Source organism: Streptomyces sp. NPDC020958 (assembly GCF_055562175.1).
The window spans coordinates 804305-861975 of the sequence record NZ_JBVHFU010000001.1; the positions used below are offsets into that span (position 1 = coordinate 804305).

Sequence of the window (57671 nt, forward strand, 5' to 3'; positions counted from 1 at the left end):
CCACCCGGGCCGGAGGGCCGGGAGCGTGCGCGCGGGACCCGTGCGTGCGCGCGGTTCGCACGGGGTGCGCGGAATGGTGAATGCGGCCATGAAGGGGCAATAGCCACCTCCGCCTTTCTGACTTTCTGTCAACGCTGTCGATGTTGTACAGGCGCCTTGTTGCTCGTGTGAGACTTGTGCGAGGGTTAATCATCCACGCGGGGGGTAATGGCCGGGACCAATTCGACAGTTGGGGAACACTGCCGACATCCGGCCGGCGAATTCCCACCCCCCGCCCGCGCACCGAAGAGGTACGCACCACCGCACCAAAGGAATCCGTTCAGTGCCCACCCCCCATCCGCCTCGCCCGCCCTATCCGCCGCCGGGCGGTGGAGCGGGGGAGTCCGACGAGTCCCTCGCCGCCCCGCTGCGAGCCGGCTCCGACATCGAGGCCTCCCGGTCCGCCGCGCTCCTCATGGCCCGGCACTGGCGGCCCGTGCAGGAATACGCGGTCATCTGCCTGGCCGCCTCCGGGCCCGTCGCGCACATGGTCGCGGCCGCCGCCTTCCACCAGGTCCTCGACCGGGTGGCCCTCGGTGAGACGGCCGACGCGATCCGGCCCCGGCTGCTGCTCTCGGTCCGTGACACGGTCGCCAACTGGTCCGCCGAGGACCGAATAGCCGAGGTTCTCCCCGACCTCGGGAAACCGGCCGGCGGTCGCGGTATGCGCGCCACCAAGCCCACGGCGCCGGAAAACCGAGCCCTCGCGGAGCGTTCATTCCTGGGCCTTCCGGCGCTCGCCCAGAGCCTGCTCTGGCACAGCGAGGTCGAGGCCGAGCCGATAACCGTACCCGCCGGTCTGCTGGGCATGGACACGACAACCGCGGCGGCGGCGCTGGAGGACGCCCGGGAGAAATTCCGGGAAGGCTGTGTCCGCGCGCACCGGGATCTCGCGCCGTCCCAGGAGTGCCGCTACTACAACCGGCTGCTCGACGTTCCGATCCGCCGCGGCGGCGCCCTGCTGCCGGACGTCCAGGAGCACCTCGCCCAGTGCCCCTACTGCCGGGCCGCCGCCGAGCAACTCGGGTACGTCGAGGAGGGACTGGGACTGCTGCTCGTCGAGGCGGTACTGGGCTGGGGGGCCCGCCGCTACCTCGACTCACGCCCGGGACGCAAGGGCGGCGAGGTGGAGCCGCTGACCCGCGCCGCCCGGCGCTCCGGAGGGGGCGGCCGGCGGCGCGCCGCGGCCCGCACCCGGCTCCTGGCCCGCATCCCGGTGCGCCGCCCGCCCGGCCCCTGGTCGTCGAAGACGCTGCTGACCAGTGTCGGTGTCGCCGGTGCCGGACTGCTGGCCTCCGTCCTCGCCGTCAGCGCCCTGTCGGGCGGCGGCGACGGCAGCGACGCCGTCGCGACCGCGGGACTGGTCCCCGGCGGCACCGACCCCGAGGCGACGCCCGACGCCACGCCCACCTCGGGGACGGCCGGGCTGCCCTCCGCCGACCACGCGACCCGGCTGCGCAACGCGGCGGCCCAGCTCTGCCTCGACATCAACGGCGAGCCGAAGGCCGGGGCGAGCGTCGTGCTCGCGGTGTGTTCCACGGCCAACACCCAGCAGTGGACGTTCGAGAGCGACGGGGAACTGCGCAGCGTGGCCGGCGACGGCCTGTGCCTGGACTCGCACGCGGACGCCGGGGTGGTCATCCTCGGCACCTGCGCCGAGGCCGACACCGGCCGCGGCAAGGACGTCCGCTACGACCTGACCGCGCAGGGCGAGCTGCTGCCCCGGTGGGACGAGACCCTCGCCCTCGCCACGGCCGGCGTGAACCCCGGTGACGACATCGTGGTCAAGGTCCGCGACCGCACCAGCAGCCAGCGCTGGCTGACCGACGCACCGGCACCGTCCCAGAGCCCCGGCTCGCTCTCCGTCGCCGGCTCGGGCGGCTCACCGGCACGGCCCGCGGAACTGACCGGGAACTAGCTAGGACGGCGTCGCGGGCGGCGACGCCGCTTCCGCCACACGCCTCGGTGCCGCGGCAGGCGACGTCCGCCCCCCCGACGGGCGGACGTCGCCTGCCGCTGCCTGGGGCCGTCGCGGCGACGGCGGACCTTCGCGTCACCGGCGTCGCACGGGTGGTCGGCGGTCGCCGGGGCCGGTGCGGTGATCAGGCCTGTGCCGTGCGCGGCGCCGCCGGATCCGCGCCGGACGGCTCCTGTTCACCCGGACTCCTCGACCAGGTCGGCCGCGCTGATCGAGGCGGGGGCGCGGTGCCCGGACAGGGCGAGGGTGAGGTCGAACTCCGCGAGCAGCGAACGGATCACGTGGTCCACGCCGGCCTGTCCGTCGAGGCCCAGACCGTAGACGTAGGGCCGTCCGAGCAGCACCGCCCGGGCGCCGAGCGCGAGCGCCCTGAAGACGTCGTCCCCGGTGCGCACCCCGCTGTCGAAGAGCACGGTCAGCCGGTCGCCCACCGCCTCGGCGACCCGCGGCAGCGCGTCGGCCGCGGCCACCGAACCGGCCACCTGACGGCCGCCGTGGTTGGAGACCACCACCCCGTCCATCCCGGCGTCGGCGGCGAGCCGGGCGTCGTCCGGGTGCAGCACGCCCTTGAGGACGATCGGCCCGTCCCAGTGCCGCCGGAGGAGGGCGAGGTCGGGCCAGGTGTGGCTCGGATCGCCGAACAGGCCGAGGAAGTGCAGCACGGCCGCGTTCGGGTCCTCGTGCACCGGTTTGGCGAGCCCCGCCAGGAACGCGGGGTCGGTGAAGTAGTTGGCGGTGCCCACGCCGTGCAGGAACGGCAGGTACGCCTGGTCGAGATCGCGCGGGCGCCAGGAGAGCAGCGGCGTGTCGAGCGTGACGACCAGCACCGAGAACCCGGCGGCCCGCGCCCGTGCCAGGAAGCTCTTCGTCACCTCGTGGTCCCTGCCCCAGTACAGCTGGAACCACCGCTCGGCGTCCCCCATCGCCTCCGCCACCTGCTCCATCGGGGTGCTGGAGGCCGAGGACAGGATGAACGGCACGCCATGCGCGGCGGCGGCCCGGGCGGCGGCCGGCTCGGCGTCGGGATGCATGATCGACAGCACGCCGACGGGCGCCAGGGCCAGCGGGGCCGGCAGCGGGCGGCCCAGCACCTGCACGGCGAGGTCCCGCTCGCCGACGTCCCGGAGCATCCGCGGCACGATGCGGCGCCGCGCCAGGGCGGCCCGGTTGGCGCGCAGGGTGGAACCGTCGCCCGCGCCGCCCGCCACGTAGCCGACCGGGCCGGGCCCGAGCCGCAGCTCGGTCAGCTCCTCCAGGCGGGTCAGGTCGGTGGGCAGCCGCGGGACCACCCCCGTCATCCCGTTGAGATAGATCTCGTACTGGAAGTCCGCCCAGTGCTTCGCCATCCGTACGTCCCGCCTCTCCGCGTCGAGTACGCGCCGTGGCGACCGTACTCGACGGTATGCACGGGCCGGACTCCCGGTGTGCCGGGAGCGGGAAGCGGAATGTTTCAGGACGATTAACGAGGCGAGGGGATTCGGCCATCTGGCCGCTTCGAGCGATCAAGAACCGCTCCGTTGAGCGGTCGACGTGCTCGAATTCCGTGACTTCGCGCCACTGATTCAATACGCAAGGTTACTCAAACCTGTGGGTGCGATGTGTGTTTCGACGGCGGAGTCGGCAGAGTGGCGCCCGCCGCCCCGGCACCCACCGGGCCGAGGGCGGCACCCCGTCGAATCGAGCGGAAGGATGCACACAATGCGAACCACCGCGCGCTGGGCAGCGACCCTCGGCCTCACGGCCGCCGCCGTCAGCGGACCCCTGACCGGGGCCGCCGTCGCCGCCCCGAGCTCGCTCTACGCCCCCTCGGCCCTGGTGCTCACCACCGGCCACGGCAGCGACGCGGCCACCGCCACGCCCGAGCGCGCGGTGACCCTCACCTGTGCGCCGGCCGCCTCCGGCACCCACCCGGCCGCCGCCCAGGCCTGCGCCGAACTGCGCGGTGCCGGTGGCGACTTCAACGCGTTGACGCCCAGAAGCGACGTGTGGTGCACCAAGCTCTACGACCCCGTCGTGGTCACGGTCGAGGGCGTCTGGCAGGGCAAGCGCGTCTCCTACGAGCGCACCTTCGGCAACACCTGCATGCGCGACGCCTACGGGTCGAGCGTCTTCGCCTTCTGAGACCCGGGATCGCACGGTGCTCGTGCCTGCCGAACAGGTCCGTAACTGGGGAGTGCGGCCTCTGGAGCGGGGAACCTGCGATCTCGCACCGGGGGCGGGCGGGCGGAGTGGGGCCGCCCGCCGCCTCCGGCACCGCCGCCGCTCCCCGGCGCTCCCGTCCCGGGGAGCTCCGGGGAGCGGCGGAGAACGAACGGCGGGGGCCGCCGTCTCCCTGCTGACGGCGGCCCCTCGAACCTGCGGCTCCTGCGTGTGTCACATGTGGACGACCGGCGCCGCGTCCGGGTCCTGCACCGGCACACCGGGCCGGAAGAGCAGGAAGGCGATCACCGCGCCCGCCGCGAACATCCCGGCCGACCACCAGAACGCCGTGGTGTAGCTCTCGATCGTCGCCTGGGCCTGCACCAGCTTGCTGGTCGCGTTCCGTCCGGAGAGGTAGCTGGTCGCCGCGCTCGCCGCGAGCGTGTTGAGCAGTGCCGTACCGATCGAACCACCCACCTGCTGCATGGCGTTGACCGTCGCGGAGGCGACACCCGCCTCGTCGGCGGTCACTCCGCCGGTGCCCAGCTGCATGGCCGCCGGCATGACCAGGCCGAGGCCGAGGCCGGTGATGATCAGCTGCGGGAGCACCGCGCTGACGTAGCTGGAGCCGACGCCGATCCCGGTCAGCCAGGCCATGCCGGCCGCGGAGACCGCGAAGCCCAGCGGGATCACGACCTTCGGGCCGAGCCGCGGCACCAGGACCTGGGTGCCGATCTGCGCCGTCACCATCAGACCGCCGATCATCGGCAGGAACGCCACGCCGGTCTTCGTCGGGCTGAAGCCGAGGTTCAGTTGCAGGTAGTAGGTGAGGAAGAGGAACACGCCGAACATGCCGCCGGCGGAGATCAGCACCGTGAGGAGCGAGGCCGCGCGGTTGCGGTCCATCAGGATGCCCAGCGGCAGCAGCGGGTGCGCCGCCTTGGTCTGCCACCAGGCGAAGGCCGCCAGGAGCACGACACCCGCGATCAGGAAGCCCCAGGTCAGCGGCGAACCCCAGTCGTGCGTCTCGGCGTTGGAGAAGCCGTAGACCAGCGAGAACAGACCGGCCGCGACCAGGATCGTGCCCAGGACGTCCAGCTTGGAGTTCCCGGCGTCCCGGTGGTTGTGCAGCAGGGCCATGCCGCCCGCGAAGGCGACGACGGCGATCGCGACGTTCACGTACAGGGTCGAGCGCCAGTCGAAGGTGTCGGTGAGGACACCGCCGAGCAGCAGGCCGACCGCACCGCCCGCACCTGCGATGGCGCCGTAGACGCTGAACGCCCTGGCCCGCTCACGGACGTCGGTGAACGTGGTGTTGAGCAGCGAGAGCGCGGTCGGGGCGAGCAGCGCGCCGAAGGCACCCTGCAGGGCGCGCGCGGTCACCAGCATCCCGAAGCCGTTCGCGGCACCTCCCAGCGCGGACACGGCGGCGAAGCCGACGACACCTATGAGGAAGGCGGTCTTGCGGCCGAACAGGTCGGCGATCCGGCCGCCGAGCAGCAGCAGCGAGGCGAAGCTGAGGGCGTACGCGGTGACGATCCACTGCCGGTTGCCGTCGGAGAATCCGAGGTCGGCCTGGGCGGACGGCAGGGCGATGTTCACGATCGTGGCGTCGAGCACCACCATCAGCTGGGCGATGGCGATGACCGCGAGGATCCACCACCGCTTCGAGGAGGCCACCGGCGGTGCCTCCGCGGCGCCCGCGCGGGCATCGTCGGTCAGAGTCTTCTCGGACATGAGGGAACCACTCCAGGGAAGTCGTTCGAGGGGACGGCAGAAGGCGTTTCGGTTGCCGCGGCTTCACCCAGCGCGCGAACGAAACTGTTTCGTACACCTGGAGATTAAACCACTTCCAGCGAAACGGCAACGTTTCGTTGGTTCAGGGGGGGCGACGCGGGTGGACCGTCAGGCCAGCTGCCGGCGCACCAGCTCGTGCAGGCGTCCGCCGGTGTCGGCGAGCAACTGCGCCGGCGGGCCCTGCTGGGCGACCTTGCCGTCCTCCATCACGATCACCCGGTCGGCGTCCATCACCGTCGACAGCCGGTGGGCGATCACGATCCGGGTGGCGTTCAGCTTGCGGGTGCTCTCGATGACCGTGCGCTGCGTGTCGTTGTCGAGCGCGCTCGTCGCCTCGTCGAAGAAGAGGATGCGGGGCCGCCGGATCAGCGCCTGGGCGATCATCAGCCGCTGCCGCTGGCCGCCCGAGATCGCCCCGCTCCCGGCCACGATCGTGTGCAGCCCCATCGGCATCCGCCGGATGTCCTCCGCGAGGCCCGCCATCTCGGCCGCCGCCATGGCCTCCTCCGGGGTGTAGGGCTCGGTGCCGCAGATGACGTCCAGGATCGAGCCGGTGAACGGCTGCGCGTGCTGGAGCACCACCCCGCACTGCCGGCGCACGGCGGACTGGTCCAGGGCGCCCAGGTCCTGACCGTCGTACAGGACGCTGCCCGACACCGGCTTGTCGAAGCCGATCAGCAGGCGCAGCAGGGTCGACTTGCCGCAGCCGCTGGGGCCGACGATCGCCACGAACTCGCCCGGACGGACCGCGAAGGAGACGTCGTCGAGGACGAGGGGACCGTCGTCCGCGTACCGGAAGGACAGCCGGCGGGCCTCGACGGCACCGGACAGCGGGCCGGGGCGGGTGCTGGCGGTGCGCACCTCCGGCGCCGCCTCCAGAACCGGCTTGATCTCCTCGAACAGCGGCAACGCGGCCACCGCGGACACGAAGGAGCCGGTGAGCTGGGTGACCGAGGTGAGCAGCATCGTCACCGACGTGTTGAAGGTGAGGAAGGCCGCCGCGCCCATCACCCCCTTCGCCGGGCCCGCGAGCAGCATGAACATCAGCAGGGTGCAGACCGGGAGGTAGACCGACCCGAGCACGCTGGTGAGGTTCTTGATCCGGCCCACCTTCTGCTGGAGTTCCCGGCTGCGCGCGAACTCCCCGGCCCAGGCCGCGTAGGCGTAGTTCTCGGCCGCCGCCACCCGCAGTTTCGGCAGCCCGCGCAGGGTCTGGAACGCCTGGTTGTTGAGCTTGTTGCCGAGCACCACCAGACGGCGCTGCCAGCGGACCTGCCACAGGCCGAGACCCAGGAACAGGGCGGCGATGACGACCAGCATGCCCAGGGCCGCCAGGGCCATCGGGGCGCTGTACCAGAACAGCAGGCCCAGGTTCATCGCCCCCACGGTCACCGACTGGGCGACCACCGGGCCGACGCCCGCCAGCAGTCGGCGCATCGCGCTGACGCCCATGGCGGCGCTCGCCAGCTCACCGGTCGAGCGCTGCGTGAAGAACTTCGTCGGCAGCCGCAGCAGCCGGTCCCAGACGGCAGGCTGGAGCGTCGCCTCGATACGGCCCTCCAGGCGGAGGATCGTCAGGTTCTGCAGGAGCGTGAACGCGGCCGACACCACGGCGCTGACCATCACCGCCAGACAGACCTGCGCGATCAGGTCCGTCTGTGCCGTCGGCACGTACGTGCCGAGCACCTTGCCGGTGGCGATCGGCACCAGCGAACCGATCGCCACCGTCACCAGCCCGGCCAGCAGCAGGTTGCCCAGGTCGCCCCGGGTGCCGCGCAGACAGAAGCGGAGGAGGCCGAGCGGTCCGAGCGCCTGGTCCGGCAACGGGCGGTAGAACATCACCGCGCGCGGCTCGAACTCCGCCGCGTTCGCCTTCTCCACCGGAGTCTCCCGGCCGGTCGCCGGATGGACGGCCACATAGCCGCCGCGCCGCCACAGCAGCGCGACCGGCGCCCCGGACAGCGCCCGGTGCCCGACCAGCGGACCCACGTTGTCCCGCCACCAGCCGCCGTCGAGCCGTACCGCCCGGGTCCTCACCCGGGAGGCCAGCGCCACCCGCTCCACCGGGTCGATCCGGTCACTCCCGGTCGGCACAGCACCGGACTGCGCGGGCTCCGCGAGGGTGATGCCGGCCGCCTCGGCGACCAGCCTGCAGGCCGCGTAGGAGGCGTCGGCGTCGGCGGCCGTGGTGCGCTTGGCCCCCTTGCCGATGGCGGCCAGCAGCGTCCGGTCGGCCTGGGCGCGCACCGCCTCACCGGCCTTGATACCGGCCGCCGCACGGGTCTCGTGGGTGCGCTCCAGCTGCTCGATCCAGCGGTCGAGGGTGGTGAGCAGCCGGTACTGCTGGTCGACCATGCTCTGCCACACGGCCGGGTCCATCAGCAGGTCGGCGGCCGCCTCCGCGCCGTACAACGAGCCGTACTGCACGCTGCCGGGCGGCACCTGCATCCAGAAGACGTCGTCGTCGGCGGGGGCCGCCGCCCGCTCGCTCGCGGTCATCGGAGCCTGGAAGAGGATCGACAGGCCGCGGCCGACGCCGAGCGCGAGGGCGTACTCCAGGGGGCTGGTGGCCGGCGGTACGTACTGGGGGTTGCCGTACTCGTCGTAGGCCCAGGTCTGGGTGCTCGCGGGCTGGTAGAGCTCGCGCAGCCCGACGCGGTGCACCACGCAGTCGCGCAACGGGCGTGCCACCAGGGTGTGTTGCGGTCCCGCGACCGGACCGAGCAGCAGCGCGCCGGCTTCCAGCCGCCCCAGGTGGTGCCAGTGGCCCTGTTGCTCGGCGTCCACCGCGAACAGGTCCAGGGCGCCGGACGCCACCAGCCACAGCGTCTGCGGCCCTTCGAGGTCCAGCCGGTTGAAGCCGGTGCAGTCGATCCGGGATCCCAGGGAGCCGAACGCGCCGAGAACCAGGTCACCGCCGTCCACAGTGGTCATCTCATCGCTCCCTGACCAGCGCGGCGTACGCCCCGCCGAGTGCCACCAACTCGTCGTGCCGGCCGCGCTCCACGATCGTGCCGTGCTGGAGCACCACGATCTCGTCGCTGTCGCGGACCGTGCTCAGCCGGTGCGCGATCACCACACAGGCGCAGCCGCGCCGCCGCAGGTTGTCCATGACGATCAACTCGGTCTCGGCGTCCAGCGCGCTGGTCACCTCGTCGAGGACCAGGATGCTCGGCCGGCGCACCAGCGCCCGGGCGATCTCCAGGCGCTGCCGCTGCCCGCCGGAGAAGTTCCGGCCGTCCTGTTCGACCCTGCTGTGGATGCCACCGGGCCGGCGGGCCACCACGTCGTACAGGGCGGCGTCCCGCAGCGCCTCCACCACGGCCTCGTCCGGGATGGACGGGTCCCACAGCGCCACGTTGTCGCGCACCGAACCCTCGAAGAGGAAGACGTCCTGGTCGACGAAGGACACCGAGGCGGCGAGCGCACCGCGCGGGATGTCCTCCAGTCGCTGCCCGTCGATGCGGATCACGCCCTCCCAGGGCGCGTACAGGCCCGATATCAGCCGCGAGACCGTCGACTTGCCGCTGCCCGAGCCGCCCACCAGAGCCACCTGCCGGCCCGGACCCACCGTCAGGTCGAAGCCGGTGAGCAGCGGCTTGTCCAGCGGGCTGTAGCCGAAGGTGATGTTCTCCAGCTCGACATGGCCCTGCAGCCGCCGGGTGGACCCACCGGCGCCTGGGCGCGCGTAGACCGGGTCGGCCTGGAAGTTCTCCACGTCCTTCAGCCGGGCCACGTCGGCCGCGAAGTCCTGGATGCGGCCCGCGACGCCGTTCAGCCGGGTCAGCGGGGCGGTGAAGCGGGTGACCAGGGACTGGAAGGCGACCAGGAGACCGACCGAAATACCGCCTTCGACCGCCCGCATCCCGCCGATCCACAGGATCAGCGCGCTGTTGACGGTGGCCAGCGTCGGCGCCACCACGCCGAGCCAGGCGCTCGGCACCCCGAGGCGCTGCTGCTCCTCCAGGGTGCTCGCGTGCTGCCCGGCCCACCTGCGGAAGTAGCCGTCCTCGCCGCCGGTCGCCTTCATCGTCTCGATCAACTGGAGGCCGGTGTACGAGGTGTTGGTGAGCCGGGCGGTGTCCGCGCGCAGCTTGGCGGTCCGGGTCGCCCGCAGCCGTACGACGAGCCGCATCGCCACGATGTTCAGCAGCGCCACGCCGATGCCGAGGAAGGTGAGCTGCGCGTCGTAGGTGTAGAGGAGCACGGCGTAGAGGACGACCACCACCGCGTCCACACCGGCCGCCGCGAGGTCGCGGGCCAGGGTCTCGGCGACCTGGTCGTTGGACTGCAGGCGCTGGACCAGGTCGGCAGGGCTGCGCTGGGAGAAGAAGGTGACCGGCAGCCGCAGCAGGTGGCGCAGGAAGCGGGCGCTGGAGAGGGTGGAGGAGACGATCCGGCCGTGCAGCAGGTTCGCCTGCTGCAGCCAGGTCAGCACCAGGGTGAGCAGCACACAGGTACCCATCGCCGCGAACAGCACGGTGAGCAGCGAGGTCTGGCCGCCGATCAGGAACAGGTCGATGTACTGCCGGCTGAGCGCGGGCACCGCCGCGCCGACGGCCACCAGCAGCAGGCTGGCCAGCACCGCCGCGGGCATGGTGCCCGCGGTGCCGCGCAGCCGGCCCGGCAGCGCGCCGAGCACGCCCGGCCGCCTGCCGCCCTTCTCGAAGCCGTCGCCGGGTTCCAGGACCAGCACGACACCGGTGAAGCTGCCGTCGAACTCCTCCATGGGCACGAACCGGCGGCCCTTGGCCGGGTCGTTGATGTAGACGCCCCGGCGGCCGAAGCGGCGACCCATGCCGTCGTAGACGACGTAGTGGTTGAACTCCCAGAACAGGATCGCCGGCCCCTGCACGTCGGCGAGGGCCGCCAGGTCCATCTGCATGCCCTTGGCGGTGAAGCCGTAACTGCGGGCCGCCTTCAGCAGGTTGCTGGCGCGGGAGCCGTCACGGGAGACCCCGCAGGCGATGCGCAGTTCCTCCAGGGGGACATGGCGGCCGTGGTGGCCGAGGACCATGGACAGGGAGGCGGCGCCGCACTCGACGGCCTCCATCTGGAGCACCGTCGGGGTACGGACCGTCCGGCCGCGGCCCTTGGGCACCGGCCGCTTGGGCGGGGCGGCACGCCGGCGGCTCGGGGTCTCCTGGGCGGTGGTCACGGGAGCAGCCAATCGACGGGATGCTGGTCGGCCAGCCGGATCGAACCCGAGGCCAGGGTCATGGAGTCGAGCTTGAACGGCGGCCCGTCCGCCGAGGACCACCGGTAGCCGCTCTTCGTCGACTTCGACCTGTCCAGCCGGACCAGTACGGCCACCGGGCGGCCCTTCTTCGTGAACTGCTCGCCGAGCTGGCTGTCCCCGAGGAACGCCGAGATCGACTGGGCCGACTGCGCGGCGCGGTCCACCGACTTCACATGGCCGCGCAGCACGCCGTACTCCTGGGTGGACACCGACGACACGGTCAGGTCGACCCGGGCGTCGGCCGGGATGGCGGAGGCGTTCTCGGCGGGGACGTAGACCGTCGCGTACAGCGGGTCCGAGGCGTGGGCGACCTTCTCCACGGCGGCGACGTTCGCACCGGTCTGGATGATCTGCCCGATGGTGGCGGCGAGCGCGCTGATCCGGCCCGCGGCGACCGTGCGGACGACCGAGTCGCCCTGGCTGGTGCGGACCTTCAGGACCGGGGAGTTCGCGGGCAGCCGCTCGCCCTGCTGGGCGAGGACGGCCGTGACCTGACCGGCGACCGGGCTCTGCAGGATGTAGCTGCCCTGACCGTGGGTGAGGATGGCCTGCGCGCTCACCGTGGAGGCGACCGAACCGGTCACCGCCCACACCGAGGCCGCCGCCATCACGATCACGGAGACGGACAGCGTGAGCCAGCCCTGCGGCCGGGCGAAGCGCACCGGGAGGTCCAGCTCCTCCGGCGACTGGAGCTTGGCGAGGGCCTGTTGGCGGAACTGCACGGAACTTCCCTCACCTGTGGGAGAGATACTCGGAGAGACGCTGATGACGTGGGTGTCTCGGAACGCCCGAGAGCCCCGGGGCCGGGATCCGGCTCCGGGACTCAGCGGTGACGAGGTGCGATCAGAGACCGGCGACCAGGTTGGTGACCGGCTGGGTGTTCAGGCCGGTGACACCCTCGACGGTGCCGACAACCGTGTTGACCAGGCCGGAAACCGGGGCAACGCCGTCCACCAGGCCGGTGACGGTGCCGAGAGCGTTCACGGACAGACCGCCGGAGACGTTGTCGAGCTCGGCGTCGGAGATCTCGACGGTCTCAACCTGGGGGGTGGAGTTCATGATGGAACTTCCCTTCATATGGGTATTCACAAGGGGGAGAGCGGCCCCCAACGGCCCTCTGGGGACAGTACGGACGGCCGCGACCGCGGGCGCCGGGTGCCCGTTTCCGGAAACCCCTTCTGGCCCTGCGGTGCGATGGATCAAAGCACGCCCACGGTCCGCGCTTCCACTCAACCAAGCCCCTCACCTGGGCACTTGTGTCCCAAGAGAACCCAACCGTGCAGGCGTGCGCACGCCGTGTCGGCGACTCCTTCACAAGCCGCACGACTTCGTCGCGGGCACCCGGCTTGCCCTTCCGGCGGTGAATCCGGCACTCCGGGCCAAGTGCCCGTCAAGGGGCGCGCGATTGTGCAGATCCGTCGGCTCCGGTGACCTGCTTGGGCAGTGGATGTGCAGATTCCCTGAAGCAAGGATTCCGGTCCGTGGTCACGACGGAACGTCAGTGACCGATCGCTGACCGTGTCGGTCGTGTTGTGCGCGCCGTCACCCCGGGGGCGCGGGGAACGTGCCCGCCCGAGCCGCGAGCGTGCCGGTCTCTCGTCGCTCATCGTGATGCCGGCGAACGCCCTCCACCGGCCCGGCCGGTTGAGCGCTGCCTCGATCAGGACATCCGGTCCGCTCACCCGCGCGCTGGACGGACGTGGGCTGCCGCACCGTCGTCATCGGCACGAACCCGCCCCGGCCCACCGGGACCGCGGTCGCCGTCGCCGTGTCCGCGGCCGCCGTCAGCGCCTGTCCCGACAGCCCGCCGTCCTCCCGGGTCAGCCGGTCCGACCAGGGCGGACGCGGCAACACCCGGTCCTCGCCCACTGCATCGACGGCCGGCTGGAGTGCGACCACCCAGGGGCGAAGCCGGCGGAGAGGGCCTCGTCGGCCGCGGCGGTGGTCAGCGTCGGGCGGGGGCTGTTCCCGGGCCTGCGCCGCACCGCCGGCCGCCCCGCCACGACCCGCGCGGCATGGCCGATTCGCCCCCGGCCCACAGAAGTTGGGAACCGGAATTGAACGCACCACGTGACCCGCGCGTACCTATGGCCATCCAGGCGCCGCTCACGAACGACTGCCACTCACGGCAGACACTCCGTCCCTTGGAGGTCGAGAAGTTTGAGTCACAAGCGAATTCCGAAGCGCAAGGCCGCTATCGCGGTGGGCGGTGTCGCGGCGCTCGGAGCTGCGGCCTTCCTGATCCCCATGGCCAACGCGTCCCAGGACAACGCCTCCGGTGCCACGACGGCCGCTCCCAAGACCCTGAAGGCGACGGGCGCCTCGGATCTCGCCGCGCAGTTGCAGCAGCTGCTCGGCCAGGCCTTCGCCGGGTCCTACTACGACAGCGGCAAGCAGCAGCTCGTCGTCAACGTGGTCAACGGCGACAGCAACACCATCGTGCAGGCGGAGAAGGCCGGCGCGGTCGTCCGGCAGGTCGCCAACAGCAGCAAGGCCCTGAAGACCGCCGCCCGGACCCTGAAGGCCAAGGCCACCATCCCGGGCACCGCCTGGGCCGTCGACCCGAAGACCAACAAGGTCGTGGTGACCGCCGACAGCACCGTCACCGGCACCAAGTGGGCCAAGCTGCAGTCCACCGTCCAGAGCCTCGGCTCGAACATGGCGACGCTGAAGAAGACCTCCGGCTCCTTCAAGACCTTCGTCTCCGGCGGCGACGCGATCTTCTCCCAGGTGCAGAACGGCGAGGTCCGCTGCTCCCTCGGCTTCAACGTCACCGCCTCCGACGGCAGTCCCGCCTTCCTGACGGCCGGTCACTGCGGGGTCGCGGCCAAGGACTGGTCGGACACCCAGGGCGGCCAGCCCATCGCCACCGTCGACCAGGCGCAGTTCCCCGGCAACGGCGACTTCTCGCTCGTCAAGTACAACGACGCCACCACCCAGGCGCCGAGCGAGGTCAACGTGGGCAACGGGCAGACCGTCGCCATCAAGCAGGCCGAGGACGCGACCGTCGGCACGACGGTGTTCCGGATGGGGTCCACCACCGGTCTGCACGACGGCCAGGTCACCGGCCTCGACGCCACCGTCAACTTCCAGAGCGAGACCGACCCGAACGGCGTCGACACCGTCAACGGCCTCATCCAGACCAACGTCTGCGCCGAGGCCGGTGACAGCGGAGGTTCGCTGTTCACGCAGGACGGCGGCGCGGTCGGCCTCACCTCCGGCGGCAGCGGCGACTGCACCGCCGGTGGCGAGACCTTCTTCCAGCCGGTGACCACCGCCCTTCAGGCGACCGGCGCGACGCTCGGCGACGGCGGCGCTGCCGGTGCGGGTGCAGGTGCGGGTGCGGGTGCGGGTGCCGGTGACGCCGGTGCTTCGGCGGACCCGTCCGCCACCGCGGCCGACCCCTCCGCCTCGGCCGGTGACCAGGCCGGCGGCGACCAGATCGGCGGCGCCGCCGACCCGTCCGCGACCGCGGGCGACCAGAGCGGCGCAGGCGACGCGAGCGGCACCGGCACCGGCACCGGCACCGGCACCGGCACCGGCACCGGCACCGGCACCGGTGACCAGTCCGGGTCGAACGCGCAGTCCGGTTCGAGCGACCAGTCCGGGGCCGCCGCGAACGAGAGCAGCTCGGGCAACCACCAGAGCCGCTGATCGGCCCGACCAGCGGTCCCGGCCGACAGTGGACGGTCCGGCCCTCCGGCGGGAGGGCCGGACCGCGCGGTGTCCGGCGCGGCCAGGCGGCCGGAGCAGGCCCCAGGGCTCCGAGAGCTCAGCCGTCGGGCAGCGCCCTGAGCAACAGCACCGCGACGTCGTCGACACGCTCCTGCGCCGCCGCACTGTGTCGCACGAGCGTGTCGGCGAGCCTGTCCAGGGGCTGGTCGCCGCTCTCCGCGAGCAGTTCGCCCAGGTCCACCAGCGCGTCCTCGATGTCCACCCCGGGCGATTCCACCAGTCCGTCGGTGTAGAGGGCGAGCACCGAGCCCGGCGCGAGTGACACCTCGGTCGTCGGGTACGTCGCGCCCGCGTCGATGCCCAGCAGCGGGCCCCCGGCCAGGTCGAGCACCTTGACCCGCCCGTCCGGACGCCTCAGCAACGGCGGCGGATGCCCGGCCCGGGCCATCACCGCCCGCCCCCGCTCCGGGTCCAGCCGCAGGTACAGGCAGCTGGCGAACAGGTCCGAGCCGAAGTCGATCAGCAGCCGGTTGGTGCTGCGCATGACCTCCTCCGGAGCCTGCCCGACGGTCGTGAACGCCCGAACCCCGGTGCGGATCTGGCCCATCAGGCCGGCCGCAGTCACGTTGTGTCCCTGCACGTCCCCGATCACCGCCGCCGCCAGCGGCCGGGTCGGCACCAGGTCGTAGAAGTCGCCGCCGATCTCCATGCCGTGCATGGCCGGCAGGTAGCGGGCCGCCGCCTCGATGCCGGACGGCGGAATCAGCGAGTGCGGCAGCAGGGCCGCCTGGAGACCGTGCGCCAGCTGGTTCTTCGCGTCGTAGAGCAGGGCCCGCTCCAGCGCCTGCGCGATCAGCCCGCCGAGACTGGTGAGCACGGCCCGCTCGTCGGCGGCGAAGGCGTGCGGCTCCGCGTAGGCCAGCACACAGGTGCCCACCGGCCGGCCCGACGCGATCAGCGGCAGGTACGCCCAGGCGGCGAAGGCGTCCACGGGCTCGTGCCGGTCCGGGTACAGCCGCTCCAGCTGCTGCCGGGACTCGAAGAACCCGGGCACGCCGGTGTTCAGGACATGGGTGCCGGGCGTGCGTTCGGCCAGCGGAAGGCCGTCGAAACGCTCCACGACGTGCGGATCCTCGTAGCCGCGGTGCCCCAGCACGTGCAGCCGGCCGCCCCGCGACCCGAGGACCACCAGGGCCTGGCTGCCGACGGCCGGGGCGACCTCGTCCGCGACCAGCTGCAGCACGTCCTGCACGCCGACCGCCTCGGTGAGCGCCCCGGTCAGGCTCAGCACCTGCGAGATGGTGACCAGCCGGGGGGCGGCCGCGGCGTCGGCCCGCGGCGCCGACCCCAGCATCTCGGCGACCGCCCGGGCCCGGCTGATCCGGACGGTCAGCCCGCTGGTGCTCGGGTACAGCCGGAAGGAAAGCCAGTCGCCCGGCGGTTTCAGCGCCACGAACGACGTCACCTGCTGGCTGATCAGCGCCGCCCGGTAGCGGTCCTCGTACATCGGGTCGTTCAGCCAGGGCACCGAGGCCCACGGCTGGGCTCCCAGCAGATCGTCCACGGGAACCTCGAGCAGCTCGGCCGCCGCGGCGTTGGCGAAGCAGACCCGCCCGTGCAGGTCGAGCGAGGCCAGCCCGTACGGCAGCCGCCCCACCATCCGCGCCGCCTCCACCGTGCCCAGCGTGCCCGCCACCGCCGACGACGGCGTCGCCAGCAGATCCGGCTCGGGCCGCAGCGCACGGTGCTGCCGTGCGGCCCGCTCCAGCCGGATCGCCAGCCGCTCGGCCGCGGCCGTCAGCGCCTCCCGCTCCCGGTCGGACAGCACCGTGGGATGGGCGCCGGGCCAGGTCACGAACATCGCCCCGTAGACGGTGTCCGCCGTCACCAGCGGCACCGCGGCCAGCGCGAAGGGGTACGGCAGCACCACCGCGACGCGCGGGTACCGGCGTGCCATGTCCTCCTCGCCGCCCACCCAGACCAGCCGCCGCTCGCGCGCCGCTTCCGCCACCGGGATCGGCGTGCTCAGCCCGATGCGCTCCCAGGGCGCCGCGAAGGCCCGGGGCAGCCCCGCCATCACGGCCATCTCCAGCACCGGCTCGTCGGCCGCCATCAGGTAGACCGCGCCCGAGTGCGCCTGGACCTGCTCCATGATCTCGGCCAGTGCCAACGACATCAGCGGCCGGCCGACCGGGGTGTCTCCGGCCGGCTGCTCGCCCACGTCCGGTTCCGGCTGCGCGGGAGGTGCCCCCGTCCCGTCGGACACGCCCGCCCACCTCCTCGTCCGGCCGCGTGTCAGGTCCTCGGGACCAAGGCTCCCTCGTGGCGGCGACCGGCGCACGGCGAGCGCGGGCACCGGGCCGCGCGGCCGGCCGTCGCCCTTACCCCGTTCGCCCCGGCACATTCCCCCGTAGTCGAAGCGCGCGGAGGTGCCCGGGCGCTGGGCGTGCGCCCCCGCGCACCCTGTTGGCCGGAACTCCGCGCCCGCGAGCGGTGGAGGTCGCCAACAATGGGGCACGCGTTCAACACCTTGCACGGATGAACCGACGTAGGGCCGGCTGAGGGGGAGACGTTGATCCGGGTACTTCTGGTGCACGACACATGTCTGGTGAGATCGGTCCTGGCGGAGTGGTTACGCCGGGAACCGGGACTCCGCGTGGACGACACGCCCTGGCGCAGTGCGCGCCGGCGGGTACGGACGGAGCGGCCGGACGTGTGCGCGGCGGATCTCGACAGCTCCGGCACGTACGGGGTGCCGCCGCTGAGCGACCTGCGTCCGCCGGAGGTGGGCGCGCCGGCGCCGAGGCTGGTCGTGCTTGCCGGTGCGAACAGGCCGGGCCTGCTGAAGCGGGCGGCCGAAGCGGGGGTGCTCGGGTACGTGGACAAGGAGGGCGCGCCGGAACGGCTGGTGCACGCGATCCGGCGCGCCGCCGAGGGGAAACGTTTCGTCGACGACTCGCTGGGCTTCGGTTTCCTCAAGGCCGCCGAGATCCCGCTCACCCGACGGGAGCTGAGCGTGCTGGAACTGGCGGCGGGCGGGGCGTCCATCGCCGAGATCGCCGGGAGCCTGCACCTGTCCAACGGGACGGTGCGCAACTACATGGCCGCGATCACCCGCAAGACCGGCGCCCGCAACCGCGTCGACGCGATCCGGATCTCCCAGGGCGAGGGGTGGCTCTGAGGGGACGGGGGTGGACGGCGGTGACCTCGGGGGCCGGGAACGGCACGGTTACGTGACAGGGCTGCGTGACGGTGCCACCAGATCCTGGTAGAGCGCACAGCTGCGCAGCAGTTCCTCGTGGGTGCCGTACGCCGTGCGGGGACCGTCCATCACCAGGATCCGGCGGGCGCGCCGCGCCGAGTCGATCCGGTGCGCGACCACCACCAGGGTGCCCCCGGGCCGCGCCGCGAAGGCCTGTTCGGCGCGGGCCTCGGCCGCCGGGTCGAGATGGCAGGTGGCCTCGTCGAGAAGGGCGAGCGGGGCCGGCGAGAGGTACGCGCGGGTGAGCGCGATCAGCTGCCGCTCCCCGGCCGACAGCACCGCCGGGCGCACCGGGGCGTCCGGTCCGCCGAGCCTCTCCAGCAGCGGGGTGAGCCCGACCGCCTCGGCCGCGGCCAGCAGCTCGCGCTCGGGGACGGGGTCCGGGCGCAGCAGCCCGAGGTTCTCCGCGAGGGTGCCGGTGGTGACGTACGCCTCCTGCGGGATCAGCACCCGCAGGGCGACGGCTCGCGGCCCCGGCACGGGGTGGCCGCACACCCGGATCTCGCCGTGCGCGGGGTCCAGCAGGCCGGCGGCGAGTGCGGTGAGCGTCGACTTGCCGATGCCGCTCGGTCCCACGACGGCGAGATGACCGCCGCGCGGGACGCACAGGTCGAGACCGTCGAGGACGGGGGTGCTCGCCGGACCGTAGGCGAAGGTGACGGCGGTGAGGGTGAGGGCCGGGGCGCCGGGGTCGGCCGGGGGGCCGCCGGTGCCTGTCGGCGGGGGGCCGCTCTCCGGTGGCGGGCGCAGCCTGCGCAGCACGACCGTGAGGCGGGCTCCGCTGGTGCCGAGGCCGTGCACGAGGTTCTGCAGGGCGGGCAGCAGGGACTGCGTGACGTAGGCGAGCGCGCCGACCAGGGCGCCCGGGGTCACGCCGTGCCGGAGCAACCAGGGCGCGGCGGCGAGCAGCAGCACCAGGGGCAGCTGTCCGCCGACGGCCAGGGCCGCCACCCGTACGACGCTCCAGCGGGCCAGCGCCCGGGCGGCCCGGTACTCGGCATCGACGCGCCGTCCGACGTCCGCGGCGATCCGCTCCTCGGCGCCCGCCGCCGTGACGTCCCGCAACCCCGGGCACACCTCGCCCAGCTCGGCGGCGAGGGCCTCGTCCGCGACGAGGAAGGCCTCCTGCCGGCGGGCCAGCGGGCGCAGCGTCGCCGCGAACAGACCCAGGCCGGCGAGGAGCGGCGGGCCGACCACCAGCAGCAGCGGGGGAGCGAGGGTGCACAGCCCGGCGAGGGCGCCGACCGCCGTGAACACGAACGAACGGGACACCATCACCAGGCCGGCGAGGGTGTCCCGGGCGATCTCCGCCTGCTGGGTGAGCCCGGACAGCGCACCCCGGTCCGCGTCCCGCACTCCGCGCGCGACCACCCCCGCCACCAGCCGGTCCCGTACCGGCTCGACCAGGTCGGCGACCACGCCGTACACCCGCCGGGTGCCGTACGCCCCCACCGCCACCCCGCCCCCGGCCGCCGTGAGCCACGCCAGGCCGTTCGGCACGTCCCCCGCCAGGAACCCGGCGTCCAGCGCCCGGGCCAGGGCGTACCCGAGCAGAAAGGTCTGCCCGGCCTCCAGCACCGACCACAGAGCGAGCCGCACCAGCACCCGACCGCGCACCCGCAGCAGCCCCCGCGGCTCCCACCCCCGGGCCCTCACACCGTCCCCCCGCCCGCCCCGGCGGCCCGGGACACGCCGGATGCCCGTTCTCCCGCGACCACGTGCCCTACGTCTGACTGCCCGGACCCCGCTCCTCCCGCGTCGGGGTGGGGGGTGTGGGCCGGGGCCGTGTCGGCGTGGGCGGTGTCGGTCTGCCCCGTGTGGGCCGTGTCGGTGCGGTTCGCGTCGGCATGCCCTGTGCGGCGGTGTCCCCCGTCCGCGGGCCCCCTTTCCCCGAACACCTCTCGGTACTCCGGATCCCGCCACAGTTCCGTGTGCGTGCCCAGGGCCCGTACCCGGCCCCCGTCCAGCCAGGCCACCGTGTCCGCGTGGGCCGCCGTCGTCGCCCGGTGGGCGACTATCAGGCGGGTCGGGCCGGGGGCCAGCAGGGCCCGGGTGACGTGGTGTTCGGTGACCGTGTCGAGACTGGAGAGGGCGTCGTCGAGGACGAACAGCCGGCCGGTGTGGGCGAAGGCGCGGGCGAGGCCGAGGCGTTGGGACTCGCCGCCGGAGCGCGGGGCGTCGGCCAGGCGGGTCGCGTAGCCGTCGGGCAGCCGGCGGACGTAGGCGTCGGCCTGCGCCTTGCGGGCGGCGGCCCGGATCCCGGCGGGGGTGGGGGCGGTGCGGCCGAAGGCGATGGTGTCCTCGACGGTCGTACCGAGCAGGGCCGGGCGGGCGAAGGCGTAGGTGACGGCCCGGCGCAGGTCGTCGTGGGCGAGGGCGGGCAGCGGCACGCCGTCGAGGAGCACCTGCCCGGCGTCCGGGTCGGTCAGCCGGCCGGCCAGTTCGGCCAGCAGGGACTTGCCCGTGCCGGAGCGCCCGACGACCGCGAGCACGGTGCCGCCGGGCACGCTCAGGTCGACGCCGTCCAGCACGGCGCGGCCGCCTCGGCGTGCCGTCACCCCACGGAACTCCAGGCGGCCGGGGCCCGGCGGGAGCGGGTGGCTCCCGTGGCCGGGCACGGGACACGCGGCGACCTCGCCGAGGCGCCCGGCGGACGCGCGGGCCCGGGTGAGCGCGGCCAGCTGTCCGACCAGGACGCCGACGCCGGTCGCGAGGACGGCGTAGCGGGAGGCGGCCAGTACCTCGCCGACCGAGATCCGGTGCCGGGCCAGCAGCAGGCCTGCCACCGCCACCACGGCCAGCTGGAGCAGCGGGCCCACGGTGACCGCCTGGGCGGCGGCCCGGCCCTGCACCCGCCACATCCGGTGCCCGGCGCGGGCGAGTTCGGGCAGCGGGCGCAGCACCCGGGCGGTCTCCCGGTCCTGGAGGCCGGCCGCCGCGATCGTCCGGTGCCCGTCGACCGCCTCCGCCAGAGCGGCCGCGATCCGGCCCTGCACCCGCTGGTACTCCGCCACGCACGCAGAGGTGTCCCGGGTGAACGCCCGCAGCAGCACGGCGAGTACGGGTGCCCCGGCCAGGAACACGGCGGCCAGCCAGGGGTCGATGAGAGCGAGCGCGACCACCCCGCCGAGCGGCCCGGCCAGCGCGGCGAGCAGCGCGGCGACGGCGGCCGGACCGGTCCCGGCCTGCGCGGCGTTCCCGACCAGCCGGGCGACCAGGTCCCCGGCGCCGAACCGGGCCACCGCGCGCGGCCCGAGGGCCAGCACCCGCCCGGTGAGCAGCTTGCGCAGCCCGGCCGTGGCGCGCGCGTCGACGGTCCCGGCGAGCACGCTCGCGGCCCCGTCCAGCACGGCGAGCAGCAGCACCAGAGCGGCGGCCCGCGCCACCCACCCGGCCGCCGGGGCGCCCGCCAGCAGCAGGTCCAGGGCGCGGCCCAGCACGGCGGGCAGCGCCAGGGCCGCCGCGGTGGCCGCCGTACTGACGGCGCACAGCGCCGCGCAGCGCACCCCGGCGTGGCGCAGGGCGCTGCGCATCGGATCACGGTGCGCGGGTGTCGTCATCACGCCCAGCCCTCGGGTTGTCGGCGCCGGTGTCGGCGAAGCGGATACGGCGAAGGCCCCGGACGGGCCCCCTCCCGCAGGAAGGGGCCGCCCGGAGCCCGGTTCGCGGCGCCGGTCAGAGACAGAGCAGGACGCTCGCCGCCGAGACGCACGACAACAGGCTCACCGTGCTCGCACCGCCGCCGTCGTGACGCTCTTCGGACTCCATCGTCTGCAGGTCGAGAAGGGCCATGGTGTGTCCTTTCCGGGGACCGAGCGGTCCCCCCGGTGTTGTTGGGGACGGGGTTGTGTCACGACTCCGCGGGAGCGGAGCCGCGTTCTGGGGCCGCCGGTGGCGGCGGGAGGAACGGCAGGTGGGCGGCGCGGTCGCCGTCGAGGGCGGCCGTGAGCGCCAGCAGACACCCGGCGGTTCCGGTGGCGAGGTCCATGGACAGACGCATCATCTGGTGGCCCGGGAAGGCGAGTTGGCCCTGATAGGCCATCGCGAACCAGCCGAGCCCGTCGACCTGGGCGGCGAGCCGCGCCGGGTCGGCACCGGTGCGGGCGAGGTGCAGGACCATCCCGGCCCGGCCCTGGAACAGGCCCGGCTGGGCGTAGAAGCGTGAGGTGGCGGCGATCAGGATGGCGGAGCGGGCGGCCGTGAGGGCGCCGTCCTCGTCGGTGCCGTGGGCCAGCCAGTCGTCGAGGACCATGCCGATCCCCACGCTGCCGTCGCCGAGGTAGGGCAGAGTGCGCCAGCCCTCGTCGACGTCCAGGCCGCCGCCCTTCTGCAGCACACAGCGGTCCAGGTCCCGGCGCAGTGCCGCCTCGGCCGCCGCCAGCAGCCCGGGCTCACCGGTGCGTTCGTACCGCCGCAGCAGGAACAACGCGGGCCCGGTCGCGCCCCGCAGCAGCCCGGCGCGCCGCCGTGGCGTGTCCGGCAGGGGCTCGGCGAGCCGTCGTACGAGGATCTCGGCGGCCTCCGCGGCCCGCTCGCGCAGCTCCGGCTCGCCGGTCGAGTCGGCGAGGGAGTCGAGGACCAGGCCGAGACCGGCCAGGCCGCCGTGCAGGTCGGAGGAGAGGTTGCGCCAGTTCTCCCGGAGGATGCCCGCGGTGAGGTCGAGGGCGCGCTGCCGGTGGCCGAGCGCGGCCAGGACATGGGCGACGCCGGCGAGACCGTCGTACAGGCCGAGCGGGGTGCCGGGCGGCGGCGGTGCCGTGTGGTCGAGCAGCCAGCGCTCGCCCTCGTCGTAGCGTTCGGCACCGGCCCGGTCCAGGGCGTACAGCACCCCGGCCGCGCCGTGCGCCAGGCCGAGCCCGCCACCGTCGCCGAACTGGGCGATGTCACCGGGGAAGAGCCGGTCGTCGCGCTCGGGGGTGGCGGCGGCCAGGATCGCCTTGACCATGGAGTCCCTGCTGTGCGGCCAGTCGGACGGTACGACGGGACGCGCGGCCGGGGTGCCCCGGGTGATCTCCTCGACCGCCTCGTCGAGGAAGCCGCGCGGCACGTCGGGGAACTGACCGGCGATCACGTCCGCGAGATGCGCCGCCTTGCTCCGGTCGACCACGAAGAGCGTGGTCACCGGCAGGAAGAGCGCCAGGCGCAGACACGCCAGCGCGTAGCGGTCCACCTCGACGCCCCTGCGGTCCGGCGGGGCGAAGAAGCCGGGGTGGGCGACGATCTGACGGCCGTTCTCCGCGACCGGGGCGGCCGCCTCGAAGTCGATGAGGAACACCGACTCGTCGTCGGGGCCGACCATGATGTTGAAGACGTGCAGGTCGTTGAAGACGATCCCGCGCGCGTGCACCGCCGCGACGGCTTCCTCCACCTTCCGGTGGATGCGCAGCGCCCACTCGGTGTAGCCGCGCACGGCCCCCGGATCCGGGTCCGGGACGAGCAGCGGATGCCGCTCGGCGAAGTAGGCGTTCAGCGGACGGCCCGCCAGGTGGTCCATCACCAGGAACCGGTGCTCGCCCAGCGTGAACCAGTCCCGGACCTCCGGCACCACCCCGGTGCCCGCCACCGCCTCCAGCGCCGCCTTCTCCCGTGCCAGCCGGGCCACCGCGTCGGCGCCGTCCGCCGCGAGCCCCGCGTGCGGCCGTCCCTCCTTGAGCACCACGCGCCGGCCGTCCCGGGTGTCGGTCCCGGCGTACACCCCGCCGCCGTTGGAGAAGTGCAGCGCCTTCTCGATCCGGTACGGCAGGTCGCCCACCGTGGTGGCGTCGCGCGCCGCCAGCTGCGGCCGCAGGAACTCCGGCAGCGTCACCCACGCAGGGACCTGGAAGGAGGGCGCCCGCCGGTCCGGGACGAGCTTGCCCGCGCCGTCCCGCACCGCGGTCACCAGCGAGCCCCGCTCGTCCACCACGTACGTACGCGCGAAGGCGCCGTAGCGGACGTACAGCGGGCCGCCGTTCCAGCGCAGGTCGGTCAGGATGTACGGCCCCTCGAAGCCCTCCAGGAGGGCGCCCAGCTGGCGCAGCACCTGCTGGAGCCGTTCCTCGCCGTCCGGGTAGACGGTGACGAACTTGCCGCTGGTGTCGCGGCCCGCGTACTTGGCGTTGCGCAGGTGCAGCAGATGCGGGCCCGGCACGAACTTGAACGGGATGCGGCGCGGCACGCAGTAGTCCCACACGATCGCCGCGATCCGCTCCGCGTTCGCCCGGGTGGCCGACGAGTGGATCTTCCAGCCCTGAGCCGGCGACGGCAGCGGAGCGCCGTCCGCGCCGAGCGGGGTCATGGTCAGCCAGTCGCCGGACCGCGCCGCGCGCCAGCCCTCCGGCACCGCGCGCCGCGCCGTCGCGAACAGCGGTTCCGCCTGTGACCCGGCCGTCCCGAACCGGTCGGGTGTGTCGTAGAAGTGCCCGTCGGCGAGCGCGTACACCTCGTAGCGCCTGTCCATCCGCATCCCTTCCGTGGACCGCCCCTGACACTTTCAGGCGCCGCACGGTCGCGGACAGTCATGTCTGTCACGAGGTCACCGTGCACAACGCACGGGTCAAGACATGTTCGGTGGGTTTCGAGCGCGGGGGCCCGCCGGTCTCCGCGGAACGGTCGCAGGGGCTGCGCGGACGCCCCATAAGCGCTGTAATGGCGGCGTGGTCAGTGAGGGCGCTGCGGTACGCGGAACGAGAACGGATCGCGCCGAGATCGCCCTCGAAACGCTCATCGGCGATCGCGGCGCACCCGAGCGGCTTCGCCGCGTGCTCGAACAGGCGCTGGTGTTCTCCGGTGCGGCGTTCGCCGGGGTGTACACGCTCGGCGACGAGGGAGCGGTGCTCCGCCTCGCCGAGTGCGCCGGCGTGCCCCGCACCCTGTACGGGCTGCGCGACGCCTACCCGGCCGTGGGCCAGTCCCCGGCCGCCGAGGTCCACCGCAGCGGCCGGCCCCTGTGGCTCGGCCCCGCGGAACTGAACGACTGCCCCGAGGCCCGGCGGACCCCGGCCCAGGACTTCTCCCTGGCCGTCCTGCCGGTGCCCGGCGGCGCCGGGCTTCTGGTGGCCGTCAGCGAACGAGACGACGGATTCGGTCCCGAGGACCGTGCCTGCCTGGACCTCGTGGCCGGCGCGGTCCACCTGCCCGGCCCGCCCCCCACGGCCGCCGACCCCGGCGAACTGGCCGGCGACGCGTTCAGCCTCGCCATGGACACCGGCCGCATCGAGGTCGGCGACGGCATCCTGGACCTCTTCCGGATGGAGCGCCGTGATTTCGACGGCAAGGTCGAGACGCTGCTGGCCCGCACCGTCCCCGAGGACGTCCCCGCCCTGATGTCGGTCGTCGAGGCGGACCACATGTCCATCGGCGACCGCGAGCTGGAGTTCCGCGTCCTGCAGCCCTCGGGGCCGCCCAGGTGGCTCAGACTGCGCGGCCGGCTGGTGCCCGGCGGCGAGGGCCGCCCGGCCCGGCTGGCCGGGACCGTCGACGACGCCTCCACCCTCCGGTCCGACGTCACCGACGTGGCCCGGGTCCAGCGGCTCGCCGCCGCCCTGGCCACCGCCGGCACGGTCAAGGACGTCAGCCAGGCCGTCGTCACCGCGCTGCGCGGACCGCTCAAGGCCGACCGGATCGCCCTGGCCGAGCTGGAGAACGACCGGCTGGTCGTGACCGTCCTCGACCCGCCCGACCCCGAGGCCTGGCCCGAGCTGTGGCGCAGCGAGTGGCGCACCGAGTGGCCGGACGCGCCCGTGCGCTCGATGCCCACCCTGGCCGCCGCCCTGCGCGAGGGCCGCGCCCGCATCTGGCCCGCCCCGACCACCCTGGAACCCGCCCTCGCCGAGGTCGGCCCCGGCGGTCTCGCCATCCTGCCGCTGCCGGCCGGCGGCCGGATGGCCGGCGCCTGCCTGATCGGCTGGGACAGCCCGCACGACTTCGGACCCGACGAGCGCGCCCTGCTCACCGCCTCCGCGGGCCTCGCCGGGGAGGCGCTGATGCGCGCCCACGCCTTCGACGCCGAGCATGAACTCGTCGGCATGCTCCAGCGCACCCTGCTGCCCCGCCGGCTGCCCGCCCTGCCCGGCGCGGTCGCCGTCGCCCGCTACCTGCCGACCACCCAGGGCCTGGAGGTGGGCGGTGACTGGTACGACGTGATCCCGCTGCCCGACAACCACGTGGCCCTCGTCATCGGTGACGTGCAGGGCCACAGCGCGGCCGCCGCCACCCTGATGGGCCAGATGCGCACCGCGCTGCGCGCCTACGCGGCCGAGGGACACACCCCGGACGTGGTCGTCTCGCACGCCAACCGGCTCCTGATGGACATGGAGAGCGACCTCTTCGCCACCTGCTGCTACGTCGACGTCGACATGGAGGAGGGCACCGCCTGGTGCGTGCGCGCCGGGCATCTGCCGCCCGTGCTGCGTCACCCGGACGGAGCAACGGAGATCGCCGAGACCGAGGGCGGCCCCCCGCTGGGCGTCCTGACCCAGACCGAGTTCCCCATGACCCAGCTCAGCCTGCGCCCCGGCACCGTGCTGGCCCTCACCACGGACGGCCTGGTCGAGCGGCCCGACGCCGACATCGACGACGGCATGGCGGGTTTCGCCGGCGACCTCGCCGGCTCCGACCCCGCCCACCTCGGCCTGGTCGCCGACGCCCTGCTCGGCAACGCCCCCCGCGCCGACGACGTGGCCCTGCTGCTGATGCGCTACGACGGCATGGCGGTGCGTCCGCTGCGGGAGAGCTGGACGGTGTGGCGGGTCCCGGAGGCCGCCCGACACGCCCGCCGCTTCAGCAAGCGCAGCCTGCGCTCCTGGGGCGTCACCGACGACGCCATGGACGTCGCCCTGCTGGTGGTCTCCGAACTCGTCACCAACGCCCTCATCCACACCGAAGGACCGGTCCGGCTCGACCTGACCCTGGTCGACCACCGGCTGCGCATCGCCGTCGCCGACGCCTCGCCGCGCAGCCCGGTGAAACCCACCAACATCGGCTGGGAGGCCACCGGCGGGCGCGGCATCCTGCTCGTCGAGGCGGTGTCGGCCGCCTGGGGGACCGTACCGGTCAGCGGCGGGAAGCAGGTGTGGGCGGACCTCGTCCTCGACGGCTGAGCACCGGGCGGTGCCTTTCCGGCCGTCTCGGGAGGCGCCGCGGGCCGAGCCTTCTTAATGTCTTGTCGTGGCACACACCTTCGAAGAACTGGTGGCGAAGCACCGCGCGGCCGACACGGCCCACGACATGGTCCTGGAACTGCGGGACGCCTACGGGCCGCCGGCCCGGCAGGCGCCCGGCGGCGCCCAGTCGGCGACCTACGAGACGGCCCTGCGCGCCTGGCGCGACCTGGCCCGCGACGAACAGACCGCGGTGAGCGAGTACGCCCGCGACCAGGGCCGCTCGCGGGCCGAGGTGGAGGCGGAGGTGGCACGGGCGGCTGCCGATCCGGGAGCCTGAAATCGACGCACAAAACGGGCGGAAAGCCGGTTGGCGGCACCTCGTGGTCACATGGCACCCCCACCAGGGCCATACTGTCGTGACCAGTCAGGAAAACGGAAGAACATCTCAATCAGATGTTCACCTATAAGGTGTAGCGAATGAAGGCTTTGGTGCTCTCCGGCGGTGCCGGAACCCGGCTGCGGCCGATCACCCACACATCGGCGAAGCAGCTCGTGCCGGTGGCGAACAAACCCGTGCTGTTCTACGGGCTCGAATCCCTTGCCGCCGCGGGCGTCACCGAGGTCGGGATGATCGTCGGCGACACCGCCGCCGAGATCGAGGAAGCGGTCGGCGACGGATCGAAGTTCGGTCTGAACGTCACCTACATCCCCCAGGAGCAACCGCTGGGCCTGGCCCACGCGGTGCTCATCGCGCGGGAATTCCTCGGTGACGACGACTTCGTGATGTACCTCGGCGACAACTTCATCGTCGGCGGCATCAGCGGACTCGTCGACGAGTTCCGCGAGACCCGGCCCGACGCCCAGATCCTCCTCACGCACGTGCCCAACCCGCGGGCCTTCGGTGTCGCCGAGCTCGACGCCGACGGGCAGGTGGTCGGCCTGGAGGAGAAGCCGCAGGAGCCCAAGAGCGACCTGGCACTGGTGGGCGTGTACCTCTTCACGCCCGCCATCCACGACGCCGTGCGCGCCATCAAGCCGTCCTGGCGCGGCGAGCTGGAGATCACCCACGCCATCCAGCACCTCATCGACCAGCGTGCCGACGTGCGCTCCACGGTGATCAAGGGCTACTGGAAGGACACCGGCAACGTCGTCGACATGCTGGAGGTCAACCGGACCGTCCTGGAGGCGCAGGAGCCGCGCATCGACGGCGAGGTCGACGAGGCCACCCAGATCGTCGGCCGCGTGGTCGTCGAGGCCGGTGCGCGCGTCACGGGCTCCCGGATCGTCGGTCCGGTCGTGATCGGCTCCGGTACCGTCGTCAGCGACTCGTACGTGGGCCCCTTCACGTCGGTCGCGGAGAACTGCCGGATCACCGCGAGTGAGCTGGAGTTCTCCATAGTGCTGCGGGACTCCTCCATCGACGGGGTGGGCAGGATCGAGTCCTCGCTGATCGGCCGGCACGTCGAGGTGACCCCGGCACCCGGCACCCCCAGCGCCCACCGCCTCGTTCTCGGAGACCACAGCAAGGTGCAGATCCGTTCATGAATCTCCTCGTCACCGGCGCCGCCGGCTTCATCGGCTCCACGTACGTCCGCGGTCTGCTCGCCGCCGACGGCCCCGACGCGCCGCACATCACCGTGCTGGACAAGCTCACCTACGCGGGCACCCTGACCAACCTGCCCGAGTCGCACCCCCGCCTCACCTTCGTGCAGGGCGACATCTGCGACGCCGAGCTGGTCGACAAGCTCATGGCCGAGGCCGACCAGGTCGTGCACTTCGCCGCCGAGTCGCACGTCGACCGCTCCATCGACGGCGCGGGCGCGTTCGTCCGCACCAACGTGGTCGGCACCCAGACGCTGCTGGACGCGGCGCTGCGCCACGACGTCGGCCCGTTCGTGCACGTCTCCACCGACGAGGTCTACGGCTCCATCGAGACCGGCTCCTGGCCCGAGAGCCACCCGCTCCAGCCGAACTCGCCGTACTCCGCCTCCAAGGCCTCCTCGGACCTGCTGGCGCTGGCCTTCCACCGCACCCACGGCATGGACGTCCGCGTCACCCGCTGCTCCAACAACTACGGGCCGCACCAGTTCCCCGAGAAGGTCATCCCGCTCTTCGTGAGCAACCTCCTCGACGGCAAGAACGTCCCGCTCTACGGCGACGGCAGCAACGTCCGCGACTGGCTGCACGTCGAGGACCACTGCCAGGGCATCGACCTGGTCCGCACCGGCGGCCGGGCCGGCGAGGTCTACAACATCGGCGGCGGCACCGAGCTCAGCAACAAGGAGCTCACCGGCCTGCTCCTGGAGGCCTGCGGCGCCGACTGGGACCGCGTGGACCGGGTGGCCGACCGCAAGGGCCACGACCAGCGCTACTCCGTCGACTGGAGCAAGATCCGCGACGAGCTGGGCTACGCCCCCAAGCACGACTTCACCTCCGGCCTGGCCGACACCGTCGCCTGGTACCGCGACAACCGTGACTGGTGGGAGCCGCTCAAGGAGCGTGCCGCCCTGGAGTCCCGCAAGGAGCAGGAGAAGCACTGATGAAGTGGCTCGTCGCCGGCGCGGCCGGGATGCTCGGCCAGGACGTGGTCGAGGAACTCCGGCGCCGGGGTGAGGAGGTCGTGCCGCTCGGCCGGGACGACCTCGACATCACCAGCGCCGACTCGGTGGAGTCGGCCCTCGCCGGGCACACGCCCGACCTGGTGGTGAACTGCGCCGCGTACACCGCCGTCGACGACGCCGAGACCGACGAGGAGCGGGCCCTGCTGATCAACGGCACGGGCCCGCGCCTGCTGGCCCGTGCCGCCGCCCGGCACGGCGCCCGCCTCGTGCACGTCTCCACGGACTACGTCTTCGACGGCGAGGCCCGCAGCACACCGTACCCGGAGGACCACCCCACGGCGCCCAGGACCGCCTACGGCCGCACCAAGCTGGCCGGCGAGCGCGCCGTCCTGGAAGAGCTCCCGGGTGCCAGTGCCGTGGTCCGCACGGCCTGGCTGTACGGCGTGCACGGCCGCAGTTTCGTCCGCACGATGCTCGAGCTGGAGCAGAAGCTGGACACCGTGGACGTCGTCGACGACCAGCGCGGGCAGCCCACCTGGACCGCCGACCTTGCCATACGTATTGCACAGCTTGGCCCAAGGATCTCCCAAGGGGCCAATGTTCACGGTATGTTCCACGGAACCAGTTCCGGTGAGGCCAGCTGGTACGACCTGGCCCGGGAGGTGTTCCGGCTCGCCGGGGCGGATCCCGAGCGGGTGCGCCCCACCGACAGCCGGGCCTTCGTCCGGCCCGCGCCCCGACCGGCGTACAGCGCCCTGGGGCATGCCCGATGGCGTGAGATCGGTCTGGAGCCGTCCCGGGACTGGAGGTCAGCATTGCAGGATGCACTGCCCCAGATCCGCAAGGAGATGTCCCAGTGAAAAGGCACGAGTTCCTCCGGGAACTCCACAAGGTCAGCGCGAACCGCAACTACCTGGAGATCGGTGTCAACGACGGCCGCAGTCTGACGCTCTCCAGAGTCCCCAGCATCGCGATCGACCCCGCCTTCAAGGTGGTCTCGGAGATCCGCTGCGACGTGCACCTCGCCAAGGCGACCAGTGACGACTTCTTCGCCAGGGAGAACCCCCTGGCGCACCTCAGGGGAGGCCGTCACCCGCTGCGCAACGTCGCGCGCAACCGCAGCCCGTTCGGCTACTGGCAGCGGACCACGCTCGACCTGTCGTTCATCGACGGCATGCACCTGTTCGAGTACGCGCTGCGGGACTTCATCAACATCGAGCGGCACTCCGACTGGGCGAGTGTGATCGTCTTCGACGACATGCTGCCGCGCAACGTCGACGAGGCGGCCCGTGACCGCCACACGGACGCGTGGACGGGCGACGTCTACAAGCTCGTCGAGATCCTCAACCGGTACCGCCCCGACCTGGTGACCGTCCTGGTCGACACGGCCCCCACCGGCCAGCTCGTCGTCTTCGGGGCGGACCCGTCGAACACCGTCCTCAAGGACAAGTACGACGAGATCATCGCGGAGTTCGAGGTTCCGGACCCGCAGAAGGTCCCGGAGTCGATCCTCGGCAGGACGACGGCGGTGACCCCGGAGCAGCTGGTCGGCGCGTCCTTCTGGAAGCCCCTGGTGGCCTCCCGCAACAGGGGGACCAAGCGAGAGCGAGGCTGGGAGCCACTGAGCCGCGCGCTGCGTCAGCTCACAGCGGGCTGAGCCCTCCGTGACACGGCGAGGCGCCACGACCCCGGGTCGTGGCGCCTCGCCTTTCGCATTCTCTGTTCAGCCGTCCGACCGCAGGGTCTCGTAGAACGCCACGCAGTCCGCGTACGACGGGAGCAGGCCGGCCTTCTCCGCCTCGGCCAGGGACGGGGCCTCGGCGTCCTTCTCCGACAGCACCGGCTCGAACCCTTCGGGCCACTCGATGCCCAGCGCGGGGTCGAGCGGGTTGATGCCGTGCTCGCGGCCGGGCGCGTACCCGGCCGAGCACAGGTAGACCACCGTGGCGTCGTCGGTCAGCGCCATGAAGGCGTGGCCGAGCCCCTCCGAGAGGAACACGGCGTGCCGGTTCTCCTCGTCGAGCCGGACCGCCTCCCAGCGGCCGAAGGTGGGGGAACCGACCCGGATGTCCACGATGACGTCCAGCACGGCTCCGCGCACGCACTTGACGTACTTGGACTGGCTCGGCGGCACGTCGGCGAAGTGGACGCCCCGCAGGACGCCCCGCCGGGAGACCGAGCAGTTGGCCTGCACGAGGTCGAGGTCGTAGCCGAGGGCCTCGCGGAACTCCTCCGCCTTGAACCACTCGTGGAAGCTGCCCCGGTCGTCGGGGAAGACCTTCGGCTCCTGGACCCAGGCGCCTTCGATGCTCAGCGGTCGCACGGTTCTTACTTGCCTTCCTGTCGTGCGGGCGTCCTGCCCCTGCCGAGTGCCCTGACCAGTGCGCGGCGCACCGGCAGCGGGAGCTTGCGGGCCAGTTTGCGGACGGCGCCGGGCCCGGACTTCGGGCCCGTGACGGCCGCTGCGGACTTCTTCGCGGCCGGCTTGACGACCTTCAGGCCCGCGGGGGAGTTGCGGACGACCAGCGGCAGCGTGAAGAAGCGCGGCTCCGCCACGTCCGCGAGCAGGGCCAGCGCGAGCCGCCAGCCGCCCTCCTGGAGCGACCGGACCGGCAGCGGGGCGTCCAGCACCGCTCCGCCGCCCTCCGCGGGCGACAGCGTGGCGGGCACCTCCAGCACCTCGACGGCGGGCTTGGGGCCGGTCAGCCGCACCGACGCCTTGACGTCCCCCTCGACGTGGAACGGCAGCACCGCGCGCAGCCGGTCCCCGGCCACCGTGAAGTCCTCGGGCTTGAGCTCGCCGAAGCCGAGCCGCTTGCTCGCCATGTCGACGTCGAGGGCGAAGTTGTTCTTGACCGTCCAGTACGGCAGCACACGCCGGCCACCGACCACGCCGGGGACCGGCACCGCGGGGAGCGGATCCCTGGACACCGGGAACAGCCGGTGCTCCCGGGTCCAGCCGCCGATCGTCAGCCGTACGAACGCGTCCCACAGGCCCGCCGTCAGCGGGGTGCCGCTGGCCGCGGTGGCCGGGTTCACGGTGGCCGTGGCCCGGACGACCAGGCGCACCCGGTCGGCCTCTCCCTCGACGGGCACGGTCTCGCGGGTCAGCTCGACCGGCTGGAAGAACTGCGCGTGGGTCTCGCGCTCGCGCACCACCAGGTCGACGTTGGCCTTGTTGAACCGGGCCGCGGTGCCGCGCTCCAGCCGGGAGATCGCCTCCGCGGCCGTCGCCGCCGGGCCCTCGGACGCGACGGCGGTGTCCGCCGGGTACGTCTTCGGGGCACCGTCCGCGGTGTACTCGGCGGTGAAGTCGAGCTTCAGGGCGCCGCCGTCCCAGACGACCCGCTCCAGCGCTGTCGAGGGGGTGACGGCCGCCTCCCACTCGGCGACGGCGAGCACGTCCTCGTAGCGGCCGGCGGCGGCCAGCTCGGCGACCACCCGCTGGGCCGGGCCGAGCAGGGCGAAGACGGACGGGCCCATCCGCTCGGCGATCACCTTGTGGATCTCGTCGAAGAGCTCCCTGCGGTAGTCGTCCGGCAGGTTGAGGAACCGCTTGCCGCGCAGCCGCTCGGTCATCTCGTTGTTCAGCCAGCGGTGGAACATCCGGTCGCGCTTGGCGCCGGGCTCGGTGTAGCGCTCGACGACGTCGAGGGCCTCCCGGAGGTTGCCGAAGTAGCCGACCGGGTCGAAGCGCTGGAAACCGGCGTTGGAGGCGTCCTCGCGCTTGATGTGGTAGTAGCAGACGTAGTCGCTGAGCACCGAGATGTTCGACGCGCGCAGGTAGGCCTCGGCGACGAAGACGTGGTCCTCGAGGCGCCGCCGGCCCTCGGGGAAGCGCAGCCCGATGCGGTCGAGGAAGGACCGGCGCAGCATCTTGTGCGGGGTCAGGCTGCTCATCAGCGGGGCGTTCTCGACGGTGGCCCGCGGGTGGTTGCGGCGGAACAGCTCCACCGGCACCGGGCGGCCCTTGCCGGCCATCTTGCCGATGACGAGGTCGGCCTCGTTGGCGACGCCGTAGTCGTACATCCGCTCCAGGGCCTCGTCGCCGAGGAAGTCGTCGTTGTCGACGAACATCACGAACTCGCCCTTGGAGGCGGCGATGCCGACGTTGCGGGGCTTGCCGGACCAGCCGGAGGGCTCCTGGTGGATGACCTGGATGTGCGGGTGCTCGGCCGCGAGCGCGTCCAGCCGGGCCGGGGTCTCGTCGGTGGAGCCGTCGTCCACGAAGATGACCTCGTACTCGTCGCGCGGCAGCGACTGCCGCAGCACCGAGGCGATGCAGTCCTCGATATAGGGTCCCGGGTTGTAGACAGGGACGACAACACTCACCTTGACCGGCATCCGGCTTCCTAGCCCCCTGGATAAAGCCGTCCGTTTCCCTGGACGGCACGTACATGTGGGCGAATGCTAACCCGGTCCCGACCTCGGGCGTGTCGCACCCCTCGGTCAAGACCGGGTCGTGAAGGGTCAGCCGCGCGTCAAATGTCCTGGTCAGCCGTGGGTCTTGGCCAAGAGTTCCAGTACCTCGGCCGTGCTGCCGGACTCACCGAGCCGGGGGAAAATCCGCTCCACGCTGTTGCGGTGCGCCTCGCCGTCGCCGTCGGCCATGGCGTCCGTGGCGAGCGTGACGTGGTAGCCGTGGGCGTAACCGTCGCGGGCGGTGGACTCCACGCCGATGCTGGTGGCGATGCCGGCCAGCACGATCTGGGTGACGCCCCGGCGGCGCAGCTGCACGTCGAGGTCCGTGCCGTGGAAGGCGCTCCAGTTGTGCTTCGTGACCAGGATGTCACCGGCGTGGCCGGACAGCTCGTCGACCACGACGTCCCAGCCCTCGGGGAAGGCGAGCCCGCGCGCCTGACGCTCGGTGCGGCCGGGCACGGCGTCGGCGAAGTCGGCCGCGAAGGAGACCCGGACGAGGGCCACGGGCAGGTCCTTGGCGCGGAAGGCGGCGGCGAGCTCGGCGGCGCGGGCCACCACCTCGGCACCGGAGTACGGCTGGGTGGGCATGGCCACGATGCCCTGCTGGAGGTCGACGACGACGAGGGCGGTGCGCGGGTCGAGGGTGCTCAGAGTCATGGGGTGGATCAGGCCTTTCGATGGGCTTGAGAAGGTTGTGTGTTTTTGGGGGTTTCAGGGGTGAGCCGGGTCAGCGAGCGGTCCGGCAGGGTGATCGCCAGCAGCAGTGCGGAGCCGACGAGCATGAACAGGGCCAGGCCGTGCAGCCCGCCCGTGTCGGCGTGGTGCGGGTAGAACGCCGCGGTGGCGGCGGAGGCCCCGAGCGCGCCGAGGTACATGAAGGTGCGCAGCAGCCCGGCGGCGGACCCGATCCGCTCCGGGTCGGCCTGCCGGTACAGCGCGGTCTGGGCGGCGAGCCCGAGCAGCCCCTGGGGGACGCCGAGCAGCGCGCCGACCGCGAACAGCAGCCAGAGCGGGCTGCCGGCGCCGACCAGCAGCAGGGCCGCGCAGCCCGCGATCTGCAGCACGGAGCCGGCCACCAGCTTGCCGCGGACGGCCTCCCGGCGGCCGGTGACCGTGGCGGTGACGAGCGCGGCGGCCGACAGCGGCAGCAGCACGAGCCCGGTCGTGGAGGCGCCGAGCCCGCGGCCCTGCTCCAGCCACTGCGTGTAGCCGTACAGGAAGGCGTACGAGGTGGTGTACGCGAGGAGCTGGCGTACGTAGGTGACGACGAGCGGCACGTTGCCGCCGAGCACTCGCAGGTCGATGAACGGGTCGGGCACCCGCAGCTCCCGGGCCGCGAACGCGGCGGCCGTGACGACGGCCAGGGCGGGCAGGTACCAGCGGTCGGCCCGGGGGCCCATCAGGAACAGCATCAGCGAGACCAGCAGGACGGCGAACAGGGCCATGCCGGCCAGGTCCGTGCGCTGGGGCCGGGCGGGGGCCGCGGTCCTCGGCAGCCACTTCACGCCGAGGGCCAGACAGGCCACGGAGAGCGGCACGTTGACGGCGAACACCAGGTGCCAGCCGCCGGCGCCGATCAGCAGCCCGCCCAGCGTCGGACCGATCACGGCCACCGTCTGGCCGGACACGGCGAGCGCGGTCAGCACCCCGGCAGGGCTGTCCTGACCGGTGCGCTCGGCCTCGCTCCGGGTCAGCCGCATCGCCGCCGGATACGCGGCCGACGTGCCGAACCCGAGCAGCACCCGCGCCGCGATCAGCACGCCCAGTGAGGGCGCCAGCATGCCCGCCAGTCCGGCGACGCCCACCAGGCCGGTCCCGAAGAGGTAGAGCCTGCGCGGCCCGTACACGTCCACGAGCCGTCCGATCACCGGCTGCCCCACCGCGGTCGCCAGGTACAGCGCGGTGACCAGCCACACCGTCTCGGCGGGTGGTGCCCCGAAGGCGATGCCGATCGGCACCAGGGCCACGGCGATCATCGAGGAGTTGATCGGGTTCAGTACGGAGCCCAGGACCATCGGCGCGATCAGCCGCCGGTCGAAGCCGGCGGGCGCCGGACGGGTGTCCGCGCGGGTGCCCGAGGTGAGCCTGGGTATCACGGGCGCGACAGCCGTTCGAGCAGTTCGATGGCGGTGAGCAGGGTGCGGCGCTCGTCATCGGTGTACCGGTCCTGGAAGGCGCGGGCCAGCCACTCGTCGCGCGCCTGCCGGTTGCCCTCGACACGGGCCTGGCCGGCCTCGGTGAGGGTCACCAGCTGGCGGCGGCCGTCGGACGGGTCCGGGGAGCGCCGGATCAGGCCGTGCTGGTCCAGCGCGGCCAGGGTCGCGGCCATCGACTGCGGGCGCACCCCCTCGGCTGAGGCCAGCGCGCTGGCCGTGGCCGCGCCGTGCTTCGACACCAGGGTCAGCGCCGACTCCTGCGACGGGGTGAGGTCCGCGTCCCGGGCGACCTCCCGGATGCGGCGGCGCAGCCTGCTGAACATCACCCGCAGGTCGCGGGCCGCCCGGGTCGCGGTATCGGAGATCTCTGTCATGCGGGCCACCATAGAACCGTCAGCTGAAACTGTCCAGTCTGAACTGTTCAGTCGGAGCTGTTCAGTTCAGACTAAAGATCTTTCCAGGTCGGTTAGGCTGACGGCGTGCGCCTGCTCCTGACCTCCGACACGCACCTCCCGAAGCGGGCCAAGCGGCTTCCGGACCTGCTGCTTGCCGAACTCCCGCGTGCGGACGTCGTGATCCACGCCGGTGACTGGGTCGACGAGGCCACCCTCGACCTGCTGGAGACCGGCAGCCGCCGCATCATCGGCGTGTACGGCAACAACGACGGCCCCGGCCTGCGCGCCCGGCTCCCCGAGGTGGCGTACGCCGAACTCGGCGGGCTGCGCTTCGGGGTGGTCCACGAGACCGGCGCCGCCCAGGGCCGCGAGGCCCGCTGCGCCGGCCGCTTCCCGGACCTGGACGTCCTCGTGTTCGGGCACAGCCACATCCCCTGGGACACCACCGCCCCGGGCGGGCTGCGGCTGCTCAACCCCGGCTCGCCGACCGACCGCCGCCGCCAGCCCCACTGCACCTACCTGACCGCGACCGTCGCCGACGGCACCCTCACCGAGGTCACCCTGCACCGGCTGCCACCGCGCTGACCGGCCGCCGGGCGGGGGCTCACCCGGCGGTGGCCGGGTGGATGGCGCCGCTGGTCGTCGTCAGGGGTGCGCCGCTTCCGCCCCAGCGCAGCGCGACGATCTCGGCGGCCACGGACACGGCGACCTCCTCGGGCGTACGGGCGCCGAGGTCGAGGCCCGACGGGGAGCGCAGCCTGGACAGCTGCGCCTCGGTGAGACCTGCCTCGGTCAGCCGGGCCAGGCGCTCCTCGTGGGTCCTGCGGCTGCCCATCGCCCCGATGTAGGCGGCCGGCCGGCGCAACGCCTCCTCCAGCAGCGGCACGTCGAACTTCGGATCGTGGGTGAGGACGCAGACCACCGTGCGGTCGTCGGTCTCCGTGCCGCCCAGGTAGCGGTGCGGCCAGTCGACGACCACCTCGACGGCGGCCGGGAACCGCTTGGGTGTGGCGAAGACCGGACGGGCGTCGCACACGGTGACCCGGTAGCCGAGGAAGTCCCCGATGCGGGCCACCGCGGCCGCGTAGTCGATCGCGCCGAAGACCAGCATGCGGGGCGGCGGCGCGAACGACTGCAGGAACACGGTGACCGCGTCCTCCCGGCGCTCGCCGTGCGGACCGTAGTGCCTCAGCACCGACACGCCGAGGGCGAGTTCGCCGCGGGCGTCGGCGGTGACCGCGACGTCGAGGCCGCCCGTGCCCAGCGTGCCCGCCGCCCGGTCAGGCCAGACGGCGAGGCTCGCGCCGCGCGGCGCGAGCCCGTCCACGACCGTGGCGACGGTCACCGGCTCGCCCGCGGCGACCGACGCCGCGACCGCGCCGAGCTGCGGGTCGGAGCCCGGGGTCACCGGCCGGACCAGCAGGGTGATCTCGCCGCCGCAGGTCAGCCCCACCGCGAACGCGTCCGCGTCGCTGTAGCCGAAGGTCCGCAGCCGGGGTTCGCCGCTCGCCACCACCTCCCGCGCCAGTTCGAACACGGCGCCCTCCACGCAGCCGCCGGAGACGCTGCCCACCACCTCGTCGTCCGGGCCCACCGCCATGGCCGCACCGGGCCCGCGCGGCGCACTGCGGCTCACCGAGACCACCGTGGCCAGACCGAACGGGCGCCCGTCCGCGTGCCAGTCGGCCAACGCCGGCAGGATCTCACGCACCATCCGCTCCTCTCCGGGCCCGGGCCCCGCGCGACCGGGCCGTGCCGTAGGGAGGTCCGCCCGGGCGCGCCGGGCAGCAGGTCGGGTTCCCCGCCGCGCCGCGGCGACTCCCGTACGGTGCGCCAGGGACGGGCATCCCGGTGCTCGCGGCAGCCCGGCACAGCCGGCGAGCGCTGGGGCGGGTGCGACCGGCCGCAGTCGACGCCGAGCATCTCTTGCCGGTGCGGCGGTCCCCCAGCCGGGGCGTTAATCCGTTGCGGCAGGGGGACCGCCCCTGCTGCACTGCTCACTGCTCCCGACCCGACGTCACCCGGAGAGGACCACCCGATGCGCGCTGCGTGCATGTCCACCCAGGAAGGAATCCCACCCATGCCGAAGGACATCACGCTCAGTGCATCTGCTCAATCTCGGAATCCTCGCGCACGTCGACGCGGGTAAGACCAGCCTGACCGAACGGCTGCTGTACACGGCCGGGGTCATCGACGAACTCGGCAGTGTCGACGCCGGCAGCACCCGGACCGACACCCTCGCGCTGGAACGGCGGCGCGGGATCACCATCAAGTCGGCGGTCGTGTCGTTCCCGCTGGACGGGGTGACCGTCAACCTCATCGACACCCCCGGGCACCCGGACTTCATCGCCGAGGTGGAGCGGGTCCTCGGCGTCCTCGACGGGGCGGTCCTGGTGGTCTCGGCGGTGGAAGGCGTCCAGGCGCAGACCCGCGTGCTGATGCGGACCCTGCGCAGGCTGGGCATCCCCACGCTGGTCTTCGTGAACAAGATCGACCGGCGGGGTGCCCGGGACGAGGCCGTGCTCGCCCAGCTGACCCGCAGGCTCGCCGTCCCGCTCGTCCCCATGGGCCGGGCCGCCGGACTCGGCACCCGCGCGGCCCGGTTCGTGCCCGGCCTCGGCCCCACCGCGCCGGAGGTGCTCGCGGACCACGACGACGCGCTGCTCGCCGCGTACCTGGACGGCGGTGTCCCCGACGGCCGGCTGCGGGCGGCCCTCGCCGACCAGACCGGGCGGTGCCTGGTCCATCCGGTGTACTTCGGTTCCGCCGTCACGGGCGCCGGGGTGCCCGACCTGATCGCCGGTGTCGAGGGGCTGCTTCCGGCGGCAGGCGGCGATCCGGCGGGCCCGGTCTCCGGCACGGTCTTCAAGGTGGAGCGGGGGCCGGCGGGGGAGCAGATCGCCTACGCGCGGATCTACTCCGGCACGCTCCGGGTACGCGAGCGGATCCCGTTCGGCGGCACCGGCACCGGCACCGGCACCGGCACCGACGCGCACGCCGGCGTCCGGGCGGAGGGGCGGGTCACCGGGCTGTCCGTCTTCGAGCGGGGTGCCGAGCGCCGGCAGGACAGTGCCGGCGCCGGGCGGATCGTCAAGGTGTGGGGGCTCGGCGGCGTCCGGATCGGAGACGCGCTCGGCCGGCCGGCCCGCGCGTACGTGCACCACTTCGCACCCCCGACCCTGGAGACCGTCGTCGTCCCGGGCCCCGGCACCGACCGCCGCTCCCTGCACATCGCCCTCACCCAGCTCGCCGAGCAGGACCCGCTGATCGACGTCCGGCACGACGAGGTACGGCGGGAGAGCTCCGTCTCCCTGTACGGCGAGGTCCAGAAGGAGGTCGTCCAGGCGACCCTCGCCGACGAGTACGGCCTCGACGTCACCTTCCGGGAGACCACCACCGTCTACGTCGAGCGGATCGCCGGGACGGGAGCCGCCGTCGAGTTCAACAAGAAGGACGGCAACCCCTTCCTCGCCACGGTCGGCCTGCGGGTGGAGCCGGCCCCGGTCGGCGCGGGCGTCGGCTTCCGCCTGGAGGTGGAGCTCGGCTCCATGCCGTACGCCTTCTTCAAGGCCGTCGAGGACACCGTGCGGGAGACCCTCACCCAGGGGCTGCACGGCTGGCGGATCCCGGACGCCACCGTGACCATGACCCATTCCGGTTACTCGCCCCGGCAGAGCCACGCCCACCAGGGCTTCGACAAGAGCATGTCCAGCACCGGCCAGGACTTCCGCGGGCTGACCCCGCTCGTGCTGACCGAGGCGCTGCGACGGGCCGGCACACGGGTGCACGAGCCGATGCACCGCTTCCGTCTGGAGGCCCCCGCGGACACGCTCGGCGCGCTGCTCCCGGTGCTCACCCGGCTCGGCGCGCTGCCCCGGCGCACCGGCACCGAGGCCGCGCTCTGCGTGCTGGAGGGGGTGGTCCCCGCGGCCCGGGTGCACCGGCTGGAGCAGCTGCTGCCCGGTCTGACCCGGGGGGAGGGAGAGCTGGAGAGCGCCTTCGACCACTACGCACCCGTGGCACACGGGACGGTCCCCGAACGCGCGCGTACCGATCACAATCCGCTCGACCGGAAGGAGTATCTGTTGAAGGTGACCGGCCGTGTGAGCGGGTGAGCGCCAAGTGCCGCACAGGTATTCAACTTACTCATGAGTCAGAAGTATTGACGGTGTCCGGAAAGCACCGGACTGTAATGAGCATGACCAGTATCCGGGCACGTTTGATCGTTGTCCTGGTTGTCCTCTGCGGATTCCTCGCGGTGGCGGGCGCCCCGTCCGCCTCCGCAGCCACCCCGTCCGACTCCCTCTGGTTCGACGGCACCTCGCTCACCGTGCAGAACGGCCGACTCGTCGACGGCCAGGGCCGTGAGGTCGTCCTGCGCGGCTACAACGTCTCCGGCGAGACCAAGCTGGCGGAGAACAACGGCCTGCCCTTCGCCTCCGTCGCCGACGCGAAGAAGTCGGCCACCGCGCTGCGTGCCCTCGGCGGCGGCAACGCCGTGCGCTTCCTGCTCTCCTGGGCGTACGCCGAACCCGTGCAGGGCCAGGTCAGCACCACCTACCTGGCCGCCGTGACCGCGCAGATGCAGGCCTTCCTGGACGCCGGCATCCGGGTCTTCCCCGACTTCCATCAGGACCTGTACTCCCGCTACCTGTTCAACTCGGGCAGCTGGTACACCGGTGACGGCGCCCCGGCGTGGGCGGTGGCGCTGGGCGGCTATCCCGCCGAGTCCTGCGGCATCTGCCTCTTCTGGGGCCAGAACATCACCCAGAACGCGGCCGTCCAGAAGGGCCAGTACGACTTCTGGCACGACAACTACGGCCTCCAGGACGCCTTCCTGGCCACGGCCCAGACCACCATGACCTACCTGGCCCAGCACCTGACCACGGACGAGTTCGCGGGCGTCGTCGGCTTCGACCCCTACAACGAGCCCTACGCCGGCTCCTACGACTCCGGTGAGACCTCCCGCACCTGGGAGCAGAACCGGCTCTGGCCGTTCTACCAGAAGTTCCGGGCCCGGATGGACGCCGCCGGCTGGACCGCCAAGCCCGCCCTCGTCGAGCCCAACCTCTTCTGGAACGCCAACATCGACGCGCAGAAGCAGCCGGGCGGCCTGCTGGACGCGGGCACGCTCGGCTCCCGCTACGTCTTCAACACCCACTTCTACGACCAGAAGGCCATCTCCGGCATCCTGATGTGGGGAAACGCCTCCGACGGCCAGTACTCCGCCGACTTCGGCACCGTCCGCGACCGCGCGTCGGCCGCCGGGACCACGGCGGTCGTCAGCGAGTTCGGACACCCGCTGTCGGGTACCACCGCGGGCAAGGCGCCGACTGTCGACAAGGCCATGTACCAGGCCCTCGACTCCCGCCTGCCCGGATCGAGCTGGTGGACCACCCCGGCGTCCTCGGGCCCGGTCCTCTCCGGTACCCAGTGGCAGTGGGACATCTACAGCGGCCGGCACCACGAGCTGATGAACGGCAACGCGAGCAAGGTGCTCACCTCGGGTGACGCCTGGAACGACGAGGACCTCTCGGCCGTGAGGACGGACGACTCCGGCACCGTGACACTCCGTCAGGACGCCCGGCTGCTCGACCGGGTCTACCCGGGCGCCACCGCGGGCACCACCCTCGCCTTCACCTACGAGGACCGCTCCCGGGACGGCTCGACGACCCTGACCTGGAACCCGGTGCCCAGCTCGCTGCCGAACGTGGCCGCGCTGGTCGGCTCCGGCCAGTACGCCGTCCAGGTCTGGCGCTCCTCCGGCTCCACCGCACCCACCGAACTCCACCTGCCCGCCTCCTTCCCGACCGCGTCCACCACCGTCGTCTCCGACCTGGGCACGGCCTACGCACCCCCGGCGTACTCGTCCTCGAACCCGGTCGGCGTGGCGGCGGAACCGGGCGGCACGGGCAGCCGCCGGCTGCTGCTCGGCGACGCGGACTCCGGCGTGCTGCACTTCGCGCTGGTGACCAACGGGGCGACCGCGCCGAGTGCCACGCTGCTGAACGCGGCCAGGTCGGAACTGGCCGCCTGGGTGGCGGCGAAGTTCTGAGCAGGACTTCGGCCTCCGGGGTCCCGCCTGACCCCGGAGGCCGAAGTGGGTGGGGGCGCGTCAACTCGACGAGGCGCCCGTCCAGTCGGCCTGCACATGGCCGAGCCGGACCCGCTGCGGGTGGTCGCCGACCGGGACCGAGGTCACCTTCTGGCCGGTGGCGAAGTCGATCGCCGTCACCTGGTCGGCGCCGCTCTCGGAGATGATGCAGTCCTTGCCGTCACCGCTCACCGTGGCCCAGTACGGGGTGGACGCGGTGATGAGCGGACCTTCCTGGAGGGTGGCCCGGTCGACGACGGTGGCGTAGTTGTCCATCGTCCCGGCCACGCACAGCTTGGTGCCGTCCGGCTTCATGGAGATGCCGTGGTGGCGCGAGTCGAGGAGCCAGGTGGTGCGGTCCGTGCTGGTCGCGGGGTTGGCCGGCAGGGTCTTCATCCGGGTGATCTTGTCGCTGGCGATGTCGTACTCCAGAAAGCCGTTGAAGAACGACACCTGGAAGTACATCTTCGAGAAGTCGGGGGTGAAGGCGGCGGGCCGGACCGCGTCCGAGAAGTCCTTCAGGCCGAACGCGTCCAGCCGGGCGCGCATGTCGATCGTCTTGACCTGCTTGAAGGTCGTGGCGTCGGCGATGGTGATGTGCCGGTCGCCCTTGGTCCAGTCCCAGCCGGGGTCGTCGAGCGAGGTGGTGACCTCACCGATCGACATGTTCCAGATGTACTTGCCGTCGGGGGTGAAGACGTTCTCGTGCGGCTTGTCACCGGTGGCGAACTCGCCCAGTTCCTTACCGGTGTTGATGTCCAGCACCTGCACCTTGTCCGCGGTGGACGCCGACACCGCGACCTTGGTGCCGTCCGGGGAGACGGCCATGTGGTCGGCGCGGTAACCGGCGACCGGGAAGCGCCAGTTGACCTTGTCGGTGGCCAGGTCGATGGAGACGACGTCGGCGAAGCTCGGGCGCGAGACCACCACGGACCTGCCGTCCGGCGTGGAGTACATGTCGTCCGCGTACTGGTCGTGGCCCTGGCCGACCTCGTTGCGAATGGACGTGTAGTAGATCCACTTGATCGGGTCGGCGTTGATCTCGGCGATCCGCGCGTCCTTGTCGGGGATGACGTTGAGCTGGCCGACCTTGGCGAAGTCACCGGTGGCGTTCAGGACGGTCGCGGTGCCGTCCCAGTTGTTCCCGACGAACAGCACCTGGCGCAGGGAGGCGTCGGCCGCGGCGGTGGCGGCGGTCGCGGGCGCGGTGACGGTCAGTGCGAGGGCGGCGGCCACGGAGCAAAGGTGCCTGGTTCTGATGGCAGGCATGAGTGCTCTCTCCTCTGATGGGGGTGTGGGGCGCGCGTGCGGTCAGGGGGCACGGAATCTGAACACGGGCGCGTTCAAATGAACTTACTGAAAAGTAAGGACGGGTGCCCCTACTCCACAAGAGGCGTACACGACAAAATTGGCCACGGGTGGACGACGGAGGGGGCAGTGTTGGCGGGCAGGCTCAAGGCGCCGACGGGTCGCTACGGCGGCCGGTCCGCCGAAGAACGCAAGGCCGAGCGGCGTCGGCGGTTCCTGGACGCCGCGCTCCAGCTCTTCGGCGGGGCACCGGGGTTTCGCGCGACGACCGTGGCCGCACTGAGTCAGCAGGCGGGCCTGTCGACCCGGCAGTTCTACGAGGAGTTCGAGACCCTGGAGGACGTGCTCGCCGCGCTGCACCTGGAGGTGAACGGGTGGGCCGAGGGGGCGGTGCGGGACGCCCTCGCGGAGGCGGAGACGTTGTCGTTGGTCGAGCGGGTGACCGTGCTGTTCCGGGCGTACGCGCGGGACGTCACGTCGGATCCGCGGCGGATCCGGATCGCGTTCGTCGAGATCATCGGGGTCAGTCCCCGGCTGGAGGAGCAGCGGCTGGCGCGGCGGGCGCGTTGGGTGGAGCTGATCTGCGCGGAGGCGAACGCGGCGGTGGCGCGCGGGGACGCGGCGCCGCGCGATTACCGGCTGGCGGCCGCCGCGTTCATCGGGAGCGTGAACGGGTTGCTGCACGACTGGAGTGCCGGGTGGGTGGACGCTTCGCTGGACGAGGTCGTGGCGGAGCTGGTGCGGCTGCTGGTGGGGATGCTGCGGCCGGAGGGGTGGGCGCCGGGGGGCTCCCGGTAGCCCTATCGCAGTCGTCGACTTGAAGGGCCTGGGGTGTGCTCACACCGCCGAGGTCAGGAGGGCCGCCGCCGTCAGCAGGGCGCACAGCAGCAGGACGGCCAGCAGTCGCCGGCGCAGCATGCGGTACCTCGCCTCGTACTCCTTCCTCAGCTCCTCGGCGCGCCGCGCCGTGCGGTGCCAGGACATCCGGGCCAGCCCCAGGTACTCGGCCTCCAGCTGACGCTCCAGGTCCTCCCGTTGGGTGTCCGTCAGCCAGCCCAGCCGGTCCGCCGCCCGGGCCCCCGCCGCCCGGCCCTCCTCGCGCGCCGCCGCGAGCAGCAGATGACCCTCCACCTGACGCACCAGTGCGCGTTCCTCCTTCCGCGCCGTCACCGGGCGGTCAACTCCCGCTCCGGAAGCGGATGGTGCAGATCGAACGCCGGGGACTCACTGCGGATCCGGGGCAGCGTAGTGAAGTTGTGCCGCGGGGGCGGGCAGGAGGTCGCCCACTCCAGCGAGCGGCCGTAGCCCCACGGGTCGTCCGTCTCGACCAGCACCCCGTACCGCGCGGTCTTCCAGACGTTGTAGAAGAACGGGAGCAGGGACGAGCCCAGCAGGAACGAGAAGATCGTCGAGACCGTGTTGAGGGTGGTGAGCCCCTCGACCGCCAGGTAGTCGGGGATCCGGCGCTGCATGCCCTCCGCGCCCAGCCAGTGCTGGACCAGGAACGTGCCGTGGAAGCCGGTGAAGAGGGTCCAGAAGGTGATCTTCCCGAGGCGTTCGTCCAGCATCTTCCCGGTGAACTTGGGCCACCAGAAGTGGAATCCGGCGAACATCGCGAAGACGACCGTGCCGAAGACCACGTAGTGGAAGTGGGCGACCACGAAGTACGAGTCGGAGACGTGGAAGTCGAGCGGCGGGGAGGCGAGCATCACCCCGGTCAGGCCGCCGAAGACGAACGTCACCAGGAAGCCCATGGTCCAGAGCATCGGTGTCTCGAACGACAGGGAGCCCTGCCACAGGGTGCCGATCCAGTTGAAGAACTTCACTCCCGTCGGGACGGCGATCAGGAACGTCATGAAGGAGAAGAAGGGCAGCAGCACACCCCCCGTGACGTACATGTGGTGGGCCCAGACGGTGACCGAGAGACCGGCGATGGCGATGGTGGCCCCCACCAGGCCCAGGTACCCGAACATCGGCTTGCGGGCGAAGACCGGGATGACCTCGCTGATGATGCCGAAGAACGGCAGCGCGATGATGTACACCTCCGGGTGACCGAAGAACCAGAACAGGTGCTGCCAGAGCAGCGCGCCGCCGTTTTCCGCGTCGAAGACGTGGGCGCCGAACTTCCGGTCCGCCTCCAGCGCGAACAGGGCCGCCGCGAGCACCGGGAAGGCGAGGAGCACGAGCACGGCGGTGAGCAGGACGTTCCACACGAAGACCGGCATGCGGAACATGGTCATTCCGGGGGCCCGCATGCAGATGATCGTGGTGATGAAGTTGACCGCGCCGAGAATCGTGCCGAAACCGGAGAAGGCCAGGCCCATGATCCACATGTCGGCGCCGATCCCCGGCGTGCGCACCGCGTCCGAGAGCGGGGCGTAGGCGAACCAGCCGAAGTCGGCCGCCCCCTGCGGGGTCAGGAAGCCGCCCACCGCGATCGTCGAGCCGAGCAGGTAGAGCCAGTAGGCCAGCATGTTCAGGCGTGGGAACGCCACGTCGGGGGCGCCGATCTGGAGCGGCATGATCCAGTTGGCGAAGCCCGCGAACAACGGGGTCGCGAACATCAGCAGCATGATCGTGCCGTGCATCGTGAAGGCCTGGTTGAACTGTTCGTTCGACATGATCTGCAGGCCCGGGCGAGCCAGTTCCGCCCGCATGAACAGGGCGAGCACACCACCGACGCAGAAGAACGAGAACGCCGTGACCAGGTACAGCGTTCCGATCGTCTTGTGATCCGTGGTCGTGAGCCACGTGGGGTTCCTCATGCCCCGCCTGTGTCCGGGCACCGCCCGCCGGTCACACTCGGCGGGTGCGACGAGCGTCACCGCGCAGGGTGTGACGATCGGGAAGGTGCCGGACACGAAGGGAACATGAGCAACGACGAGATCTTCGCCGCTGCCTATCGCGAGCACTACTGGGCGGTCAGCCGCTATGTCGCGCGGCGACTGGACGGGCGGACCAGCGAGGTGGAGGAAGTGGTGGCGGACGTGTTCACGGTGGCCTGGCGCCGCCGCGCCGACCTGCCGGCGGCTCCGCTGCCCTGGTTGTACGGCGTGGCACGCAACTGCCTCGCCAACGCGGTACGCGGCTACGGGCGTCGGCGCAGGCTGCTGGACCGGCTCGGCAACGACGAGACCGCGCACGGGCGCCACGTCATGGACAGCCCGGACACCGAGCGGCCCGGCGCCTGGGTGCACGAGGCACTGGCCCGGCTGTCCCCGGCCGACCAGGAGGTGCTCCGGCTGGCCGCGTGGGAGGACCTCGGCGTCGACGAGATCGCGGTCGCCCTGGACTGCGGCAACCGTGCCGCGGCGATGCGGCTGCACCGGGCCCGCGGCCGGCTCAGAGCCGAGATAGACCGACTGCGCCCCCCTGCCGCCGAGGCCCTGCCCGAGGAGGACCGCCATGGCTGACGAACTCGACCTGCTCCGCACCGCCGACCCGGCACCCGCCGACGGCCCCCACTTCGCCGACGGCCCCCTGCCCCGCCACGCCGAACAACACCTCACCCACCTCCTGCACACACCCGACCCGCTGCCCACGGACGGGGGGCCGGCTGCGGATGGCGGGTCGGCCGCGGATGGCGGGTCGGCCGCGCATGGTGAGTCGCCCGCGCACGGCCGGGCGTCCACCGGTGACCGGGGGCCCGCGGGCAGTCCGTTGCCCGGGGGAGGCTGGGCGCCCACCGGTGGTCGGGTGCCCGTGGATGGTTCGTTGCCCGGGGGCGGCTGGGTTTCCTTCGGCGGGTGGGTGGCAGGCGACGGTCCGGTGGCCGCGGATGTCCGCGACGGCGGAGGCGGCCTCTTGGGCCGGCGGCACCCTGACCGCTCGCCGCACCCGGACGGTTCGGGGCTCGCGGGCCGCTCCGGTGCACCCTCCCTGGACCGGCGGGCCCGGTGGCACCCCGGCCGGTCGCTGTGCCGTCGTCGTCCCGGGCGGCCGGTTCGGGTCGTGTGGGGGCTGGCCGCGACCGTCGTCGTGGTCGCCGTGGCGCTGAGCGTGCTGCTCGGTGGCTCCGGCACCGTACCCGCCGTCGCCGCGCCCCGGCCGCTGGCCGTCCGCGCGCACTCCACCGCCGTACCGCTCGCGCAGGTCGCGGAACTGGCCCGCGTCGCGGCGGTCGACGGGTCCCCGGGGCTGCGCCAGGGCACCCACGTGCAGTCCTGGAGTCTCGGCATGAGTGACGACGGGCCGCCCATCACCCTTCCCGAGGAGCGCGTGGTGCGCTGGCGGGCGGACGGCAGTCACACCGAGGTGGTCGTGGCCACCGACCCGAGCCACCCGGGCCGTCCGGTCCTCACCGACGGCGGCCTCGCCGAGGACGGGAAGGTGCTCAGCCGGCACACCTTCCCGCCGATGTGGGGCGACGCCCCGCCGCTGGCCACGCCCCCGCACGACCCCGGAAAGCTGCGTACCTACCTGTCCGAGCTCGTCAACAGCAGCACCCTCACCACCAGTGAACTCCTCGACGCCACCCGGGAGTTGCTGGACAACTGGACACTCGGCGCCCGCGAGACGGCCGCCCTGGCCGCCCTCCTCGCCGACGCCGAGGGACTGCGCCCGGCCGGCCAGGTCACCGACCGCCTCGGCCGCACCGGGCAGGCGTACGTCTGTGAAGGGGCCGCCGGCGCCCGCCGGATGCTGATCCTGGACCCGGGTACCGGCGCCGTACTCGGCCTGGAGACCACGTTCACCCGGGACGATCCCGAGTACGGCGTGCGGGCCGGGGACGTCATGGAGTACAGCGCCTGGCTGCGCTGACCCTCACGCCCCGAGCTGCCGGGCGGCCGCCGTCACCGTCTGCTCCAGCAGCACGGCGATGGTCATCGGGCCGACGCCGCCCGGCACCGGCGTGATCAGCGAGGCCCGCTCGACGGCGGTGTCGAAGTCGACGTCACCGACGTTGCCCTCGTTGTAGCCCGCGTCGAGCACCACCGCGCCCGGCTTGATGTCCTGGCCCCGGATCAGCCGGGGCCGGCCGACGGCGGCGACCACGATGTCCGCCTCGCGCACGGCCGCCGACAGGTCCCGGGTGCGGGAGTGGCAGTAGGTGACGGTGGCGTCCCTGGCGAGGAGCAGCATGCCGGTCGGCTTGCCGAGGATCGCGCTGCGGCCCACGACCACCGCCCGCTTCCCGGCCGGGTCGACGTCGTACGCGTCGAGCAGCCGCAGGATGCCGCCGGGTGTGCAGGAGACGAAGCCCGGCAGCCCGAAGCTCATCGTCGCGAACGACGCGAAGGTCACGCCGTCCACGTCCTTCTCCGGGGCGATCGCCTCGAACGCGGCCCGCTCGTCGACGTGTTCGCCGACGGGGTGCTGGAGCAGGATGCCGTGCACCGCGGGATCCGCGGACAACTCCCTCAGCACGCCGACCAGTTCGTCGGTGGTCGTGGCGGCGGGCAGGGGCACGTGCCGGGAGGCGATGCCTGCCTTGCGGCTGCGGTTCTGCTTCATCCGTACGTAGGTGACGGACGCGGGGTCGTCACCGACCAGCACGGTCGCCAGACACGGCGTGACGCCGGTGCGCGCGGTGAGGTCTGCGGCCCGCCGCGCGGTCTCCTCGACGATCCGGCGGGCGACGGCGGTTCCGTCCATGAGACGGCCCTGGGACGTCTGGGGCATGGGGCACACTCCTGAGCTGATGCACGATGGATCGCCCAGGCGCACGGCATCGACGGTGCGGGCCGCTCCCCGGTGGTGCTCCACCTCAGCGCCAGTCACGGCCCGCCCCCAGGTTAACCGAGGGCGCCGCGACGCGTGTGTCCCAGTCCTGCGCACACCGAGAAGGTCCAGGTCACACGGGTGCTGACCTGGACCCTCGGGCCTCGGCCGACTACTCGTCGTCCCATGCCTGGATCATGATCTGTTCGGCTATCTTTCCGTCGCGCAACGTGATCATCGATTCGGCGAGCACCCGGACGCCGTCCGCGTACTCGCAGGACTCGGTGAACGCGGCCCGGTCGCCCTGCACGACGCACCGGTCCAGCTTGTGCGTCATGTCCCGGCTGTAGACGTCGTCCAGCATCGCGGCGATGTCCTTGCGGCCGTGCAGGATCTTCGGATGGCTGGGCTGGGCGTTGCGGTCGACGATGCGGATCTCCGCGTCGTCCGTGTAGAGCGCCAGCAGGGAGTTCCCGGTGTTCCCCTCTATGGCCCGGCGCAGTGTGTCGGTGTCGAACGTGGAGCCTGTCGTGGTGCCCATGGTGACCTCCTGCGGGGCCCGCGACCCGATGCGGGAGCAGGCCGCGAGAGCCCCTCACTCCGAGGCTCCTCCGTCCCGGACGGCTCGGCAAACGCAGGCCGGGCGCTCCTCCTGACGGGTGAGGCCGGGCGGCCGCCCGTGTCCGGCCCGGCGCCGGGGCCGTTGCTGAGGGCATGATCTCAACACGACGTATCGTCGCCGCCGTCGGACTGGCCGTCGGGGTCACCGGCCTTGCCGCGCCGCTGGCGAACGCGGCCGACGCGAGCCCGCAGCATCCAGGGAAGCTCACCGCGCTCGGGGTGCTCGACTCGGTCGCCACCAGCGACATCCCCGCGAAGTACCAGGGCAGGATGCCGAAGGTCTCGGAGCAGGTGCAGGGCCTGAACGGAGTCCACAAGCTCGGCGAGCTGCACCAGGTCACCGACCTGGCCGCGCCCGCCACGGGGCTGCTGCCGGGCATCGAAGCCTGATCCCGGCCGCATCCCCCGGGCCGTCCCGGCGGGGGACGGCCCTCCTTCCTCCCCTCCCCTTCCCTTCTTCGTCCGCGCCCTCAGTGCTCCGAGGCCAGGAACTGGGTCGCCGCCAGCTCCGCGTACAGCGGATCCGCCGCCACCAGTTCCCGGTGCGTGCCCACCGCGCGGACCCGGCCCGCGTCCATCACGACGATCCGGTCCGCCATCGTCACCGTCGACAGGCGGTGCGCGACCACCAGCACCGTGGTCGACCGGGCCACGTCGGCGACCGTGTCCCTGAGGGCCGCCTCGTTCACCGCGTCCAGCTGCGAGGTCGCCTCGTCGAGCAGCAGCAGCCGGGGCCTGCGCAGCAACGCCCGGGCGATCGCCACCCGTTGGCGCTCGCCCCCGGACAGCTTGGTCCCGCGATGCCCGACCAGGGTTCCGAGCCCGTCCGGCAGCCGCGCGACCAGTCCGTCCAGCCGGGTCGTCTTGACCACCCGCGCGACCGCGTCCTCGTCCGCCTCCGGGTTGCCCAGCAGAAGATTGTCCCGCAACGACCCCGACAGCACCGGCGCGTCCTGTTCGACGTACCCGATGGCCGAGCGCAGCAGCGGCAGTTCCCATGCGTCGAGCGGGCGGCCGTCCACGGCGATCGTGCCGGACTCCGGGTCGTAGAACCGCTCGATCAGCGAGAACACGGTGGTCTTGCCCGCACCGGACGGCCCGACGAAGGCCGTCATGCCCCGGGCGGGGATGTCGAAGCTCACCCCGTGGTGGACGTACGGCAGGTCGTCGGCGTAGCGGAAACGTACGTCGGTGAAGGCGACGGCGGCCGGTTCGGCACCGGCGGACGGCAACTCTGCGGGCGCGGAGGGCGGTTCGGCGGGCAGTCGCAGCGCCTCCTGGATCCGGGCGAGCGCGCCGGCGCCGGACTGGTACTGGGTGATCGCCCCGACGACCTGCTGGATCGGCTGCATCAGGTAGAAGACGTAGAGCAGGAACGCCACCAGCGTGCCCACGCCGATGGCGCCGGTCGCCACCCGCGCACCGCCCACCGCCAGCACCGTGATGAACGCCAGCTGCATCGCGAGTCCCGCCGTGTTGCCCGCCGCCGCCGACCACTTGGCGGCCCGCACGCTCTGCCGCCAGGACTCCTCGGCCGCCGCGTGCAGGGCCTGCTCCTCCCGGTGCTCGGCACCCGAGGCCTTCACCGTGCGCAAGGCGCCCAGCACCCGCTCCAGCGAGGCCCCCATCACCCCGACCGCGTCCTGGGCCCGGCGGCTGGCCCGGTTGATCCTGGGCACGATCGTGCCCAGCACGGTGCCCGCAGCGGCGATCACCACGAGCGTGACGGCCAGCAGCACGGGATCGACCACCCCCATCATCACCACGGTGGCGACCAGGGTGAGCCCGCCGGTTCCCAGGGCCACCAGCGAGTCCGTGGTCACCTCGCGCAGCAGCGTGGTGTCCGAGGTGATCCGCGCCATCAGGTCACCGGGTTCGGTGCGGTCCACGGCGGTGATCCTTAGCCGCAGCAGGTACGACGACAGGGTGCGCCGCGCGCCCAGCACCACCGACTCCGCGGTGCGCCTGAGCACGTACGAACCCAGCGCGCCCACCGCGGCGTTGCCCACCACCAGGGCCGCCATCGCCAGCAGCTTCCCGGTGATGGAACGGTCGTGCGACAGGTCGTCGATCAGCCCCCGGGCCACCAGCGGCAGCAGCAGCCCGGTCCCGCCCGTGACCAGCGAGAGCAGCGCGCCCGCCAACAGGGCCCAGCGGTGCGGCCGTACATAGGACAGGAGCAGCCGGAACACGGACGGGCCGCTCCGGTCGCTCGGCGGAACTGCTGCTGCGGCGGTCACGGTGCTCCTCGTCCGGGCGGTGGGCGGCGCCCCCCAGGCTACGACGGGGGATGCCGGTCCCGGCGCCGGATCAGCCGCGGGCGGAACCCAGCCTCGCGAGGGTCGCGTCGAGGTCGGTCGCGTGCGGCCGGTTGTGCGGGAGCCGCGCCAGCAGCGCCGCCATGCCGCAGGTGTCCGTGAGCGCGGAGAACACCAGGCCGCCCGCCACGCCGGCCGGCAGCAGCCGCCAGGCGGGGTGCACGAGGCCGAGGCCCAGTCCGGCGAGGACGGCCGCCCCGGCCGTGAGGCGGACCTGGCGTTCCATGGCCCACGGTGAGCGGGAGGGCCCGCGCTCCGGCCGGTGCAGGTCGTGGCCGCGCTCGGTCCAGCCGCGGGTGCCGCCGGTGAGGACGGACGCCGGGACGCCGTGCTCGGCGAGGTCGGCCCGGGCCTGCTCGGCCCGGGTGCCGGAGGCGCAGACGAGGAGGAGCCCGCCGCCGACGGCACGGAGCGCGGGCAGCGCCCGGCGCAGGCTGCCCAACGGGACGTTGTGGGCGCCGGGGAGGTGACCGGCGGCGTACTCGCCCGGGGTGCGGACGTCGACGACGGTCAGCTCCCGGAGGCGGGCACGGGCGTGGTCCGGGTCGATACCGGGGGGAGGGGTGGTCATGGTGGTGCGATCCTTCCTGGGGACGATGGACGAGGGGATGGCCCGGAGGGCGCGGTAAAATACCCCTACGGGTATGGGAGGAGTGGTTGTGGAGCTTCAGTTCGAGGCCGATGAACTCAAGTCGGTGCTGAACCGGCTGCGCCGGGCGCAGGGGCAGATCTCCGGAGTGATCAAGATGATCGAGGAGGGTCGCGACTGCGAGGACGTGGTCACCCAGCTGGCCGCCGCCTCGCGCGCCCTGGACCGGGCGGGCTTCGCGATCATCGCGACCGGACTCCAGCAGTGCGTCATCGATCCCGCCCGGGGTGGCACGGACGGCGAGACCGCCGAGCACATGAAGGCACGCCTGGAGAAGCTGTTCCTGTCGCTCGCCTGACCGCCGGCCGGCGTCAGCGCACCGCGTCGGCCAGCATGAACGCGGCCACCGCGAGCAGCGCGTAGGCGAACAGCCGCTGGAGCGTGCCCGCGAAGAGCCGGGCCGCGAGCCTTCTGCCGTCCCAGGCGCCGAGGACCGCGGCCCCGGCGAACGGGCCCACCGCCGACCAGTCGACGTCCGCCGCCGAACCGGTGCGCGCGGCCAGCGCGGTGAGCGAATTGATCGTGATGACGAGCAGGCTGGTGCCGACCGCCGCGCGCATCCGCAGGCCCACGACGTTCACCAGGGACGGTACGGCGAGAAAGCCGCCGCCCACACCGAGCACCCCGGTCACCGCCCCGAGCCCGGCCCCCGCCCCGGCCACCCGGGAGGGCCGCCCAGGGACGGGGGAGGCGCGGGGAACGGCGGGCCGCAGCATGCGCAGCGCCGCCGCCGCGGCCAGCACGGCGAACGCTCCGGTCAGCAGCGCGCCCGGGAGATGCCGGGACACCAGCCCGCCCACCGCCGCCGGCCCGATACCGGCCGCCGCGAACAGCGCGCCGGCCCGCCAGCGCACCGTGCCCTCGCGGGCGTGCGCGACGAGCGCGGTCGCCGAGGTGACCGTGACCACGACCAGGCTCGCGGCCCCGGCCGCGGCCGGGGTGAAGCCGAGCAGGTAGATCAGCGCGGGCACGGCCAGCACACTGCCGCCGCCGCCCAGCGCCCCGAGCGCCAGCCCGGTGAGGGCCCCGGCGTCGAGGGCGAGCAGGAGCGTGCTCATCCGGTCGGGTCCGCGGGAAGCACCGGAAGTCCTGCCGCGCGGGCCGCCGGGAAGGCGTCGTCGACGGCGACCACGTCCCGCCCGGCCGCGTCGAGCAGCGACGCGGCGACGGCGGCGCGCATCCCGCCCGCGCAGTGCACCCACACCGTGCCGGTGGGTATGTCGTCCAGCCGCTCCCGCAGCTGGTGCAGGGGTATGTGGACCGAACCCCGCACGTGGTTCGCGGACCGCTCGGTGTCCCGGCGCACGTCCAGGACGACGACGCCCTCCGGGCCGTGCGCGGCCAGCTCCGCGAAGGTGCCCCGGGGGAAGGACCGGGGGTGTTCGCCCGCCCGCAGCCAGGACTCCGGGGTCCCGGTGGCGGCCGCGGCCGGGCGGTCGATGCCGACGCGTGTCAGCTCCCGCTGGGCGGCGGCGATCCGGTCGGCCGACTCGGCGAGCAGCGTCACCGGCCTGCCCCAGGGCAGCAGCCAGGCCAGCTGGGTGGCCAGCTGGCCGCCGGCCTCGAAGTTGAGACTGCCCGGCACATGTCCGGCGGCGAACGCCACCCGGTCGCGCAGGTCCACCACCCACTCCCCGGCGGCCAGCCGCGCCGCGATCTCGGCGGCGTCCGCCCGGCGTGGCGGGCTGAGGTCGACGGGGGCCGGACCGCCCGCGTTCAGGGGCCCCATGTGCGCGTAGTACGCCGGTACGTCGTCGAGCCCGGCCAGCAGCTCGGCCACGAACGTGTCGACGTCCTTGACCAGGGCGGCGTTCACCGTGCGCTCCCGGCCGATGGTGGTGGCCGTGCCGGACCCGTCGCCCGCCGAGCAGAAACTGCCGAAGCCGTGCGTCGGCAGCACCGCCGTCCCGTCCGGCAGTTCGGCGGCCAGCCGGTGCGCGGAGGCGTGCTGTGCCCGGGCCAGCTCGCCGGTCAGCCGGGGCTCCACCAGGTCGGGCCTGCCGACCGTGCCGATCAGCAGCGAGCCCCCGGTGAAGACGGCCACCGCCCGGCCGGCCTCCTCCAGGACGTACGACGTGTGGTGCGGGGTGTGTCCGGGGGTCGCCAGGGCGCGCAGCGCGAGCCCCTGCTCGATCCCCAGGACGTCCCCGTCGGCCACCGGCACCCGCTCGTAGGCCACCCGCGCCCCGGCCGGCACCGCGTACCGGGCACCGGTCAGGCGGGCCAGTTCGAGGCCGCCGGAGACGTAGTCGTTGTGCACGTGGGTCTCCACGACATGCGTGAGCCGCACCCCGCGCCGGGCGACGGCCTCGATCACCCGGTCCACGTCCCGGGGCGGGTCGACGGCGACGGCGCCGTGCGCGCCGCCCGCCAGATAGCCGCGGTTGCCCAGCCCGGGCACCTCGACGGTGTCGACGAAGGACACGGCAGCACTCCTTTCCTCGCTCCCCGGTTCCATTACCCCGGGGGGTATGTCGAACACCGTAGCAGAGGTACCCCTGGGGGTATCTGGAGGCGGCGGGCCGGAAAGATCCGCGCTGATCGACGTGCTCCGTGCCGTTACCGATCAGTCACGCGTAGGGTCGGAAGGCAGCACGTCAGCAGAGCGACGAAAGGTCAGGACCATGGCGCAGGAAGTACGCGGCGTGATCGCACCGGGCAGGGACGAGCCCGTGCGGGTCGAGACGATCGTGGTGCCGGACCCCGGGCCGGGCGAAGCCGTCGTGCAGGTGCAGGCCTGCGGGGTCTGTCACACCGACCTGCACTACAAGCAGGGCGGGATCAATGACGAGTTCCCCTTCCTGCTCGGCCACGAGGCCGCCGGTGTCGTGGAATCGGTCGGCGAGGGCGTCACCGACGTGGCACCCGGCGACTTCGTGATCCTCAACTGGCGTGCGGTGTGCGGGAACTGCCGGGCCTGTCTGCGCGGCCGCCCCTGGTACTGCTTCAACACCCACAACGCGAAGCAGAAGATGACCCTCGCGTCGACCGGGCAGGAGCTCTCCCCGGCGCTCGGTATCGGCGCCTTCGCCGAGAAGACGCTGGTGGCGGCCGGACAGTGCACCAAGGTCGACCCGGCCGTCTCCCCGGCGGTCGCCGGACTGCTCGGCTGCGGGGTGATGGCGGGCATCGGTGCCGCGATCAACACCGGCAACGTCGGCCGGGGCGACTCGGTCGCCGTGATCGGCTGCGGCGGTGTCGGCGACGCGGCGATCGCCGGGTCGATCCTGGCGGGCGCCGCGAAGGTCATCGCCGTCGACATCGACGACCGGAAGCTGGCGAAGGCCCGCACCCTGGGCGCCACCCACACGGTGAACTCCCGCGAGAGCGACCCGGTCGAGGCGATCCGCGAACTGACCGGCGGCTTCGGCGCCGACGTCGTGATCGAGGCGGTCGGCCGCCCGGAGACGTACCGGCAGGCCTTCTACGCCCGCGACCTCGCCGGCACCGTCGTCCTGGTCGGCGTGCCCACCCCCGAGATGAAGCTCGAACTCCCGCTCCTGGACGTCTTCGGCCGCGGCGGCGCCCTCAAGTCCAGCTGGTACGGCGACTGCCTGCCGTCGAGGGACTTCCCCATGCTGATCGACCTGCACCTGCAGGGCAGGCTGCCGCTGGACGCCTTCGTGACCGAGACCATCCAGCTCGACGAGGTGGAGAAGGCCTTCGAGCGGATGCACGGCGGCGACGTGCTGCGTTCGGTGGTGGTGCTGTGATGACCACGCGCATCGAACGACTCGTCACCTCAGGGCAGTTCACCCTCGACGGCGGCACCTGGGACGTCGACAACAACGTGTGGATCGTCGGCGACGAACGCGAGGTGATCGTCATCGACGCCGCGCACGACGCCGAGGCCATCGCCGAGGCGGTCGCCGACCGCACACTGAAGGCGATCGTCTGCACCCACGCCCACAACGACCACATCGACGCCGCGCCCGCCCTCGCGGACCTCACCGGCGCCAAGATCTGGCTGCACCCCGACGACCTGCCGCTGTGGAAGTTCACCCACCCCGACCGCGACCCCGACAACCACCTGTCCGACGGTCTGGTCATCGAGGCCGCGGGCGCCGACCTGACCGTCCTGCACACCCCCGGTCACGCGCCCGGCGCCGTCTGCCTGTACGACCCCGCCCTGGGCGCCGTCTTCACCGGCGACACCCTCTTCCAGGGCGGCCCCGGCGCGACCGGGCGCTCGTACTCGCACTTCCCGACGATCATCGACTCCATCCGGGACAAGCTGCTCACCCTCCCGCCGGAGACGAAGGTCCTGACCGGAC

At 72.8% G+C, this 57671-nt stretch carries 46 protein-coding genes and 1 riboswitch (1 of these 47 cut by a window edge); of the genes, 20 read left to right on the forward strand and 26 right to left on the reverse strand.

Annotated elements, in window-relative coordinates; genetic code table 11:
- The first annotated feature begins 322 nt into the window (after positions 1–322).
- A complete protein-coding gene (locus ACZ3KP_RS03725) occupies positions 323–1957 on the forward strand; it encodes an RICIN domain-containing protein (RefSeq protein ID WP_467496014.1) in 1635 nt (544 codons plus the stop codon).
- Between the two features lie 236 nt (positions 1958–2193).
- On the opposite strand, the gene ACZ3KP_RS03730 is transcribed toward ACZ3KP_RS03725, so the two are convergent.
- On the reverse strand, positions 2194–3363 hold the full coding sequence (locus ACZ3KP_RS03730) for an alpha-hydroxy-acid oxidizing protein (RefSeq protein ID WP_467496015.1): 1170 nt from the start codon (positions 3361–3363) through the stop codon (positions 2194–2196).
- A gap of 352 nt (positions 3364–3715) precedes the next feature.
- On the opposite strand from ACZ3KP_RS03730, the gene ACZ3KP_RS03735 reads away from it, so the two are divergent.
- A complete protein-coding gene (locus ACZ3KP_RS03735) occupies positions 3716–4138 on the forward strand; it encodes a subtilase-type protease inhibitor (RefSeq protein WP_467496016.1) in 423 nt (140 codons plus the stop codon).
- 252 nt (positions 4139–4390) lie between these two features.
- On the opposite strand, the gene ACZ3KP_RS03740 is transcribed toward ACZ3KP_RS03735, so the two are convergent.
- From ACZ3KP_RS03740 to ACZ3KP_RS03760, 5 genes are all read right to left on the reverse strand, one after another.
- Positions 4391–5893, reverse strand: coding sequence for an MFS transporter (locus ACZ3KP_RS03740; RefSeq protein WP_467496018.1), 1503 nt, complete (start codon positions 5891–5893; stop codon positions 4391–4393).
- Positions 5894–6061: 168 nt separating this feature from the next.
- Positions 6062–8887: an NHLP bacteriocin export ABC transporter permease/ATPase subunit gene (locus ACZ3KP_RS03745; protein WP_467496019.1), complete on the reverse strand. Its 2826-nt coding sequence runs from the start codon at positions 8885–8887 to the stop codon at positions 6062–6064.
- 1 nt (position 8888) lies between these two features.
- Entirely contained in the window at positions 8889–11111 is a 2223-nt protein-coding gene (locus tag ACZ3KP_RS03750) for an NHLP family bacteriocin export ABC transporter peptidase/permease/ATPase subunit (protein ID WP_467496021.1), read from the reverse strand.
- A complete protein-coding gene (locus ACZ3KP_RS03755) occupies positions 11108–11914 on the reverse strand; it encodes a hypothetical protein (RefSeq protein ID WP_467496023.1) in 807 nt (268 codons plus the stop codon). Before ACZ3KP_RS03755 ends, ACZ3KP_RS03750 begins: the two co-directional genes overlap by 4 nt.
- Before the next feature lie 121 nt (positions 11915–12035).
- A complete protein-coding gene (locus ACZ3KP_RS03760; protein ID WP_132894275.1) occupies positions 12036–12251 on the reverse strand; it encodes a type A2 lantipeptide in 216 nt (71 codons plus the stop codon).
- Between the two features lie 1101 nt (positions 12252–13352).
- On the opposite strand from ACZ3KP_RS03760, the gene ACZ3KP_RS03765 reads away from it, so the two are divergent.
- The gene (locus ACZ3KP_RS03765; RefSeq protein WP_467496025.1) at positions 13353–14846 is read left to right on the forward strand and encodes a S1 family peptidase; all 1494 of its coding nucleotides are present in this window, start codon (positions 13353–13355) and stop codon (positions 14844–14846) included.
- Positions 14847–14964: 118 nt separating this feature from the next.
- Here the strand turns inward: ACZ3KP_RS03765 and ACZ3KP_RS03770 are convergent, their stop codons facing one another.
- Positions 14965–17043 carry a SpoIIE family protein phosphatase gene (locus ACZ3KP_RS03770; protein ID WP_467496769.1) on the reverse strand — a complete coding sequence of 693 codons (2079 nt, stop codon included), beginning with the start codon at positions 17041–17043 and terminating at the stop codon, positions 14965–14967.
- Positions 17044–17439: 396 nt separating this feature from the next.
- Here ACZ3KP_RS03770 and ACZ3KP_RS03775 point away from each other — a divergent pair, with 396 nt between their 5' ends.
- Positions 17440–18048 (forward strand): response regulator transcription factor, encoded by a 609-nt coding sequence (locus ACZ3KP_RS03775; protein WP_358979296.1) that lies wholly within the window; start codon positions 17440–17442, stop codon positions 18046–18048.
- 48 nt (positions 18049–18096) lie between these two features.
- Here ACZ3KP_RS03775 and ACZ3KP_RS03780 read toward each other — a convergent pair whose 3' ends face one another.
- The 4 genes from ACZ3KP_RS03780 to lanKC form a co-directional block, all read right to left on the reverse strand.
- Positions 18097–19785: an ATP-binding cassette domain-containing protein gene (locus tag ACZ3KP_RS03780; RefSeq protein WP_467496028.1), complete on the reverse strand. Its 1689-nt coding sequence runs from the start codon at positions 19783–19785 to the stop codon at positions 18097–18099.
- A complete protein-coding gene (locus ACZ3KP_RS03785; protein WP_467496030.1) occupies positions 19782–21662 on the reverse strand; it encodes an ABC transporter ATP-binding protein in 1881 nt (626 codons plus the stop codon). The genes ACZ3KP_RS03780 and ACZ3KP_RS03785 overlap by 4 nt, the downstream gene beginning before the upstream one ends.
- A 142-nt stretch (positions 21663–21804) precedes the next feature.
- The gene (locus ACZ3KP_RS03790; RefSeq protein ID WP_046732101.1) at positions 21805–21921 is read right to left on the reverse strand and encodes a SapB/AmfS family lanthipeptide; all 117 of its coding nucleotides are present in this window, start codon (positions 21919–21921) and stop codon (positions 21805–21807) included.
- Between the two features lie 58 nt (positions 21922–21979).
- Complete coding sequence (lanKC, locus tag ACZ3KP_RS03795) at positions 21980–24568, reverse strand: class III lanthionine synthetase LanKC (protein ID WP_467496033.1); 2589 nt, start codon at positions 24566–24568, stop codon at positions 21980–21982.
- A 196-nt stretch (positions 24569–24764) separates the two neighbouring features.
- Between lanKC and ACZ3KP_RS03800 the strand changes: the two genes are divergently transcribed.
- The 6 genes from ACZ3KP_RS03800 to ACZ3KP_RS03825 all read left to right on the forward strand — a co-directional run bounded on the left by ACZ3KP_RS03800 (position 24765) and on the right by ACZ3KP_RS03825 (position 31430).
- Complete coding sequence (locus ACZ3KP_RS03800; RefSeq protein ID WP_467496035.1) at positions 24765–27209, forward strand: SpoIIE family protein phosphatase; 2445 nt, start codon at positions 24765–24767, stop codon at positions 27207–27209.
- 67 nt (positions 27210–27276) lie between these two features.
- Positions 27277–27549 (forward strand): hypothetical protein, encoded by a 273-nt coding sequence (locus ACZ3KP_RS03805; RefSeq protein ID WP_467496037.1) that lies wholly within the window; start codon positions 27277–27279, stop codon positions 27547–27549.
- A 140-nt stretch (positions 27550–27689) separates the two neighbouring features.
- Positions 27690–28757: a glucose-1-phosphate thymidylyltransferase gene (locus ACZ3KP_RS03810; protein ID WP_358979287.1), complete on the forward strand. Its 1068-nt coding sequence runs from the start codon at positions 27690–27692 to the stop codon at positions 28755–28757.
- Positions 28754–29752 carry a dTDP-glucose 4,6-dehydratase gene (rfbB, locus tag ACZ3KP_RS03815; RefSeq protein ID WP_467496039.1) on the forward strand — a complete coding sequence of 333 codons (999 nt, stop codon included), beginning with the start codon at positions 28754–28756 and terminating at the stop codon, positions 29750–29752. The genes ACZ3KP_RS03810 and rfbB overlap by 4 nt, the downstream gene beginning before the upstream one ends.
- A complete protein-coding gene (gene rfbD, locus ACZ3KP_RS03820) occupies positions 29752–30633 on the forward strand; it encodes a dTDP-4-dehydrorhamnose reductase (protein WP_358979283.1) in 882 nt (293 codons plus the stop codon). Before rfbB ends, rfbD begins: the two co-directional genes overlap by 1 nt.
- Entirely contained in the window at positions 30630–31430 is an 801-nt protein-coding gene (locus ACZ3KP_RS03825) for a class I SAM-dependent methyltransferase (protein WP_358979281.1), read from the forward strand. The genes rfbD and ACZ3KP_RS03825 overlap by 4 nt, the downstream gene beginning before the upstream one ends.
- 66 nt (positions 31431–31496) lie before the next feature.
- Here ACZ3KP_RS03825 and rfbC read toward each other — a convergent pair whose 3' ends face one another.
- The 5 genes from rfbC to ACZ3KP_RS03850 form a co-directional block, all read right to left on the reverse strand.
- Positions 31497–32096: a dTDP-4-dehydrorhamnose 3,5-epimerase gene (gene rfbC / locus ACZ3KP_RS03830; protein WP_467496041.1), complete on the reverse strand. Its 600-nt coding sequence runs from the start codon at positions 32094–32096 to the stop codon at positions 31497–31499.
- A gap of 5 nt (positions 32097–32101) precedes the next feature.
- Positions 32102–34117: a glycosyltransferase family 2 protein gene (locus tag ACZ3KP_RS03835; RefSeq protein WP_467496043.1), complete on the reverse strand. Its 2016-nt coding sequence runs from the start codon at positions 34115–34117 to the stop codon at positions 32102–32104.
- A 150-nt stretch (positions 34118–34267) separates the two neighbouring features.
- On the reverse strand, positions 34268–34852 hold the full coding sequence (locus tag ACZ3KP_RS03840; RefSeq protein ID WP_467496045.1) for a hydrolase: 585 nt from the start codon (positions 34850–34852) through the stop codon (positions 34268–34270).
- An 8-nt stretch (positions 34853–34860) separates the two neighbouring features.
- The gene (locus tag ACZ3KP_RS03845; protein ID WP_467496047.1) at positions 34861–36291 is read right to left on the reverse strand and encodes an MFS transporter; all 1431 of its coding nucleotides are present in this window, start codon (positions 36289–36291) and stop codon (positions 34861–34863) included.
- Complete coding sequence (locus ACZ3KP_RS03850; RefSeq protein ID WP_467496049.1) at positions 36288–36725, reverse strand: MarR family winged helix-turn-helix transcriptional regulator; 438 nt, start codon at positions 36723–36725, stop codon at positions 36288–36290. The genes ACZ3KP_RS03845 and ACZ3KP_RS03850 overlap by 4 nt, the downstream gene beginning before the upstream one ends.
- A 105-nt stretch (positions 36726–36830) precedes the next feature.
- Between ACZ3KP_RS03850 and ACZ3KP_RS03855 the strand changes: the two genes are divergently transcribed.
- Complete coding sequence (locus tag ACZ3KP_RS03855) at positions 36831–37331, forward strand: metallophosphoesterase family protein (protein ID WP_467496051.1); 501 nt, start codon at positions 36831–36833, stop codon at positions 37329–37331.
- A gap of 19 nt (positions 37332–37350) precedes the next feature.
- On the opposite strand, the gene ACZ3KP_RS03860 is transcribed toward ACZ3KP_RS03855, so the two are convergent.
- Positions 37351–38457, reverse strand: a complete 1107-nt coding sequence (locus tag ACZ3KP_RS03860; protein WP_467496771.1) for an XdhC family protein — start codon at positions 38455–38457, stop codon at positions 37351–37353.
- Between the two features lie 391 nt (positions 38458–38848).
- Here ACZ3KP_RS03860 and ACZ3KP_RS03865 point away from each other — a divergent pair, with 391 nt between their 5' ends.
- Together ACZ3KP_RS03865 and ACZ3KP_RS03870 are read left to right on the forward strand one after the other, a co-directional pair.
- Complete coding sequence (locus tag ACZ3KP_RS03865) at positions 38849–40861, forward strand: GTP-binding protein (protein ID WP_467496053.1); 2013 nt, start codon at positions 38849–38851, stop codon at positions 40859–40861.
- A 77-nt stretch (positions 40862–40938) separates the two neighbouring features.
- Positions 40939–42801 carry a cellulase family glycosylhydrolase gene (locus tag ACZ3KP_RS03870; RefSeq protein WP_467496055.1) on the forward strand — a complete coding sequence of 621 codons (1863 nt, stop codon included), beginning with the start codon at positions 40939–40941 and terminating at the stop codon, positions 42799–42801.
- 60 nt (positions 42802–42861) lie between these two features.
- On the opposite strand, the gene ACZ3KP_RS03875 is transcribed toward ACZ3KP_RS03870, so the two are convergent.
- Positions 42862–44109 carry a YncE family protein gene (locus tag ACZ3KP_RS03875; protein ID WP_467496057.1) on the reverse strand — a complete coding sequence of 416 codons (1248 nt, stop codon included), beginning with the start codon at positions 44107–44109 and terminating at the stop codon, positions 42862–42864.
- Between the two features lie 171 nt (positions 44110–44280).
- Here ACZ3KP_RS03875 and ACZ3KP_RS03880 point away from each other — a divergent pair, with 171 nt between their 5' ends.
- Positions 44281–44946: a TetR/AcrR family transcriptional regulator gene (locus tag ACZ3KP_RS03880; protein ID WP_467496059.1), complete on the forward strand. Its 666-nt coding sequence runs from the start codon at positions 44281–44283 to the stop codon at positions 44944–44946.
- A gap of 39 nt (positions 44947–44985) precedes the next feature.
- Here the strand turns inward: ACZ3KP_RS03880 and ACZ3KP_RS03885 are convergent, their stop codons facing one another.
- On the reverse strand, positions 44986–45318 hold the full coding sequence (locus tag ACZ3KP_RS03885) for a hypothetical protein (RefSeq protein WP_358979261.1): 333 nt from the start codon (positions 45316–45318) through the stop codon (positions 44986–44988).
- A complete protein-coding gene (gene ctaD, locus ACZ3KP_RS03890) occupies positions 45315–46913 on the reverse strand; it encodes an aa3-type cytochrome oxidase subunit I (protein WP_467496061.1) in 1599 nt (532 codons plus the stop codon). The genes ACZ3KP_RS03885 and ctaD overlap by 4 nt, the downstream gene beginning before the upstream one ends.
- A gap of 105 nt (positions 46914–47018) precedes the next feature.
- Between ctaD and ACZ3KP_RS03895 the strand changes: the two genes are divergently transcribed.
- The gene (locus tag ACZ3KP_RS03895; protein ID WP_358979257.1) at positions 47019–47561 is read left to right on the forward strand and encodes an RNA polymerase sigma factor; all 543 of its coding nucleotides are present in this window, start codon (positions 47019–47021) and stop codon (positions 47559–47561) included.
- Complete coding sequence (locus ACZ3KP_RS03900; protein ID WP_467496063.1) at positions 47554–48909, forward strand: CU044_5270 family protein; 1356 nt, start codon at positions 47554–47556, stop codon at positions 48907–48909. Before ACZ3KP_RS03895 ends, ACZ3KP_RS03900 begins: the two co-directional genes overlap by 8 nt.
- A gap of 3 nt (positions 48910–48912) precedes the next feature.
- Here the strand turns inward: ACZ3KP_RS03900 and ACZ3KP_RS03905 are convergent, their stop codons facing one another.
- Positions 48913–49770 carry a bifunctional 5,10-methylenetetrahydrofolate dehydrogenase/5,10-methenyltetrahydrofolate cyclohydrolase gene (locus ACZ3KP_RS03905; protein ID WP_467496065.1) on the reverse strand — a complete coding sequence of 286 codons (858 nt, stop codon included), beginning with the start codon at positions 49768–49770 and terminating at the stop codon, positions 48913–48915.
- A gap of 26 nt (positions 49771–49796) precedes the next feature.
- Positions 49797–49879, reverse strand: a riboswitch (ZMP/ZTP riboswitch).
- Positions 49880–49981: 102 nt separating this feature from the next.
- A complete protein-coding gene (locus ACZ3KP_RS03910) occupies positions 49982–50350 on the reverse strand; it encodes a nuclear transport factor 2 family protein (protein ID WP_467496067.1) in 369 nt (122 codons plus the stop codon).
- Positions 50351–50523: 173 nt separating this feature from the next.
- On the opposite strand from ACZ3KP_RS03910, the gene ACZ3KP_RS03915 reads away from it, so the two are divergent.
- Positions 50524–50820, forward strand: a complete 297-nt coding sequence (locus ACZ3KP_RS03915; protein ID WP_358979253.1) for a hypothetical protein — start codon at positions 50524–50526, stop codon at positions 50818–50820.
- A gap of 80 nt (positions 50821–50900) precedes the next feature.
- Here the strand turns inward: ACZ3KP_RS03915 and ACZ3KP_RS03920 are convergent, their stop codons facing one another.
- Positions 50901–52670 (reverse strand): ABC transporter ATP-binding protein, encoded by a 1770-nt coding sequence (locus ACZ3KP_RS03920; protein ID WP_467496069.1) that lies wholly within the window; start codon positions 52668–52670, stop codon positions 50901–50903.
- Between the two features lie 70 nt (positions 52671–52740).
- Positions 52741–53319, reverse strand: a complete 579-nt coding sequence (locus tag ACZ3KP_RS03925; protein WP_467496071.1) for a rhodanese-like domain-containing protein — start codon at positions 53317–53319, stop codon at positions 52741–52743.
- A gap of 73 nt (positions 53320–53392) precedes the next feature.
- On the opposite strand from ACZ3KP_RS03925, the gene ACZ3KP_RS03930 reads away from it, so the two are divergent.
- Positions 53393–53695, forward strand: coding sequence for a metal-sensitive transcriptional regulator (locus ACZ3KP_RS03930; RefSeq protein ID WP_467496073.1), 303 nt, complete (start codon positions 53393–53395; stop codon positions 53693–53695).
- 13 nt (positions 53696–53708) lie between these two features.
- Here the strand turns inward: ACZ3KP_RS03930 and ACZ3KP_RS03935 are convergent, their stop codons facing one another.
- Together ACZ3KP_RS03935 and ACZ3KP_RS03940 are read right to left on the reverse strand one after the other, a co-directional pair.
- Positions 53709–54455 carry a sulfite exporter TauE/SafE family protein gene (locus tag ACZ3KP_RS03935; protein WP_467496075.1) on the reverse strand — a complete coding sequence of 249 codons (747 nt, stop codon included), beginning with the start codon at positions 54453–54455 and terminating at the stop codon, positions 53709–53711.
- Positions 54452–55822, reverse strand: a complete 1371-nt coding sequence (locus ACZ3KP_RS03940; protein ID WP_467496077.1) for an MBL fold metallo-hydrolase — start codon at positions 55820–55822, stop codon at positions 54452–54454. Before ACZ3KP_RS03940 ends, ACZ3KP_RS03935 begins: the two co-directional genes overlap by 4 nt.
- A 199-nt stretch (positions 55823–56021) precedes the next feature.
- On the opposite strand from ACZ3KP_RS03940, the gene ACZ3KP_RS03945 reads away from it, so the two are divergent.
- Complete coding sequence (locus tag ACZ3KP_RS03945) at positions 56022–57110, forward strand: S-(hydroxymethyl)mycothiol dehydrogenase (RefSeq protein ID WP_467496079.1); 1089 nt, start codon at positions 56022–56024, stop codon at positions 57108–57110.
- Positions 57110–57671: the 5' portion of an MBL fold metallo-hydrolase gene (locus ACZ3KP_RS03950; protein WP_366894806.1), read on the forward strand. It continues 68 nt past the right edge of the window; only the first 562 of its 630 coding nucleotides appear in the window; its start codon is at positions 57110–57112; its stop codon lies beyond the right edge, outside the window. The genes ACZ3KP_RS03945 and ACZ3KP_RS03950 overlap by 1 nt, the downstream gene beginning before the upstream one ends.

What these genes read in the sequence shown, in the direction of transcription:
- ACZ3KP_RS03760 (WP_132894275.1), bottom strand. Translation starts at nt 12,251, where the DNA reads ATGAACTCCACCCCCCAGGTTGAGACCGTCGAGATCTCCGACGCCGAG.
- ACZ3KP_RS03745 (WP_467496019.1), bottom strand. Translation starts at nt 8,887, where the DNA reads ATGACCACTGTGGACGGCGGTGACCTGGTTCTCGGCGCGTTCGGCTCC.
- ACZ3KP_RS03835 (WP_467496043.1), bottom strand. Translation starts at nt 34,117, where the DNA reads ATGCCGGTCAAGGTGAGTGTTGTCGTCCCTGTCTACAACCCGGGACCC.
- rfbB (WP_467496039.1), top strand. Translation starts at nt 28,754, where the DNA reads ATGAATCTCCTCGTCACCGGCGCCGCCGGCTTCATCGGCTCCACGTAC.
- ACZ3KP_RS03930 (WP_467496073.1), top strand. Translation starts at nt 53,393, where the DNA reads ATGGGAGGAGTGGTTGTGGAGCTTCAGTTCGAGGCCGATGAACTCAAG.
- ACZ3KP_RS03875 (WP_467496057.1), bottom strand. Translation starts at nt 44,109, where the DNA reads ATGCCTGCCATCAGAACCAGGCACCTTTGCTCCGTGGCCGCCGCCCTC.
- ACZ3KP_RS03945 (WP_467496079.1), top strand. Translation starts at nt 56,022, where the DNA reads ATGGCGCAGGAAGTACGCGGCGTGATCGCACCGGGCAGGGACGAGCCC.
- ACZ3KP_RS03900 (WP_467496063.1), top strand. Translation starts at nt 47,554, where the DNA reads ATGGCTGACGAACTCGACCTGCTCCGCACCGCCGACCCGGCACCCGCC.
- ACZ3KP_RS03790 (WP_046732101.1), bottom strand. Translation starts at nt 21,921, where the DNA reads ATGGCCCTTCTCGACCTGCAGACGATGGAGTCCGAAGAGCGTCACGAC.
- ACZ3KP_RS03925 (WP_467496071.1), bottom strand. Translation starts at nt 53,319, where the DNA reads ATGACCACCCCTCCCCCCGGTATCGACCCGGACCACGCCCGTGCCCGC.
- ACZ3KP_RS03870 (WP_467496055.1), top strand. Translation starts at nt 40,939, where the DNA reads ATGAGCATGACCAGTATCCGGGCACGTTTGATCGTTGTCCTGGTTGTC.
- ACZ3KP_RS03785 (WP_467496030.1), bottom strand. Translation starts at nt 21,662, where the DNA reads ATGCGCAGCGCCCTGCGCCACGCCGGGGTGCGCTGCGCGGCGCTGTGC.
- ACZ3KP_RS03770 (WP_467496769.1), bottom strand. Translation starts at nt 17,043, where the DNA reads ATGTCGTTGGCACTGGCCGAGATCATGGAGCAGGTCCAGGCGCACTCG.
- ACZ3KP_RS03905 (WP_467496065.1), bottom strand. Translation starts at nt 49,770, where the DNA reads ATGCCCCAGACGTCCCAGGGCCGTCTCATGGACGGAACCGCCGTCGCC.
- ctaD (WP_467496061.1), bottom strand. Translation starts at nt 46,913, where the DNA reads ATGAGGAACCCCACGTGGCTCACGACCACGGATCACAAGACGATCGGA.
- ACZ3KP_RS03915 (WP_358979253.1), top strand. Translation starts at nt 50,524, where the DNA reads ATGATCTCAACACGACGTATCGTCGCCGCCGTCGGACTGGCCGTCGGG.
- ACZ3KP_RS03740 (WP_467496018.1), bottom strand. Translation starts at nt 5,893, where the DNA reads ATGTCCGAGAAGACTCTGACCGACGATGCCCGCGCGGGCGCCGCGGAG.
- ACZ3KP_RS03935 (WP_467496075.1), bottom strand. Translation starts at nt 54,455, where the DNA reads ATGAGCACGCTCCTGCTCGCCCTCGACGCCGGGGCCCTCACCGGGCTG.
- ACZ3KP_RS03910 (WP_467496067.1), bottom strand. Translation starts at nt 50,350, where the DNA reads ATGGGCACCACGACAGGCTCCACGTTCGACACCGACACACTGCGCCGG.
- ACZ3KP_RS03735 (WP_467496016.1), top strand. Translation starts at nt 3,716, where the DNA reads ATGCGAACCACCGCGCGCTGGGCAGCGACCCTCGGCCTCACGGCCGCC.
- ACZ3KP_RS03810 (WP_358979287.1), top strand. Translation starts at nt 27,690, where the DNA reads ATGAAGGCTTTGGTGCTCTCCGGCGGTGCCGGAACCCGGCTGCGGCCG.
- lanKC (WP_467496033.1), bottom strand. Translation starts at nt 24,568, where the DNA reads ATGGACAGGCGCTACGAGGTGTACGCGCTCGCCGACGGGCACTTCTAC.
- ACZ3KP_RS03895 (WP_358979257.1), top strand. Translation starts at nt 47,019, where the DNA reads ATGAGCAACGACGAGATCTTCGCCGCTGCCTATCGCGAGCACTACTGG.
- rfbD (WP_358979283.1), top strand. Translation starts at nt 29,752, where the DNA reads ATGAAGTGGCTCGTCGCCGGCGCGGCCGGGATGCTCGGCCAGGACGTG.
- ACZ3KP_RS03850 (WP_467496049.1), bottom strand. Translation starts at nt 36,725, where the DNA reads ATGACAGAGATCTCCGATACCGCGACCCGGGCGGCCCGCGACCTGCGG.
- ACZ3KP_RS03730 (WP_467496015.1), bottom strand. Translation starts at nt 3,363, where the DNA reads ATGGCGAAGCACTGGGCGGACTTCCAGTACGAGATCTATCTCAACGGG.
- ACZ3KP_RS03840 (WP_467496045.1), bottom strand. Translation starts at nt 34,852, where the DNA reads ATGACTCTGAGCACCCTCGACCCGCGCACCGCCCTCGTCGTCGTCGAC.